This is a genomic window from Pseudomonas sp. CMR5c, assembly GCF_003850545.1.
Taxonomy (GTDB): Bacteria; Pseudomonadota; Gammaproteobacteria; order Pseudomonadales; family Pseudomonadaceae; genus Aquipseudomonas; species Aquipseudomonas piscis.
Genome location: NZ_CP027705.1, coordinates 2,081,460 through 2,138,673 on the forward strand (window position 1 = coordinate 2,081,460; position 57,214 = coordinate 2,138,673).

General features: G+C 60.5%; 47 protein-coding genes and 3 pseudogenes (1 of these 50 running past the window's edge). 18 read left to right on the forward strand and 32 right to left on the reverse strand.

The window, feature by feature from the left end; translation table 11 throughout:
* Positions 1–9: 9 nt before the first annotated feature.
* The 3 genes from C4K40_RS09765 to C4K40_RS09775 all read right to left on the reverse strand — a co-directional run bounded on the left by C4K40_RS09765 (position 10) and on the right by C4K40_RS09775 (position 1,877).
* Positions 10–903: a DUF2167 domain-containing protein gene (locus C4K40_RS09765; protein WP_022643305.1), complete on the reverse strand. Its 894-nt coding sequence runs from the start codon at positions 901–903 to the stop codon at positions 10–12.
* A gap of 148 nt (positions 904–1,051) precedes the next feature.
* On the reverse strand, positions 1,052–1,423 hold the full coding sequence (locus C4K40_RS09770; RefSeq protein WP_022643306.1) for a VOC family protein: 372 nt from the start codon (positions 1,421–1,423) through the stop codon (positions 1,052–1,054).
* A gap of 139 nt (positions 1,424–1,562) precedes the next feature.
* Positions 1,563–1,877, reverse strand: coding sequence for a helix-turn-helix domain-containing protein (locus C4K40_RS09775; protein ID WP_011060220.1), 315 nt, complete (start codon positions 1,875–1,877; stop codon positions 1,563–1,565).
* Between the two features lie 441 nt (positions 1,878–2,318).
* On the opposite strand from C4K40_RS09775, the pseudogene C4K40_RS32200 reads away from it, so the two are divergent.
* The 3 genes and pseudogenes from C4K40_RS32200 to C4K40_RS09785 form a co-directional block, all read left to right on the forward strand.
* Positions 2,319–2,600: pseudogene (locus C4K40_RS32200) on the forward strand (PAS domain-containing protein); the annotation flags it as partial.
* Positions 2,601–2,786: 186 nt separating this feature from the next.
* Complete coding sequence (locus tag C4K40_RS09780) at positions 2,787–3,884, forward strand: methyl-accepting chemotaxis protein (protein WP_022643308.1); 1,098 nt, start codon at positions 2,787–2,789, stop codon at positions 3,882–3,884.
* 18 nt (positions 3,885–3,902) lie between these two features.
* Positions 3,903–5,636 (forward strand): bifunctional diguanylate cyclase/phosphodiesterase, encoded by a 1,734-nt coding sequence (locus C4K40_RS09785; RefSeq protein ID WP_022643309.1) that lies wholly within the window; start codon positions 3,903–3,905, stop codon positions 5,634–5,636.
* Here the strand turns inward: C4K40_RS09785 and C4K40_RS09790 are convergent.
* The gene (locus C4K40_RS09790; protein ID WP_022643310.1) at positions 5,591–6,355 is read right to left on the reverse strand and encodes an ABC transporter substrate-binding protein; all 765 of its coding nucleotides are present in this window, start codon (positions 6,353–6,355) and stop codon (positions 5,591–5,593) included. The two genes, C4K40_RS09785 and C4K40_RS09790, sit on opposite strands and share 46 nt — an antisense overlap.
* Positions 6,356–6,492: 137 nt before the next feature.
* Between C4K40_RS09790 and dnaX the strand changes: the two genes are divergently transcribed.
* The 5 genes from dnaX to C4K40_RS09815 all read left to right on the forward strand — a co-directional run bounded on the left by dnaX (position 6,493) and on the right by C4K40_RS09815 (position 12,253).
* The gene (gene dnaX / locus C4K40_RS09795) at positions 6,493–8,691 is read left to right on the forward strand and encodes a DNA polymerase III subunit gamma/tau (protein WP_053135978.1); all 2,199 of its coding nucleotides are present in this window, start codon (positions 6,493–6,495) and stop codon (positions 8,689–8,691) included.
* Between the two features lie 70 nt (positions 8,692–8,761).
* Positions 8,762–9,100 (forward strand): YbaB/EbfC family nucleoid-associated protein, encoded by a 339-nt coding sequence (locus tag C4K40_RS09800; RefSeq protein ID WP_031321305.1) that lies wholly within the window; start codon positions 8,762–8,764, stop codon positions 9,098–9,100.
* 198 nt (positions 9,101–9,298) lie between these two features.
* Positions 9,299–10,342 carry an NADP-dependent oxidoreductase gene (locus C4K40_RS09805; protein ID WP_053135980.1) on the forward strand — a complete coding sequence of 348 codons (1,044 nt, stop codon included), beginning with the start codon at positions 9,299–9,301 and terminating at the stop codon, positions 10,340–10,342.
* A gap of 57 nt (positions 10,343–10,399) precedes the next feature.
* Complete coding sequence (gene recR, locus C4K40_RS09810) at positions 10,400–11,002, forward strand: recombination mediator RecR (protein ID WP_022643314.1); 603 nt, start codon at positions 10,400–10,402, stop codon at positions 11,000–11,002.
* 102 nt (positions 11,003–11,104) lie between these two features.
* Entirely contained in the window at positions 11,105–12,253 is a 1,149-nt protein-coding gene (locus C4K40_RS09815) for an acyl-CoA dehydrogenase family protein (protein ID WP_053135983.1), read from the forward strand.
* A 211-nt stretch (positions 12,254–12,464) separates the two neighbouring features.
* On the opposite strand, the gene C4K40_RS09820 is transcribed toward C4K40_RS09815, so the two are convergent.
* Positions 12,465–13,013 carry an adenine phosphoribosyltransferase gene (locus C4K40_RS09820; protein ID WP_022643316.1) on the reverse strand — a complete coding sequence of 183 codons (549 nt, stop codon included), beginning with the start codon at positions 13,011–13,013 and terminating at the stop codon, positions 12,465–12,467.
* Between the two features lie 82 nt (positions 13,014–13,095).
* The gene (fnr, locus tag C4K40_RS09825; protein ID WP_022643317.1) at positions 13,096–13,830 is read right to left on the reverse strand and encodes a fumarate/nitrate reduction transcriptional regulator Fnr; all 735 of its coding nucleotides are present in this window, start codon (positions 13,828–13,830) and stop codon (positions 13,096–13,098) included.
* A 153-nt stretch (positions 13,831–13,983) separates the two neighbouring features.
* On the opposite strand from fnr, the gene C4K40_RS09830 reads away from it, so the two are divergent.
* Entirely contained in the window at positions 13,984–14,463 is a 480-nt protein-coding gene (locus tag C4K40_RS09830) for a hypothetical protein (protein WP_053135986.1), read from the forward strand.
* A 71-nt stretch (positions 14,464–14,534) separates the two neighbouring features.
* Here C4K40_RS09830 and hemN read toward each other — a convergent pair whose 3' ends face one another.
* The 14 genes from hemN to ccoN (C4K40_RS09900) form a co-directional block, all read right to left on the reverse strand.
* Positions 14,535–15,917, reverse strand: a complete 1,383-nt coding sequence (gene hemN, locus C4K40_RS09835; RefSeq protein ID WP_053135988.1) for an oxygen-independent coproporphyrinogen III oxidase — start codon at positions 15,915–15,917, stop codon at positions 14,535–14,537.
* A 118-nt stretch (positions 15,918–16,035) separates the two neighbouring features.
* A complete protein-coding gene (locus tag C4K40_RS09840; RefSeq protein ID WP_022643320.1) occupies positions 16,036–16,719 on the reverse strand; it encodes a sulfite exporter TauE/SafE family protein in 684 nt (227 codons plus the stop codon).
* On the reverse strand, positions 16,712–16,942 hold the full coding sequence (ccoS, locus tag C4K40_RS09845; protein WP_031321309.1) for a cbb3-type cytochrome oxidase assembly protein CcoS: 231 nt from the start codon (positions 16,940–16,942) through the stop codon (positions 16,712–16,714). Before ccoS ends, C4K40_RS09840 begins: the two co-directional genes overlap by 8 nt.
* Positions 16,943–16,963: 21 nt before the next feature.
* Positions 16,964–19,414, reverse strand: a complete 2,451-nt coding sequence (locus C4K40_RS09850) for a heavy metal translocating P-type ATPase (protein WP_053135991.1) — start codon at positions 19,412–19,414, stop codon at positions 16,964–16,966.
* Between the two features lie 98 nt (positions 19,415–19,512).
* Positions 19,513–20,049: a FixH family protein gene (locus C4K40_RS09855; protein ID WP_031321311.1), complete on the reverse strand. Its 537-nt coding sequence runs from the start codon at positions 20,047–20,049 to the stop codon at positions 19,513–19,515.
* 11 nt (positions 20,050–20,060) lie between these two features.
* Entirely contained in the window at positions 20,061–21,476 is a 1,416-nt protein-coding gene (gene ccoG / locus C4K40_RS09860) for a cytochrome c oxidase accessory protein CcoG (protein ID WP_053135994.1), read from the reverse strand.
* Between the two features lie 370 nt (positions 21,477–21,846).
* Entirely contained in the window at positions 21,847–22,824 is a 978-nt protein-coding gene (gene ccoP, locus C4K40_RS09865) for a cytochrome-c oxidase, cbb3-type subunit III (RefSeq protein ID WP_022643325.1), read from the reverse strand.
* Positions 22,821–23,006 (reverse strand): cbb3-type cytochrome c oxidase subunit 3, encoded by a 186-nt coding sequence (locus C4K40_RS09870; RefSeq protein ID WP_031321312.1) that lies wholly within the window; start codon positions 23,004–23,006, stop codon positions 22,821–22,823. Before C4K40_RS09870 ends, ccoP (C4K40_RS09865) begins: the two co-directional genes overlap by 4 nt.
* A 5-nt stretch (positions 23,007–23,011) precedes the next feature.
* The gene (gene ccoO / locus C4K40_RS09875; protein ID WP_022643327.1) at positions 23,012–23,620 is read right to left on the reverse strand and encodes a cytochrome-c oxidase, cbb3-type subunit II; all 609 of its coding nucleotides are present in this window, start codon (positions 23,618–23,620) and stop codon (positions 23,012–23,014) included.
* Positions 23,620–25,062, reverse strand: coding sequence for a cytochrome-c oxidase, cbb3-type subunit I (gene ccoN / locus C4K40_RS09880; RefSeq protein WP_022643328.1), 1,443 nt, complete (start codon positions 25,060–25,062; stop codon positions 23,620–23,622). Before ccoN (C4K40_RS09880) ends, ccoO (C4K40_RS09875) begins: the two co-directional genes overlap by 1 nt.
* Positions 25,063–25,559: 497 nt before the next feature.
* A complete protein-coding gene (gene ccoP, locus C4K40_RS09885; protein ID WP_053135997.1) occupies positions 25,560–26,507 on the reverse strand; it encodes a cytochrome-c oxidase, cbb3-type subunit III in 948 nt (315 codons plus the stop codon).
* Positions 26,504–26,719 (reverse strand): cbb3-type cytochrome c oxidase subunit 3, encoded by a 216-nt coding sequence (locus tag C4K40_RS09890; protein WP_022643330.1) that lies wholly within the window; start codon positions 26,717–26,719, stop codon positions 26,504–26,506. The genes ccoP (C4K40_RS09885) and C4K40_RS09890 overlap by 4 nt, the downstream gene beginning before the upstream one ends.
* Before the next feature lie 3 nt (positions 26,720–26,722).
* Positions 26,723–27,331, reverse strand: a complete 609-nt coding sequence (ccoO, locus tag C4K40_RS09895; protein WP_022643331.1) for a cytochrome-c oxidase, cbb3-type subunit II — start codon at positions 27,329–27,331, stop codon at positions 26,723–26,725.
* A 10-nt stretch (positions 27,332–27,341) separates the two neighbouring features.
* Positions 27,342–28,766, reverse strand: a complete 1,425-nt coding sequence (gene ccoN / locus C4K40_RS09900; RefSeq protein ID WP_022643332.1) for a cytochrome-c oxidase, cbb3-type subunit I — start codon at positions 28,764–28,766, stop codon at positions 27,342–27,344.
* A gap of 99 nt (positions 28,767–28,865) precedes the next feature.
* Here ccoN (C4K40_RS09900) and C4K40_RS09905 point away from each other — a divergent pair, with 99 nt between their 5' ends.
* Positions 28,866–29,561 (forward strand): alpha/beta family hydrolase, encoded by a 696-nt coding sequence (locus C4K40_RS09905; protein ID WP_022643333.1) that lies wholly within the window; start codon positions 28,866–28,868, stop codon positions 29,559–29,561.
* 70 nt (positions 29,562–29,631) lie between these two features.
* Here the strand turns inward: C4K40_RS09905 and C4K40_RS09910 are convergent, their stop codons facing one another.
* The gene (locus tag C4K40_RS09910; RefSeq protein ID WP_022643334.1) at positions 29,632–31,197 is read right to left on the reverse strand and encodes a PAS domain-containing methyl-accepting chemotaxis protein; all 1,566 of its coding nucleotides are present in this window, start codon (positions 31,195–31,197) and stop codon (positions 29,632–29,634) included.
* Between the two features lie 598 nt (positions 31,198–31,795).
* Between C4K40_RS09910 and C4K40_RS09915 the strand changes: the two are divergent.
* From C4K40_RS09915 to C4K40_RS09925, 3 genes and pseudogenes are all read left to right on the forward strand, one after another.
* Positions 31,796–32,380: pseudogene (locus C4K40_RS09915) on the forward strand (sugar phosphate nucleotidyltransferase).
* 46 nt (positions 32,381–32,426) lie between these two features.
* Positions 32,427–32,723 carry a transposase gene (locus tag C4K40_RS09920; protein WP_124421280.1) on the forward strand — a complete coding sequence of 99 codons (297 nt, stop codon included), beginning with the start codon at positions 32,427–32,429 and terminating at the stop codon, positions 32,721–32,723.
* 43 nt (positions 32,724–32,766) lie between these two features.
* Positions 32,767–33,552 (forward strand): annotated as a pseudogene (locus C4K40_RS09925) (IS3 family transposase); the annotation flags it as partial.
* Positions 33,553–34,237: 685 nt separating this feature from the next.
* Here C4K40_RS09925 and C4K40_RS09930 read toward each other — a convergent pair.
* The 8 genes from C4K40_RS09930 to acnA form a co-directional block, all read right to left on the reverse strand.
* Positions 34,238–36,118 carry an acyltransferase family protein gene (locus C4K40_RS09930; RefSeq protein WP_053138583.1) on the reverse strand — a complete coding sequence of 627 codons (1,881 nt, stop codon included), beginning with the start codon at positions 36,116–36,118 and terminating at the stop codon, positions 34,238–34,240.
* A gap of 830 nt (positions 36,119–36,948) precedes the next feature.
* The gene (locus C4K40_RS09935; protein ID WP_256660343.1) at positions 36,949–39,255 is read right to left on the reverse strand and encodes a hypothetical protein; all 2,307 of its coding nucleotides are present in this window, start codon (positions 39,253–39,255) and stop codon (positions 36,949–36,951) included.
* Positions 39,256–39,403: 148 nt separating this feature from the next.
* Positions 39,404–39,793 carry a GtrA family protein gene (locus C4K40_RS09940; protein ID WP_053138585.1) on the reverse strand — a complete coding sequence of 130 codons (390 nt, stop codon included), beginning with the start codon at positions 39,791–39,793 and terminating at the stop codon, positions 39,404–39,406.
* Positions 39,790–40,518, reverse strand: a complete 729-nt coding sequence (locus C4K40_RS09945; protein WP_053138589.1) for a class I SAM-dependent methyltransferase — start codon at positions 40,516–40,518, stop codon at positions 39,790–39,792. The genes C4K40_RS09940 and C4K40_RS09945 overlap by 4 nt, the downstream gene beginning before the upstream one ends.
* Positions 40,515–41,492: a glycosyltransferase family 2 protein gene (locus C4K40_RS09950; RefSeq protein WP_053138591.1), complete on the reverse strand. Its 978-nt coding sequence runs from the start codon at positions 41,490–41,492 to the stop codon at positions 40,515–40,517. The genes C4K40_RS09945 and C4K40_RS09950 overlap by 4 nt, the downstream gene beginning before the upstream one ends.
* A gap of 39 nt (positions 41,493–41,531) precedes the next feature.
* Positions 41,532–42,512: a UDP-glucose 4-epimerase GalE gene (gene galE / locus C4K40_RS09955; RefSeq protein WP_083457027.1), complete on the reverse strand. Its 981-nt coding sequence runs from the start codon at positions 42,510–42,512 to the stop codon at positions 41,532–41,534.
* Between the two features lie 140 nt (positions 42,513–42,652).
* Positions 42,653–43,441 carry a CPBP family intramembrane glutamic endopeptidase gene (locus C4K40_RS09960; protein WP_053138593.1) on the reverse strand — a complete coding sequence of 263 codons (789 nt, stop codon included), beginning with the start codon at positions 43,439–43,441 and terminating at the stop codon, positions 42,653–42,655.
* A 177-nt stretch (positions 43,442–43,618) separates the two neighbouring features.
* The gene (gene acnA / locus C4K40_RS09965; RefSeq protein WP_022643336.1) at positions 43,619–46,360 is read right to left on the reverse strand and encodes an aconitate hydratase AcnA; all 2,742 of its coding nucleotides are present in this window, start codon (positions 46,358–46,360) and stop codon (positions 43,619–43,621) included.
* Positions 46,361–46,596: 236 nt separating this feature from the next.
* On the opposite strand from acnA, the gene rlmM reads away from it, so the two are divergent.
* Positions 46,597–47,670, forward strand: a complete 1,074-nt coding sequence (gene rlmM / locus C4K40_RS09970; protein ID WP_022643337.1) for a 23S rRNA (cytidine(2498)-2'-O)-methyltransferase RlmM — start codon at positions 46,597–46,599, stop codon at positions 47,668–47,670.
* 58 nt (positions 47,671–47,728) lie between these two features.
* The gene (gene tusA / locus C4K40_RS09975) at positions 47,729–47,980 is read left to right on the forward strand and encodes a sulfurtransferase TusA (RefSeq protein ID WP_053138595.1); all 252 of its coding nucleotides are present in this window, start codon (positions 47,729–47,731) and stop codon (positions 47,978–47,980) included.
* On the opposite strand, the gene C4K40_RS09980 is transcribed toward tusA, so the two are convergent.
* Positions 47,977–49,386 (reverse strand): MATE family efflux transporter, encoded by a 1,410-nt coding sequence (locus C4K40_RS09980; RefSeq protein ID WP_022643339.1) that lies wholly within the window; start codon positions 49,384–49,386, stop codon positions 47,977–47,979. The genes tusA and C4K40_RS09980 overlap by 4 nt on opposite strands.
* Positions 49,387–49,568: 182 nt before the next feature.
* On the opposite strand from C4K40_RS09980, the gene pdxB reads away from it, so the two are divergent.
* A complete protein-coding gene (gene pdxB, locus C4K40_RS09985; protein ID WP_053138600.1) occupies positions 49,569–50,711 on the forward strand; it encodes a 4-phosphoerythronate dehydrogenase PdxB in 1,143 nt (380 codons plus the stop codon).
* Positions 50,712–50,769: 58 nt separating this feature from the next.
* On the opposite strand, the gene C4K40_RS09990 is transcribed toward pdxB, so the two are convergent.
* A complete protein-coding gene (locus tag C4K40_RS09990) occupies positions 50,770–50,949 on the reverse strand; it encodes a PA1571 family protein (RefSeq protein WP_011060254.1) in 180 nt (59 codons plus the stop codon).
* Between the two features lie 259 nt (positions 50,950–51,208).
* Between C4K40_RS09990 and C4K40_RS09995 the strand changes: the two genes are divergently transcribed.
* Entirely contained in the window at positions 51,209–52,975 is a 1,767-nt protein-coding gene (locus tag C4K40_RS09995) for an ABC transporter transmembrane domain-containing protein (RefSeq protein WP_164485017.1), read from the forward strand.
* A gap of 178 nt (positions 52,976–53,153) precedes the next feature.
* On the opposite strand, the gene C4K40_RS10000 is transcribed toward C4K40_RS09995, so the two are convergent.
* On the reverse strand, positions 53,154–55,082 hold the full coding sequence (locus C4K40_RS10000; RefSeq protein ID WP_022643341.1) for a transglycosylase SLT domain-containing protein: 1,929 nt from the start codon (positions 55,080–55,082) through the stop codon (positions 53,154–53,156).
* Positions 55,083–55,295: 213 nt separating this feature from the next.
* Here C4K40_RS10000 and C4K40_RS10005 point away from each other — a divergent pair, with 213 nt between their 5' ends.
* A protein-coding gene (locus C4K40_RS10005) for an ATP-binding cassette domain-containing protein (RefSeq protein ID WP_053138606.1) crosses the window boundary here: on the forward strand, positions 55,296–57,214 show its 5' portion. Its footprint extends 10 nt past the window's final position; 1,919 of the gene's 1,929 nt are visible here — the first part of the coding sequence; its start codon is at positions 55,296–55,298; its stop codon lies off the right edge, out of view.

The following is a 57,214-nucleotide window of genomic DNA, read 5'->3' on the forward strand; positions in this document are numbered from 1 at the left end:
TGCAGTGGATCAGCTTTTCTTCTTGAACAGTCGGCCGATGAAGGCGACGACGGCAAGCACGCCGATGACGATGAACTTCTTGCCGGCCAGGAGCAGGACCCCGAGCTTGGCGAACAGTCCGGCCTTACTGGCGATACCGCCGGCCACCAGGGCTGCCAGGCCATAGGTGGCCAGCTTGTCGGTGCTCGGGTTGTAGTCGGCGTAGCGGTTGCCGTCGGTGAAGTTGGTGAAGGCCAGCACCTTGGGAATCTCGCGCTTGATGGTGGGCAGGTCTTGCATGGAAGCGACCGCATTGAGTTCCAGCACGCCTTCACGGCCCAGCACGCGGATGCTGTAGTTCAGGGTGTTGCTTTCGGCGCCTTCGGCCTTGAGTTCGCGGGCCCAGTACATCTTGTGCGATTGCGCGTCATAGCTTGGCTGCTCGGCCCAGCCCAGCAGGTGAATGGCGCCGTAGCCCTGTTCCTTGCGTTCTTTGTTGTCTTCCTCGTCCGCGGCCTGCATTTCTTTGAGCAGGTCCTGGTAGTCGATCTTCGCTGCATCGTCGTCGGAGATGTGGCCGTCGTTCTTGTAGCTGATGATCACTCCCCAGCCTTCGGCGGCCAGCGGGCTGACGGCGCTGGGCACGATCATGCCCAGGGTGGTGAAGCCGGGCGGGTTGCCCCAGCCTTCGGTCAGCAGCTTCTCGGTGTCCTTGGGTGTGAGGTAGTAGAACTCTTTGCTCAGGTCGAGGCTGGCGATATCGCCAGGTAGCTTGATGTTGCCGTGGCGTGGCGAGAGCGAGGCGAGAAACTGTTCGGCAGTCTGGGTTTCGGCGTCCTTGGTGTCGGGCGTGTCGGCAGCGTTGGCCAAGAATGGGGTGGCGCAGAGCACGACCATGGCCATGAGGTGACGCAGGTACTTCATCGTATTCCCTTACATTTTGTGACAAGTGATAGGCGCGCAAGGATAGCGATGAGCCGCGTGCTGCTCAATGCAATGTTTCCATTTATTTCCGATGACTGGTAGAAGGGCAGCCCAAGGGCGGCGATTGCGCCCCTGGGGAATAAACGGATCAGTTCGCGGTGAGGAACAGCACTCGCAGACGGTGTCCGTCCGGGTCGAGGGCGAGCAGGGTGTAGCCGAAACCCGTCACGGTCGGCTCCTGGACGATGGGGATGCCCAGCGCCTGCCAGTGACGATGCAGTTCATCCACGGCTTCGCGGCTGTCCACGGCCCAGCCCAGTTCGCCACCGCCGGCCAGTACCTGGGATTCGGGTTTGACGACCTGGCGGGACCAGAGCCCGAGCTTGATTCCCGAGTCGAGGATGAACAGGGTGAAATCCGCCGAAGCCTGCACCGGCGGTTTGTCCAGCAGCCGGCTGTAGAAGTCGGCGCTGGCGATGGGGCTATCCACGTAGAGCAAAAAATAGGTGTTGGTGATCATCATGACTCCTGGGGGGGCTGGATTGGAGCGGCAGCTTATGCGCCGAGTCCGTCAGTTCCTGTCAGGAGTCGCAAGGTGAAAAAGAGACCTGCTCGCAAGGGGGGCGAGCAGGCCTCTCTTGGTTGATTGACTGCGGGGCTCAAGGCTTGGACAAGGCCTGGTCTACCGCTGCTATCAGCTTTCCCAGATCCTTCGGGGTGGCTTTGTGAATGACACCGAACAAATAAGCCCGCTGTTCCTCTTCATCACCCAGATCGGCAAAGAAGGCTTTCAGCTTCACTCCCAGTACTTCGGCCAATAGAAATAGAGCTTCAACGCTGGGGGTGTAGGTGCCGGTTTCGAAGCGGCTGATGGTTTTGGGGTCAAAACCGGTTTTTTCACCTAGTTCAGCCTGAGTAAGCCCCGCTACCTTTCGATAGCGCTTTATGGCTGCACCCAAACTTGAAATTTGCATCGCTCAATTCCCATTTAGAATCAAGAACTTAACGATAAATATTGGCATTAGACAACACCATGTTTCATCACCTTGCTTTGCAAAATGTGATGCATTTCGTAGAATCGGCGCTTCGGACAGGTATTTGGTGATCTAGTTTCAGAAGGCAGGTTTATGAAACAAGAAATCATTGCATTTCCCTTGTTCACCTAAACCCAGGACTTGGCAGAGGCTCGAACGTCTCGTAATCCCGCCAACACTCCGTCCGCCGCCTCCATCTGACGCCTTACCTGATCCTAGTTGATCTATGTCGCACCGACGGTCAACCGCGGCGCAAACCCGCTGTACGGCTGCAATCAGGGCGTATCTTCCGATTGAGTCGTACCGCCAGGAAAGTAATCGCCAATCAATTAATGCCGGCTCCGGCAACTATTGATTGCAGGCTGTCTATGGAGTTCTAAAGTGCGTCTCAATTTGCCGGTCAACTCTATCGAGCAGACCTTTCCCGACCAGCAGCGGCTTATCTCCGCCACCGACACCAGCAGTCACATCACGTACTGCAATGCCGAGTTCGCCGCCATGAGCGGCTTCAGCCAGGCCGAACTGATCGGCAGCACCCACAACCTGGTGCGGCATCCGGATATGCCGGCTGCGGTGTTCGAATCCATGTGGCGCTATCTCAAGGCCGGGCGCAGTTGGATGGGAGTGGTGAAGAACCGCTGCAAGAACGGCAACTTCTATTGGGTCAGCGCCTATGTCACGCCGATTCTCGAGGACGGGCGATTGGTGGGGTATGAGTCGGTGCGGGTCAAGCCGACCCGCGAGCAGGTAAGCCGTGCCGAGGCCCTGTATGCAAGGTTGCGTGCCGACAAATCACCGGTCCCGGCCTGGCGGCGCCTGGAGGCTGGCGCCCGGCCTTTGTTACTGCCCATGGCCGTAGCCACGGCCTGCCTTGCGGCATTCAATTGGTTGCCGACCCTGGCGGCCCAGGGCCTGACGCTGGCTGGCTTCCTCGGCGTTGGTCTGTTGGCTCAGCGCCGCTTGGGACGACAACTCAAGGAGATCGTCAGCAGCACACCGAACACCTTCGCCGATCCGATCTGCGCCCTGGCCTATAGCGAATCCCTTGGTCCGGCAGCGCAGCTGCAGATGATCCTGGTGAGCGAGGAGGCACGGTTGAAAACCGCCTTGACCCGCCTCAGCGACCTGGCCCGGCAGATGGCGGAAGCAGCGGCCGATTCCAGCCAGTTGTCCAGCCGTACCGAGACCGCTCTTCTGGAGCAGCGAGCGGAAACCGACATGACCGCCGCTGCTATGACCCAGATGGCCGCTTCGATCACCGAAGTCGCCGAGCATGTGCAGCACACCGCCAGTCAAGCCCATACCGCCAACCTGCTGGCACAGCAGGGCAGCGAGGTGGCAGGTACTTCCCGTGACGCCATCCAGGTGCTGGCGCGCACGGTCACCCAGATCAACCAAGCGGTTGGGGACCTGGCCGGGCAGACCCAGGACATCATGGTGGCGGCGAGCATGATCCAGGCGATCGCCGACCAGACCAACCTGCTGGCCCTGAATGCGGCGATCGAGGCCGCGAGGGCCGGCGAACAAGGACGCGGGTTCGCCGTGGTGGCCGACGAGGTGCGGGCCCTGGCCGGCAAGACCCGGGAATCCACCGAGCAGATCCAGGGCATCATCCACAGCCTGCGGGCCGGGGCCGACGAAGCGGTGCAGATCGCCAGCCTGGGGATCGAGGAGGCCGAGCAGGGGGTGCAGCAGGTATTGCAGGCGCAGCAGGCCTTGCAAGGCATCGGCGCCGCGGTCGAGCGCATCACCGACATGAGCCAGCAGATGGCCGCCGCTTCGCAGGAGCAGTCCCATGTAGCCGAATCGGTGTCGGAACAGATCAACAGTGTCGCCGCCACGGTGCAGCGCACTGCCGAGGACGCCAGCGCCGGGGTGCTGCGTGGCGCCGAGCTGGAAAACATCTCTTCCGGGCTGCATGCCTTGGTCGAGCGGTTCAACCGCTAGCGACAGTGAGTTCGACTCATGGATGAGAAATACCGCAGGGCCGTCGATGCCGCCGCCATTTTTTCCGAAACCGACCTGGCCGGACGCATCACCTATGTCAACGACCTGTTCTGCCAGGTCTCGGGCTACAGCCGCGAAGAGCTGATCGGCGCCGACCACAGCATGCTCAGTTCCGGACTGCATGCTCCGGAGTTCTTCGCCGGGCTGTGGAGCACCATTACCCGGGGCCAGGTATGGAAGGGCGAGATCTGCAACCGCGCCAAGGACGGCAGCCTGTACTGGGTCGACAGCACCATGGTGCCGCTGGTGGACCAGCGTTCGGGGCGCGTGGTGCGCTATGTGTCGATTCGTTTCGATGTCAGCGAAAAACGCCAGCTCCTGCATTCCTTGCAATGGCGGGTCGGGCATGACGTGCTCACTGGGCTGCCCAATCGCGCGTTCCTCTCCGACCGGCTGCACCAGGCCCTGGAGTTCTCCCGCCAGGAAGAAATTCCCCTGGCGGTATGCATGCTCGACCTCGATGGCTTCAAAGCGGTCAACGACGGTTATGGTCATGCCTGTGGCGATCTGCTGCTGGTGGAAGTGGCCGCGCGGCTGCGCTCGATCATTCGTGGCGAAGACGTGGTGGCGCGCCTGGGGGGCGACGAGTTCGTGCTGATCCTGCGTTACGTGCGCGACATGCTGGAGTTGCGCGCTGCGCTGCAACGGGTGCTGGCCACCATTTCCCAGCCTTATTCGATCCAGGGCAAGGACATCAATGTCTTCGCCAGTATCGGCGTGACCCTGTTTCCTGCCGACAACCAGGATGCCGACACCCTGCTGCGCCATGCCGATCAGGCCATGTACGTGGCCAAGCAGAGCGGCCGCAACCGCTTCCACCTGTTCGATGTATTGCGCGATCGCGAGGTGATGGTCACTTACCAGACTGTCGAGCAGGTGCGCCAGGCCCTGGATGGCGGACAATTGCGGTTGTTCTTCCAGCCCAAGGTGAACATGCGCAGCGGGACCGTGGTGGGCCTGGAGGCCATGTTGCGCTGGCAGCATCCGCAGCGCGGATTGCTGGCGGCCCACGAGTTCCTGCCCCAGGTGGAAGAGACCGACCTGATCGTCGATATCGGCGAATGGGTCATGGATGGCGTGATGGACCAGTTGCAGTGCTGGCAGGCCGCCGGCCAGCAATGGCCGGTCAGCCTGAATGTCGCCGCCCGGCATTTCCAGCGTGCGGATTTCGTCGAGCGGCTCAAGGGCATGCTCGATCGTTTTCCGAACGTGTCTCCAACCTTGCTGGATTTGGAGATCGTCGAGTCGGTAGCCATCGACAACATCCGCAAAGTCAGTGATTGCCTGGATGCCTGCCAGGGTTTTGGCGTGCAGTTCTCCCTGGGCGACTTCGGCACCGGGCATTCGTCCCTGAGCTATCTCAAGCACCTGAGGACCCAGACCATCAAGATCGACCGGTTGTTCGTGCGCGACATGCTCCACGACCAGGACGACCAGGCGCTGGTCCAGGCCCTGGTGGGGTTGGCCCAGGCGTTTGGCCGCCAGGTGGTGGCCGAGGGCCTGGAAAGCCTGGCCCATGGCGAGCGCCTGATGGCCCTGGGCTGCGAGGTGGCCATGGGTGACTTCATCGCCGCGCCGATGCCGGCGGGCGCCGTGCTGGAGTGGGCCCATCGCTATCTGCCGCCGCCAGCCTGGCGCGTCGGCTCTCAGGGCGTGGCCGAGGCTTGCGCGGGCGGGGCGGAATCGACGTAGCGCTGGACGATGGCATCGATTTCGCCGGATTCCTTCATTTGCCGCAGAGTGCCCAGGATCTGTTCGCCCGGTACGGCCGGATCATTGCGCACATAACAGCCCACGGCCTGGTCCTGAACCAGGGCGACCCCATGCAGCGGGTTGTCGCTGGCCTGGGTCTTGTTGAACCAGTCCAGGGTCCACTGGCTGGCGATAGCGTAGCGGTAGCGGCCCACCACTAGCTTCTGCAGTACCTGCTGCTCGTTGCGTGCGTCATCGCGGATCAGCAGGTTGGCGTCGAACAGTGGCTGCAAGGGGGCATAGGTATAGCTAAGGACGGTGCCGATGTGCTGGCGCGGCAGGTCGCCGAGCTTGACGATGGCGGGTATCGGGCTGGTGCTCACCAGCAAGTTGCGCTGGCGGAACAGCGGGGCGCTCCACAGGTAGTCGGCGGACGGAGCCGGCAGCCAGGCCGGGGCGGCGTAGCAGCGCACGTCGACTTCGCCCTGGGCCATGGCCTTCTGTACCCGGGCCCGGGCCAGGACATGGAATTCGGCACGCAGGCCCAGATGCCGGGCCAGGCTGTCCATGGTGTCGTAGAGAATGCCGCCGCTGGGGCGATCATCCTCCAACGCGACGGTCGGCATGGCCCAGCTGTCGGCGACGGCGAAGCGCAGGGGCGGTTCCGTGGCATGCAGGTTGCCGCAGAGCAGAAGCAGGGCGCCTGGGGTCCAGCGCATAGAGTCTCCGGGTATCGGCGAGCGGGCAATCCTTGGCAAAAGGCAGCTTAGACAGATTAGACGAGCGCGCCGGATGCAATTTCGCCCTTGCTCCGCTAGCATTACCGGCTTCCGCTTTCCAGTTGCGACGGTTTTCGATGAGTTATCAGGTTCTTGCACGTAAATGGCGTCCGCGCTCGTTCCGCGAAATGGTCGGCCAGACCCATGTGCTCAAGGCTCTGATCAATGCCTTGGACAGCCAGCGGCTGCACCATGCCTACCTGTTTACCGGTACGCGCGGGGTGGGCAAGACCACCATCGCGCGGATCATTGCCAAATGCCTGAATTGTGAAACGGGCATCACCTCCACCCCGTGCGGCACTTGTTCGGTGTGCACCGAGATCGACGAAGGGCGCTTCGTCGACCTGATCGAGATCGACGCCGCGAGCCGGACCAAGGTCGAGGACACCCGCGAACTGCTGGACAACGTGCAGTACGCCCCGAGCCGCGGGCGCTTCAAGGTCTACCTGATCGACGAAGTGCACATGCTCTCCAGCCACTCGTTCAACGCTCTGCTCAAGACCCTCGAGGAGCCGCCGCCCTACGTCAAGTTCATCCTGGCGACCACCGATCCGCAGAAACTGCCGGCGACCATCCTGTCCCGCTGCCTGCAGTTCTCCCTGAAGAACATGACCCCCGAGCGGGTGGTCGAGCACCTGAGCCATGTGCTGGGTGTGGAGAACGTGCCGTTCGAGGACGACGCCCTGTGGCTGCTGGGCCGCGCCGCCGATGGTTCGATGCGCGACGCCATGAGCCTCACCGACCAGGCCATCGCCTTTGGCGAGGGCAAGGTCATGGCCGCCGATGTACGAGCGATGCTCGGCACCCTCGATCACGGCCAGGTCTACGATGTGCTCCATGGGCTGATCGAGGGCGATGCCAAGGCTCTGCTGGAGGCGGTGCGCCACTTGGCGGAGCAGGGGCCGGACTGGAACGGCGTGCTCTCGGAGATCCTCAACGTGCTGCACCGGGTGGCCATCGCCCAGGCGCTGCCCGAGGGTGTCGACAACGGCCACGGCGATCGCGAGCGAGTGCTGGCCCTGGCCCAGGCCCTGCCGGCCGAAGACGTACAGTTCTATTACCAGATGGGCCTGATTGGCCGGCGCGACCTGCCCCTGGCGCCGGACCCGCGTGGCGGTTTCGAAATGGTCCTGCTGCGGATGCTGGCCTTCCGGCCGGCGGATACCGCGGATGCACCGAGACAACCGCTAAAGCCAGTGGGGATCAGCCAGGCCACAGTTGATTCCGCCCAAGCCGTGGCGGCGCCAGCAGCGGTCGCGTCCGTTGCCGTGCCTGTGGCCAGTGTGCCGGTCGCTCCGGCTCCTGCCGCACCTCCTGCTGCGGAGCCGGTAGCCGAGCCGGCCGCTGCGCCAACAGCAATACCTGCGCCAGCACCCGAGCCGGCCCCGGCCTCGGTCGAAGCCGCGCCTGAACCTGAGCCGGCCCCGGCCTCGGTCGAAGCCGCGCCTGAACCTGAGCCAGCCCCGGCCTCGGTCGAAGCCGCTCCTGAACCTGAGCCGGTGCAGGCCGAAGAAATAGTCGACCTGCCGTGGAACGACCCGGTGGAGCCACCGCTGGAACAACAGCCGGCCGTGGAGCCGATGCTGGATGTCATCGCCGAACCACCGGAGTTGCCGGCAGTGCTGACTCCGGTGCCGGACAGCGTGGTGCCGGACGTCCCCGAGTGGGCCAGTGCGCCGATGCCCGAGCCGACCGTGGCCCAGGTGGATGCCGCGACCCCGGGGAGCGACCTGGACGACGAGCCGCCGCTGGACGAGGACTACATCGAGCCGGACATGGATTCGGCCTACAGCTACCTCGATGAACTGGCCAGCGAACATACCGCCGAGCCGGCCCCGGAACCCGAGCCTGAGCCGGCCGCCATGCCGGCCACCGGCCTGGCCCTGGAGTGGCTGGAACTGTTTCCGAAGCTGCCTATTTCCGGGATGACAGGCAGTATTGCCGCCAACTGCACCCTGATCGCAGTGGACGGCGACCAGTGGCTGCTGCATCTGGATCCGGCCCACAGCGCGCTGTTCAACGCCACCCAGCAGCGCCGTCTCAACGAGGCGCTGAACCAGTACCACGGGCGTACGCTGACGCTGAACATCGAGCTGATCAAGCCCGAGCAGGAAACCCCGGCCCAGGCCGCGTCCCGGCGTCGCGCCGACCGTCAGCGCGAAGCGGAGGAGTCGATTCATGGCGATCCGTTCATCCAGCGGATGGTCCAGGAGTTCGGTGCCGTGGTGCGCCACGATACTATTGAACCTGTCGAGGCCCCGGCCGCGCAGGGTTGAGCATTTAACTTAAAGGGCGCCGGCCAAGGGCCAGGCGCCGTTCTCATCACCATACTTTGAGGTAATTACCATGATGAAAGGTGGCATGGCCGGCCTGATGAAGCAGGCGCAGCAGATGCAGGAAAAGATGGCCAAGATGCAGGAAGAGCTGGCCAACGCCGAAGTCACCGGCAAGGCCGGTGGCGACATGGTCAGCGTGGTCATGACCGGCCGTCATGACATCAAGCGCGTGAGCATCGACCCGAGCCTGCTGGAAGGCGTCAGCGACGACGACCGCGAAGTGCTGGAAGACTTGTTCGCTGCAGCGGTGAACGACGCCGTGCGCAAGATCGAAGCCAACAGCCAGGAAAAGATGTCCGGCATGACCGCCGGCATGCAGCTGCCTCCGGGCATGAAGCTGCCTTTCTGATTCGCTGCGGCTTATCGGATTGCAACGAACAATGCCAGGCCCGGAGCCTGGCATTTTTTTGCCCATCGATTGGCCCGGCGGGGGGCCAAGCGCCCCGTGCGCCACTGCGGCCAGGGGCAGAAACATCGAACACCGGTGCCTGGCCATGGTCTGCACCCTATACAGTCTTGTCCATTCATCGATAACGGAGTGTCTGTGATGCCGCAAACAATGACCCTCAATCAGCGTGTGGTACTGGTGTCGCGCCCCCAGGGCGCGCCGGTTCCGGAGAACTTTCGCCTGGAGCGGGTGACGCTGCCGGAGCTGGCGGACGGCCAGGTGCTGCTCAAGACCCTGTACCTGTCCCTGGACCCCTATATGCGTGGGCGCATGAGCGATGCGCCCTCCTACGCGGCGCCGGTGGAGATCGACGAAGTCATGACCGGGGGTGCCGTGAGCCGGGTCGAGCGTTCGCTGAATCCCAAGTTCCAGGAAGGCGACCTAGTGGTGGGCGCCACCGGCTGGCAGAGCCACTGCATCAGCGATGGGCGCAACCTGGTGCCAGTACCGGCGGGCTTGCCCAGCCCGTCCATGGCCCTGGGAGTGCTGGGCATGCCCGGCATGACCGCCTACATGGGGTTGATGGACATCGGCCAGCCCAAGGCCGGGGAGACCCTGGTGGTGGCTGCGGCATCCGGGGCGGTGGGTTCGGTGGTGGGGCAGGTGGCCAAGCTCAAGGGGTTGCGGGTGGTGGGAGTCGCCGGTGGGCTCGACAAATGCCGCTACGTGGTGGAGGAACTGGGGTTCGATGCCTGTATCGATCACAGGAGCCCGGAATTCGCCGACGAGCTGGCCCAGGCGTGCTTCAAGGGCGTGGATATCTATTTCGAGAACGTCGGCGGCAAGGTGTTCGATGCGGTGCTGCCGTTGCTCAATACCAAGGCACGAATCCCCTTGTGTGGCCTGATTGCCCAGTACAACGCCCGGGAGTTGCCGGCGGGGCCGGATCGCCTGCCGCTGTTGCAACGCAGCCTGTTGACCAAGCGGGTACGGATCCAGGGGTTCATCGTGTTCGACGACTACGGTGATCGCCAACCGGAGTTCATCAAGGCCATGGCGCCCTGGGTGCGCGAGGGCAAGGTCAAGTTCAAGGAGGATGTGGTCGAAGGCCTGGAGCAGGCGCCGCAAGCGTTCATCGGCCTGCTGGAAGGGCGCAACTTCGGCAAGCTGGTGGTCAAGGTCGCCACCGACGGCAGCATTTGACGCTATCCCGGGGCGCGGGTATAAACCGCGTCTCGTCGTTTTGTCGGACCTTTGCCCATGAGCTTCAGCCCCCTGATTCGCCAACTGATCGATGCCTTGCGCACCTTGCCCGGGGTGGGGCAGAAAACTGCCCAGCGCATGGCCCTGCAACTGCTCGAGCGTGATCGCAGCGGCGGCTTGCGCCTGGCCCAGGCCCTGAGCCAGGCTATGGATGGGGTGGGGCATTGCCGCCAGTGCCGGACCCTGACCGAAGACGAGCTCTGCCCGCAGTGCGCCGATCCGCGACGCGACGACAGCCTGCTGTGCGTGGTCGAGGGGCCGATGGATGTCTACGCGGTGGAGCAGACCGGCTATCGCGGTCGCTATTTCGTGCTCAAGGGGCACCTGTCGCCCCTGGACGGCCTGGGTCCGGAAGCCATCGGCATTCCGCAATTGCTGGCGCGGATCGAAGAGCAGGGCACCTTCAGCGAGGTCATCCTGGCCACCAATCCCACGGTGGAAGGCGAAGCCACTGCCCATTACATCGCCCAGCTGTTGACCGACAAGGGCCTGATCGCTTCGCGGATCGCCCACGGCGTGCCCCTGGGGGGCGAGCTGGAACTGGTGGACGGCGGCACGCTGGCCCACTCCTTCGCCGGACGCAAGCCCATCACCCTGTAACCCCATCCGTCTGCCGGCCCGTCGGCGGACGGTTTCTTGCGCTCTCTTGAAAACCAAGCAAGCGCTTGGTAAGTTCCTCCGACCCTTCAGAGGAGCTTGCCGATGTCTGCCTGCCAGGAATACTTCGATCCCAGCCACCAACTGATCCGTGACAGCGTCCGACGTTTCGTCGAGCGTGAGATCCTCCCCGACATCGAACACTGGGAGGAGGCCGAGAGCTTTCCCCGTGAGTTGTATCTCAAGGCCGGCGCGGCCGGCATTCTCGGTATCGGTTATCCGCAGGCCCTGGGGGGCAGCCATGAAGGCGACCTGTTCGCCAAGGTCGCCGCCAGCGAAGAGTTGATGCGCAGCGGTTCCGGTGGCCTGGTGGCGGGATTGGGGTCGCTGGACATCGGTTTGCCGCCCATCGTCAAGTGGGCGCGTCCCGAGGTTCGCGAGCGTGTGGCGCCCCTGGTGCTGTCCGGAGAGAAGATTTGCGCCCTGGCGGTGACCGAGCCCGGTGGCGGTTCCGACGTGGCCAACCTGCAGACCCGCGCAGTGCGCGACGGCGATCATTATCGCGTCAGCGGCAGCAAGACTTTCATTACCAGTGGCGTGCGCGCCGACTTCTACACCGTGGCCGTGCGTACCGGTGAGCCGGGTTATGGCGGTATCAGCCTGCTGTTGATCGAGAAGGGCACGCCCGGCTTCACCGTGGGCCGGCAGTTGAAGAAGATGGGGTGGTGGGCGTCTGATACCGCCGAGCTGTTCTTCGAGGACTGCCGAGTACCGGTGGGCAACCTGATCGGTGTCGAGAACATGGGGTTCGCCTGCATCATGGGCAATTTCCAGAGCGAACGCCTGGCCCTGGCGTTGATGGCCAACATGACTGCGCAGATGGCTGTGGAAGAGAGCCTGAAGTGGGCACGCGAGCGCGAGGCGTTCGGCAAGCCAGTGGCCAAGTTCCAGGTGATCAAGCATCGACTGGCGGAAATGGCCACGGCCGTGGAGGTGTCCCGGGAGTTCACCTACCGCCAGGCGGCCAAGATGGCCGCCGGCAAGAGCGTGATCAAGGAAATCTCCATGGCCAAGAACTTCGCCACCGACACTGCCGATCGCGTCACCTACGATGCCGTGCAGATCCTCGGTGGCATGGGTTACATGCGCGAGAGCCTGGTGGAGCGCCTGTATCGCGACAATCGCATCCTGTCCATCGGCGGTGGCACCCGCGAGGTGATGAACGAAATCATCAGCAAGCAGATGGGGCTCTAGCCAGGTTCGGGAATCACCAGCGGGCCACGGTCTTCGTCACTGATGAGCAGCGTCAGCGACTGCGCCGGTTCAATGGCCCTGGCGGGCGTCAAACCGGTAGATGGCTGCGGCAACCGCTATCGGACTATGTCTAGACGGCCAGCCGGTGGGCCCGGTGCTTGGTGTGGCTGCTGGTATGAGGCGCCGTCCCCGGGGGGACGGCATGCCGGGATCAGCGTTCGGTCAGAGAGAACTGGGTCAGGCAGAAGGTCGGGATGCCCATGTCCTGGAGCTTTTGCGATCCGCCAAGCTCCGGCAGGTCGATGATGGCTGCGGCTTCATGGATCTTCGCGCCCATGCGCCGTACCAGGTTGGCAGCGGCGATCAGCGTGCCGCCGGTGGCGATCAGGTCATCGAACATCAGCACCGAGTCACCCTCGCACAGGCTATCGGCATGGACTTCGAGGAAGGCTTCGCCGTATTCGGTCTGGTAGCCCTCGGCCAATACATCCGCTGGCAGTTTGCCTTGTTTGCGAAACAGGATCAGCGGCTTGTTCAGCTGGTAGGCGATGATCGAACCGATCAGGAAGCCCCGGGCATCCATGGCGCCGATGTGGCTGAAGTCTTCTTCGACATAGCGCTGGGCGAAACTGTCGGCTACCAGGCGCAGGGCCCGTGGAGACTGGAACAGGGGGGTGATGTCGCGGAAGATCACGCCCGGCTTCGGGAAGTCGATGACGGGGCGGATAAGGGATTTGATGTCGAAGGAGTCGAAGGCCATCTGCAGGTGTCCTGGCGGGCGAAATAAGCCGCGCCAGTATACCCGCGACCGAGCCGCTTGGCTCAGTCGCAGCGCCTGTGGATCAGGCGTCCACCGAGCCGCCGGCCAGGGCGCAGAGCTGGATCGGATCGAGGATGTGGACTTCCTTGCCTTCGGCGGCAATCAGTTCGTTCTGCTGGAAGCGGGTGAACACTCGGGACACGGTTTCCACGGCCAGGCCCAGGTAGTTGCCGATTTCATTGCGCGACATGCTCAGGCGGAACTGGTTGGCGGAAAAACCCCTGGCACGGAAGCGCGCCGACAGGTTCACCAGGAAGGTGGCGATGCGTTCGTCAGCGGTCTTTTTCGACAACAGCAGCATCATCTGTTGGTCATCGCGGATCTCGCGGCTCATGACCCGCATCAACTGGCGACGCAGCTGGGGCAGCTGCAATGCCAGCTCGTCCAGGCGCTCGAAGGGGATTTCGCAGACCGAGGTGGTTTCCAGGGCCTGTGCCGAAACCGGATGGCTCTCGGTATCCATGCCGGACAACCCCACCAGCTCGCTGGGGAGGTGGAAGCCGGTGATCTGTTCTTCGCCGCTGTCGCTGAGGCTGAAGGTTTTCAGGGCGCCCGAGCGGACGGCATAGACCGAGTCGAAGCCATCACCCTGACGGAACAGGAATTCGCCTTTTTTCAATGGGCGGCCACGTTTGACGATTTCGTCCAGCGCGTCCATGTCTTCCAGATTCAGAGAAAGTGGCAGGCAGAGAGGGGCCAGGCTGCAGTCCTTGCAATGGGCCTGGTTATGAGCGCGCAGTTTAACTGGCTCGGACATTCTAGAATCCTTGTGGGAAAGCACACATAAGCCGTAAGGGTAACTCACGGGAGGAGGTTCCGGCCAGTCCGTGCCGTGTTGACGATCAGTCGTAAAGCAATCCTTTAATGGGTCGATAGCCTGTTAACGAAAGCAACTTGGAGAGGCGCGGTTATGTCGTCCGTTGACGGTATTACTAATGGCAGCAATAACTTGCAGCTGTTTTCTGAGTCCTCGAAAAGCGCTGATGGTGAAGAACTAAGGGTTTCTCCGTTAGTTGCCGAGCCGTTACCGGGGGAGGGCGTCAAAGTGTCGCTGTCCGGGGCCGGGCTGAAGAAATCCTCCAAGGCTGCCGGGGACGACAGCGACATCGAGGAAAGTGGCTTGCCCCAGACCATTCAGCAAATCCTCAAGATGATCAGGAAATTGCAACAACAGATTTCAGAGAAGACGGCCGAGCTACAGGCGGTCATGGCCGACAAGCGCTTGAGCCCCGAAGAAGCCAGGATCAAGGTCGGTGGCCTGCAAGCGGACCTGGCGACTCTGAACAGTGGCTTGCTGTCTGCCAATGCCTCCCTGGTCAAGGCGATGAGGCAGGAAAGCCTGACCCCGGAGCAAGTGATGAAGGCCGCTGCGTTGCTGATGAAATCCTAGTGACGCTACGAAAGCGAGCCGGGCTTCGATCATGTTTTGGTGTCGATGTCCGGCAAGTTTTCTTGCCCGTCTTAAATTACCCGGGAAAACCGCTGGCGGTTTTGTTGGCCCAGGTAAGCGTCGAACACCATGCATACCGAACGTACCAGCAGGCGACCTGCCGGCAATACCGTAATGCCTTGGTCGTTTAGTTCGATCAGGCCATCGTCGGCCATCTCCTGCAAGTTTGCCCATAGTTCATGGAAATAACCGCGGAAGTCGATGTTGAATGCCTGTTCGATGTTTTCGAACTTGAGACTAAAGTTGCATATCAGTTGTTGAATTATTTCGCGGCGCAGACGGTCGTCGGCATTGCAAACCAAGCCGCGACTTGTCGCTAGTTGTGCCCCCGCCAAAGTATTTTGATAGTGGGCCAGGTCACTGCTGTTCTGGCAGTACAGGTCGCCGATCTGGCTGATGGCCGATACCCCCAGGCCGATCAGGTCGCAATGGCCGTGGGTGGTATAGCCCTGGAAGTTGCGTTGCAGGGTCGACTCTTCCTGGGCAATGGCCAGCTCGTCGTCGGGCAGGGCGAAATGATCCATGCCGATGTAGCGATACCCGGCAGCGGTCAGTTGTTCGATGCTGCGTTGCAGCATCTGCAGTTTTTCCGCGGGGGCCGGCAGTTCGCTGCTGTTGATCCGGCGCTGTGGCATGAAGCGCTCGGGCAGGTGAGCGTAGTTGAATACCGAGAGCCGATCCGGTTGCAGGCTGATGACCTCGTCCACGGTCCGGGCGAAGTTCTCCGGCGTCTGCTTGGGCAGGCCATAGATCAAGTCGATGTTGATGGAGCGGAACTGCAGGGTCCGGGCCGCCTCGATCACCGCGCGGGTTTCCTCCAGGCTCTGCAAGCGGTTGACCGCACGTTGCACGGCCGGGTCCAGGTCCTGCAGGCCGATACTGACCCGGTTGAACCCCAGCTCCCGCAGCAGGCCCATGGTCGACCAATCGGCCTCCCTGGGGTCGATCTCGATACCGTAGTCGCCGGAATCATCGTCGAGCAGGTTGAAGTGCTTGCGCAGCAAGGCCATCAGCTGGCGCAACTCGTCATGGTTGAGAAAGGTCGGGGTGCCGCCACCGAAGTGCAGTTGCTCGACCCGCTGGTTCGGGGCCAGGTGGCAGGCGATCAATTGCATCTCCTGCTCCAGCCGCTGCAGGTAGGGCAGCGCGCGGCTGCGGTCCTTGGTGATGACCTTGTTGCAGGCGCAGTAGTAGCAGATGTTGGCGCAGAACGGGATGTGCACGTACAGCGACAGCGGGCGCTGGGCCTTGCGGCTGTCGCGCAGTGCGTGCAGCAGGTCGAAGGCACCGACCTGGCTGTTGAATTGCACAGCGGTCGGGTACGAGGTGTAGCGTGGGCCCGCCAGGTCGTAGCGGCGGATCAGATCTGTGTCCCAACGAATGGCGTCGAGCATGCGGGAATTCCCCCGGATAGGCTGGCAATGCTCGCGAGTCTAGGGGGTAGGGGCTGAAGCCATCTTGATTTGTATCAAGGGTGTTCCCAGGCGGCTGGGGTAGTGCTCCGCGAAGATTTCAGTGGCCCATCAACCAGTGCTGGTGCGGACCTGGCAGGGTCCAGATGCCGAACAGCATGACCAGCAGGCCGCCAGCCAGGCGCACGCTGCGACGACGCAGCAGGGCCGTGACCCGTTCCGCCGCCAGGCCGGTGGCCAGCAGTACCGGCCAGGTGCCCAGGCCGAAGGCCAGCATCAGCAGTGCGCTGTCCAGGGCATTGCCCTGGCTCGCCGACCACAGCAGGGTGCTATATACCAGGCCGCAGGGCAGCCAGCCCCAGAGTGCGCCGAGTACCAGGGCCCGCGGCAGGCTGGACACCGGCAGCAGGCGACTGGCCAGGGGCTGGATATGCCGCCACAAGCCCTTGCCCAGGGCCTCGATACGGGTCAGGCCGCTCCACCAGCCGGCCAGGTACAGGCCCATGGCGATCAGCAGCAGCCCGGCCAGGGTGCGCATGAACAGGGCCACGGGGCTGTTGGCCACCGCCCAGCCCGCCAGGCCCAGCAGCAGGCCGGCCAGGGCGTAGCTGAGGATGCGCCCCAGGTTATAGGCCAATAGCAGGCGCAGGCGCCGCCCACGTTGTTCCTGGGGGATGGCCAGGGTCAGTGCGCCCATCAGGCCTCCGCACATGCCCAGGCAGTGGCCGCCGCCGAGGAGGCCGAGGATCACTGCGGAAACCAGCAGCGGGGCCAGCTCAAGCATGGGGCGGTTCCGATTTCTTGGCTGGATCCTGCTCGGCGGCCGGTTGGCCCTTGGCGGCATCCACCGCGGCGGTGTGGCTTGGATCCTGGTCGTCGAACAGGATGCTGTGGGCCGGGCCGTCGAGGTCGTCGTACTGGCCGCTGTCGACGGCCCAGAAGAAGATGTAGATGGCGATGGCCACGATCAGCAGGGCGGCCGGGATCATCACGTAAAGAGCTGGCATCTGGACTCCAGGCCCGGCGGCTCAGGCCGGCAGCGGGCGGGTTGCGGGGGCTTCGGCGCTGTCGGCCAGCCGCGGCATGCGGGTCAGGCGCAGGGCGTTGAGCACCACGGTCAGGGAACTGATGGACATGCCGACCGCGGCCCAGACCGGAGTGATCCAGCCAAGGGCGGCGAACGGCAGCATCAGGCCATTGTACAGCCCCGCCCACAGCAGGTTCTCGATGATCACCCGGCGAGTCCGGCGAGCCAGGCTGAAGGCCTGTACCAAGGCTTCCAGGCGATTGGACAGCAGCACCGCATCGGCGCTGGTCTTGGCCAGGTCGGTGGCCGAGCCCATGGCCACGCTGATGTCGGCGGCGGCCAGCACCGGCACGTCGTTGACCCCGTCGCCGAGCATCAGCACCTTGCGGCCCTGCTGGTGCAACTGCTGCAACACTTGCAGCTTGTCGTCCGGGCGCAGGCCGCCGCGGACTTCGTCGATCTGCAATTGTGCGGCGACGCTGGCGACCATCGGCGAGCTGTCCCCGGACAGCAGCAAGGTGTGCCAGCCACGGGCCTTGCAGGCTGCCAGCAGGGCCGGGGCATCGCTGCGCAGGCGGTCGTCGAGCACCAGCCAGGCGAGGGCACCCTGGGTATCGCCGAGCAGCAACCACTGGCCGGCTTCATCGGGCATTTGCGGTACCGCGCATCCGCTGAGCTGGCAGACGAACGCCGGATGGCCGATACGCAGGCGCTGGCCCTGGACCGATCCTTCCAGGCCCAGCCCCGGGCTGCTGGTGACATCCTCGGCGGCCACCGGTGCACGGCCGAACGCCCTGGCGATCGGATGTTCGGAACGGTTTTCCAGGGCCGCGGCCAGGCTCAGGCAAGCATCGCCGGACAGGCTGCCAAGCGGGCGGATGGCGCGCAGGGCCAGGCGGCCTTCGGTCAGGGTGCCGGTCTTGTCGAAGATCACCGTATCGATCTGGTTCAGGCCTTCGAGGACATGACCACGGGTCAGCAGCAGGCCAAGCTTGTGCAGGGTGCCAGTGGCGGCGGTGAGGGCCGTGGGTGTGGCCAGGGACAGCGCGCAGGGGCAAGTGGCGACCAGCATCGCCAGGACGATCCAGAAGGCCCGTGGCGCGTCCAGTTGCCACCACAGCAAACCGATGGCGGCTGCGGCTATCAGCGACAACAGCAGGAACCACTGGGCGGCGCGATCGGCCACTTCGGCCAGGCGGGGTTTTTCGGCCTGGGCCCGGTCCAGCAGGCGAACGATGGCCGACAGGCGAGTGTCCTGGCCTAGGGCCTGGACCTCCACGGTCAATGCCCCCTCGACGTTCAAGGTTCCGGCGGTGACGGTATCGCCCAGGCCCCGGGGTTGTGGCAGGTATTCGCCGGTGAGCAGCGATTCGTCGACGCTCGACTGGCCGTCGAGGATCTTGCCGTCCGCCGGCAACACCGCGCCGGGATGCACCAGTACCCGGTCGCCCAGGCGCAATTCGCTGAGCAGGATGCGTTCGCTCTGACCGTTTGCGTCCAGGCGCAGGCAGGAGGCCGGTAGCAGGTTGACCAGTTGCGCGGTGGCCGCCGCGGTCCGTTCCCGGGCCCGGCGCTCCAGGTAGCGGCCGGCGAGGAGGAACAGGGCGAACATGCCTACTGCGTCGAAGTACAGCTCGCCGACTCCGCTGATGGAGGTCCAGATGCCCGCCAGGTAGGCCCCGCCGATGGCCAGGGAAACCGAGACGTCCATGGTCAGGTGGCGAGTGCGCAGGTCACGCATCGCACCCTTGAAGAACGGCGCACAGCTATAGAAGACGATAGGAGTGGTAAGGAACAGCGCTACCCAGCGCAGGATGGTGTGCAGCTCCGGGCTCAGGTCGATGTTGAATTCCGGCCAGGTGGCCATGGTCGCCATCATTGCCTGGAACCACAGCAGGCCGGCCACGCCCAGTTGGCGTAGAGCCAGGCGGTTCTCGCCAGCCAGTTGCTCGCTGGCTTTGTCCGGCTGGTAGGGGTGGGCGGCGTAGCCGATCTGGCGCAGCTGCGCGAGCAACTGGCTCAAGGGCAGGTCGCTGTCGGCCCAGCTCACGTGCAGGCGATGATTGGACAGGTTGAGCCGGGCTTCGGCCACTGCCGGCAGGCTGCGCAGGTGCTTCTCGATCAACCAGCCGCAGGCGGCGCAACTGATGCCTTCCATGAGCAGGGTGGTCTGCGCCAGTTCGCCCTCGTGGCGGACGAAGGGCTGTTGCACATCGGCGCGATCGTATAGCGCCAGTTCGTCCACCAGTTGTACCGGCAAGGCCTCGGGGTTGGCGGATGCTTCACTGCGGTGGCTGTAGTAGTGCTCCAGGCCGCCGGCGACTATCGCCTCCGCGACCGCCTGGCAACCCGGGCAGCAGAACTCCCTGGATTCGCCGAGCACGACGGCGGTGAACCGGCTGCCGGGAGGAACCGGCAGGGCACAGTGGTAGCAAGGCAGTGGCGTGGTCATCGGCAGTCTTTTGGCTCTGGGAAAAACTCATCGCCGGCCAGTCGACTCCTGCCTGGGGGCAGGGAGGCGGCAGGCCGGCGATGTGTGGCGGGTGTCGATCAGTTCAGGTCTTCGGCGCCTTGCAGCGGCTCGTCGCCCAACAGCAGGTCCTTGTCGTGGCTGACCTGTTCTTCCTCGAACATGCGCCAGGTCTTGTCGCCCTCGACCCCAAGCAGCTCGACGAAGCGCCGGCCCTCGACCTTGTCGTTCACCTGGCCGATGTAGCGACCGTGTTCGGTTTCGCTGCGGGTCAGGACGATCTTGCGATCTTTCTCTGGCTGGGTCGGCGAGATCAGGTTCAGCTCAAGGCTCTTGGGCTGGCTGTCGCCGCTCAAGCGCAGTTCGACTTCGCCGGTCAGATCGTCGAGATGCACGCTGGCGCGCATTTTCAGCGTTTGTGCCAGCAGCTCGCGGTCCAGGGAGCGGTTGATGCCTTTGCCGGCCTCGTAGTAGTTGTCGTTGACCAGGTTGTCCGGGTTGTTCACCGCAATGGTCACCATGGACAGGGTCAGGGCTACCGAGCAGGCAAGGATGCCGATGATGATCCAGGGCCAGAGGTGCTTGTACCAAGGGTTTGTGGCGACGGCTGTAGGCATGCTTATTTCTCTTAACGAATTTGTGGGCCGATGAATCGGCTCTTGGCTTCGACCTGGACGCTTTCGTCATCGATGTCCTTGAGGATGAACTTCACCTCGTTGGTGGTCGATGGCAGTTGTTCCGGAGCGATCGACAGCTCCGCGGGCATGCTGACGATGTCGCCAGCCACCACATGGATTTCGCGCTTGCTCTGCAGCTTGAGGTCCGGCAGGCCAGTGGCGTCCAGGACGTAGGTGTGGTCGCGCTGGTCCTTGTTCATGATCTTCAGGCTGTAGACGTTCTCGATCCGGCCTTCGGCGTTCTCGCGGTACAGCACCCGGTCCTTGCTGACGTCGAAGCCCACCAGCGAGCGCATCAGGAACGCGGTGACCAGCAGGCTGATCATGGCCAGGAGCACCAGGGCGTAGCCGATCAGGCGCGGACGCAGTTTATGGGTTTTCTGGCCTGAAAGGTTGTGTTCGGTGGTGTAGCTGATGAGGCCGCGAGGATAGTCCATCTTGTCCATGATGCTGTCGCAGGCATCGATGCAGGCGGCACAACCGATGCACTCGATCTGCAGGCCGTCGCGGATGTCGATACCGGTCGGGCAGACCTGGACGCACATGGTGCAGTCGATGCAGTCACCCAGGCCCTGGGTCTTGTAGTCGGCGCCTTTCTTGCGCGGGCCACGACCTTCGCCCCGGCGCGGGTCGTAGGACACGATCAGGGTGTCCTTGTCGAACATCACGCTCTGGAAGCGGGCGTAGGGGCACATGTAGATGCACACCTGCTCACGCAGCCAGCCGGCGTTGCCGTAGGTGGCCAGGGTGAAGAACCCGACCCAGAAATAAGACCAGCCATCGGCCTGGCCGGTGAAGAAGTCGATGACCAGTTCACGGATCGGCGAGAAGTAGCCGACGAAGGTCATGCCGGTGACGAAACCGATCAGCAGCCACAGGCTGTGCTTGGCGAACTTGCGCAGGAATTTGTTGGCACCCATGGGCGCCTTGTCCAGCTTGATCCGCTGGTTGCGGTCGCCTTCGGTGACCTTTTCGCACCACATGAAGATCCAGGTCCAGACGCTCTGCGGGCAGGTGTAGCCGCACCAGACGCGGCCGGCATAGACGGTGATGAAGAACAGGCCGAAGGCGGCGATGATCAGCATGCCCGACAGCAGGATGAAGTCCTGGGGCCAGAAGGTGGCGCCGAAGATGAAGAACTTGCGTTCCGGCAGGTTCCACCAGACGGCCTGGTGGCCGCCCCAGTTGAGCCAGACGGTACCGAAGTACAGCAGGAACAGCCCAGCACCGCCCACCATGCGCAGGTTGCGGAACAGGCCGGTGAAGGCACGGGTGTAGATTTTTTCTCTGGAGGCGTAGAGGTCGACGCTTTTGCTGGCGTTTTTGGCAGGCGGGGTTACATCGTGTACAGGAATCTGATTGCTCATCATTGCATCCCACGGCAGTGGAAAAATGCCTCGGCCAGTACGTGCCGACCGGGGTCAAAAAGGGGTGTTGCAGTGGCGCAATGATACGCCTGTAGCTCTAGGACAAGGGTGCGACCTTTGGTCGCGTTGGGGGAAGCCAATCGATAGTGTAATGACCTGAATCAATTGACTTGTGGATTATGGACCGTTTTGCACTCCATACCGTTCGAATCTTTCATGGCGTCGGAAAAATCCCTAGGCAGTTGTCGGTCTTGCCTTAGATTTCTATGCGTCACGCAGGACGTTTTTGGCAGAGAACGGCGCCCAATGAAAACGGCCCCGCCAACATGCGTTGGCGGGGCCGTTCGGGTATTGCCTTCAGGCCATGGGCTTATTCAGCATCGGCCTGCTTGTCACCGTGGGACAGGCTGTAGACATAAGCCGCCAGCAGGTGGACCTTGTCGTTGCCCTGCAGTTGCTCCTGGGCAGGCATCACGCCTTGGCGACCATGGCGAATGGTCTGCTGCAGCTGGGCGAAGCTCGAACCGTAGATGAACGCTGCCGGGTGGGTCAGGTTGGGTGCGCCCATAGCTGGGGTGCCCTTGCCTTCAGGACCGTGGCAGACCGCGCAGTTGGCGGCGAACAGCTTCTGGCCATTGGCCGGGTCGGCCTTGATGCCTTCCGGCAGCTTGCGACCATCGAGGTTGGTCAGGACATAGGCGGCAACGTCGCTGACGCCTTGTTCCTTGATTACATCCACCCAGGCCGGCATCACTGCGTGACGACCGCCCATGATGGTGGCCTTGATGGTTTCCGGCTCGCCGCCCCAGCGCCAGTCGGCGTCGGTCAGGTTAGGGAAGCCATAGGCACCCTTGGCATCGGAACCGTGGCAGACCGAGCAGTTGGAAGCGAACAGGCGGCCACCCATTTTCAGGGCTTGCGGATCCTTGGCTACTTCCTCGATCGGCATGGCTGCGTACTTGGCGAAGATCGGACCGAACTTGGCGTCGGAGCGAGCCATTTCCTTTTCCCACTCATGCACGCCGGTCCAGCCGGACTGGCCGTTGGCGAATGCGGTCTGCTTCTCGTTATCAAGGTAGTTGTAGCCAGGCAGTACGCCTTTCCAGTTGCCCAGGCCGGGGTACAGCACCAGGTAACCCAAGGCGAAGACGATGGTGCCGACGAACAGCATGAACCACCATTTGGGCAGTGGGTTGTCGTACTCCTCGATCCCGTCGAAAGAGTGGCCGACCGTCTCGTCGGTCTGCTCGGCGCGCTGGCCCTTGCGGGTCGACAGCAGCAGCCAGGTCAGGGCGAAGATGGTACCCAGACTGAGGACTGTGACGTACAGACTCCAGAACGTAGTCATTCTTTGTTACTCCTAGAAGCTTGCTCGACGTGCTTGATGGCGTCGGGGTCATCCGCGAACGGCAGCAAGGTCGCGTCGTCAAACTCGGACTTGCGCTTGGGGCTGAACACCCAGAGTGCCAGGCCGACGAAGGCCACCATCACGACAAGGGTGCCCAGGCCACGAATCATCCCGATATCCATCTAGATCACCGTTTGCTTTTGATGATGGTGCCCAGGCCTTGCAGATAGGCCACCAGCGCGTCCATTTCGGTCTTGCCCTTCACGGCATCCTTGGCACCGGCGATGTCTTCGTCGGTGTAGGGAACGCCGAGCGTGCGCAGGACTTCCATTTTCTTCGCGGTGTCCTTGCCGTCGAGCTTGTTTTCTACGAGGAACGGATAAGCCGGCATCTTCGACTCGGGGACAACGTTGCGCGGGTTGTACAGGTGCGCACGCTGCCAGTCATCGGAGTAGCGGCCGCCAACGCGGGCCAGGTCCGGACCGGTACGCTTGGAACCCCACAGGAATGGATGGTCCCAGACGCTTTCACCGGCTACCGAGTAGTGGCCATAGCGTTCGGTTTCGGCACGGAACGGACGGATCATCTGCGAGTGGCAGCCGACACAGCCGTTGGCGATGTAGATGTCACGACCTTCCAGTTCCAGCGCGGTGCGTGGCTTCATGCCTTCCACCGGCTTGTTGGTGACGTCCTGGAAGAACAGCGGGACGATCTGGGTCAGGCCGCCGATGCTGACGGCGATGACCATGAAGAAGGCCAGCAGGCCAATGTTCTTCTCGACTACTTCGTGCTTCATCAGTGAGCTCCAACTACAGCGATCTGAGCAGCGGCTTCAGCTTCCGCCGGGTTCGAGGCGCGCACGGTACGGAATACGTTGTACGCCATGATCAGCATGCCGGCGGCGAAGAAAGCACCGCCCAGGGCGCGGACGATGAAGCCTGGGTGACTGGCTTGCAGCGCTTCGACGAAGGAGTAGGTGAGGGTGCCGTCGTCGTTGATCGCACGCCACATCAGGCCCTGGGTGATGCCGTTGACCCACATCGAGGCGATGTAGAGAACGGTACCGATGGTAGCCAGCCAGAAGTGAGTGTTGATCAGGCCGATGCTGTGCATCTGCTGACGACCGAAGACTTTCGGGATCAGGTGGTACAGGGCGCCGATGGAGATCATCGCTACCCAGCCCAGGGCACCGGCGTGTACGTGGCCGATTGTCCAGTCGGTGTAGTGGGACAGCGAGTTGACGGTCTTGATGGCCATCATCGGACCTTCGAAGGTCGACATGCCGTAGAACGCCAGGGACACCACCAGGAAGCGCAGGATCGGGTCGGTGCGCAGTTTATGCCAGGCGCCCGACAGGGTCATCATGCCGTTGATCATACCGCCCCAGCTTGGAGCCAGCAGGATGATCGACATGGCCATGCCCAGGGACTGCGCCCAGTCCGGCAGCGCGGTGTAGTGCAGGTGGTGCGGACCAGCCCAGATGTACAGGGTGATCAGTGCCCAGAAGTGCACGATGGACAGGCGATAGGAGTAGATCGGACGCTCGGCCTGCTTGGGTACGAAGTAGTACATCATCCCCAGGAAGCCGGTGGTCAGGAAGAAGCCCACGGCGTTGTGGCCGTACCACCATTGGATCATCGCGTCGGTGGCGCCGGCATAGGCCGAGTAGGACTTGAAGAAGCTGACCGGCAGGGAGGCGTGGTTGACGATGTGCAGCATCGCCGTGACCACGATGAAGGCGCCGTAGAACCAGTTACCCACGTAGATGTGCTTGGTCTTGCGCTTGGTGATGGTGCCGAAGAACACCAGGCCGTAGGTGACCCACACGATCGCCAGGAGGATAGCCAGGGGCCATTCCAGTTCGGCGTATTCCTTGGTGGTGGTGTAACCCAGTGGCAGGGTCACGATGGCACCGACGATCACCGCCTGCCAACCCCAGAAGGTGAAGGCCGCGAGGCTGTCGGAAATCAGTCGCGTCTGGCAGGTTCGCTGCACGACATAGTAAGAGGTGGCAAACAATGCACATCCACCGAAGGCGAAGATCACCAGGTTGGTGTGCAGCGGGCGCAGGCGTCCAAACGTCGTCCATGGCAGACCGAAGTTCAACTCCGGCCAGACCAGTTGCGAGGCGATGAAGACACCGAGCCCCATGCCAAGGATCCCCCAGACCACCGTCATGATGGCGAACTGGCGGACTACCTTATAGTTATAAGCAGTCGGACTGATTGCTGTGCTCATTTCTAAGGTTCCACGGTTTGGGTGTTTTATTAGGGATAAAAATCGGTCGCAAGTATGGAGAAAGCAGGGGGTCATTGCAACGCGCCATGACCTGCGTCAATGCGTTCCATGCCTGATTCTGCGGCCTTTCCCTATGCCGAGTAGGGACAAAAAACGCCCTCTGACAAACTGTCGCAGTGGACAAAAAAATCGGGGGTGTCAGGTCAGTTGTAACCGGGTGTGTGGAAGCCCCTTGAACAGCTGACAGGCGGTCAGCGAGTCGACAGCCGGTATAAACCAGCCTTTGCGGCCTGTCATCGAACGAAAGCTTCGAGCGTCGCCCATACCTTTGGCCTGCGACCGGCCTTCGCCAGTCCACTTCGGGGTAAGCCTAGACCTGATTCGGATGGGTGCAAACGTGGCGGGGTAGAGGGGTGCGACACTTGGTCGCAAAGAAGCAGAGGGGAAGTTTGAAGCGGCAAGCTGCAAGTGAAGACTCGCAGCTTGCCGTTGATCTTTTACTTGTCGCTTGCAGCTTGAGGCTTGTTGCTGCTGTTGTGGGACAGGCTGTACACGTAGGCAGCCAGCAGCTGCACCTTGTCGTTGCCCAGCAGTTCGCTCTGCGCCGGCATGTGGCCCTGGCGACCATGGCGGATGGTCTGTTGCAGCTGGGCCAGGCTGGTGCCGTAGATGAAGCCGGCTGGTTGGGTCAGGTCCGGCGCGCCCATGATGGCGGTGCCCTTGCCATTCGCACCGTGGCAAGCCACGCAGGTGGTGCTGAAGGCTTGCTGGCCGGCTACCAGGTCGGCGTCGTTATCGGCTGGCAGCGGCAGGCCGGCCAGTTCATGACGCACATAGGCGGCGACGTTCTTCACGCCGTCTTCCTTGAGCACTTCACCCCAGGCCGGCATCGCGGCCATGCGTCCGCCCATGATGGTGGCCTTGATGGTCTCGGCATCGCCACCCCAGCGCCAGTTGTCGTCGGCCAGGTTCGGGAAGCCGAAGGCACCCTTGGCGTCGGAGCCGTGGCAGACCGAGCAGTTGGAGGCGAACAGGCGACCACCCATTTTCAACGCTTGCGGGTCCTTGGCGACTTCTTCCACGGGCATGGCGGCGAATTTGGCGAAGATCGGACCGAACTTCACGTCCGCCTTGGCCATTTCCTTTTCCCATTCCTTGGTCTGGGTCCAGCCGTCCTCATAGCCCGGCAGGACGCCTTTCCAGTTGCCCAGGCCCGGATAGAGGATCAGGTAGCCAACGGAAAACACCAGGGTGCCGGCGAACAGCAGGAACCACCATTGCGGCAGGGGGTTGTCGTATTCCTCGATGCCATCGAACGCGTGGCCCATGGTCTGGTCCACGCTGCCCTTGGTTTCACCCCGACGGGTGCCGACCAGCAGCCAGGTCAGGCCGATCAGGCTGCCGATGGTCAGTACGCAGATCCACGTACTCCAGAAGGTGGTCATGGCCGAATGCTCCTTGTTGCAGGCTCTTGAGGTTGAGCGTCATCAGATGAAGTGCTCGCCGCCGGGTCATCGGCGAAGGGCAGCAGGCGTGCCTGGGCAAACTCGGGATTGCGCTTGGTGTTGAACACCCAGATCGACAAGCCGACGAAGGCGATCATCACTACCAGGGTCCCGAGCCCGCGGATCATGCCGCTATCGAGTGCAAAACCCATGGCTCACCTCTTGCTCTTGATCGAAGTGCCAAGCACTTGCAGGTAGGCCACCAGGGCGTCGATCTCGGTCTTGCCCTTGAGCGAGGCGGTCGCACCGGCGATGTCTTCGTCGGTGTAAGGCACGCCGAGGGTACGCATGACCTTGAGCTTGGTTTCGGTATGGCTACTGTCCACCGGTGCGGTCACCAGCCATGGGTAGGCTGGCATCTTCGACTCCGGCACGACGTTGCGCGGGTTGTACAGGTGCGCACGGTGCCAGTCGTCGGAGTAGCGGCCGCCAACGCGGGCCAGGTCCGGACCGGTACGCTTGGAACCCCACAGGAATGGATGGTCCCAGACGCTTTCACCGGCTACCGAGTAGTGGCCATAGCGTTCGGTTTCGGCGCGGAACGGACGGACCATCTGCGAGTGGCACTGTACGCAGCCTTCGCGGATGTAGATGTCGCGGCCTTCCAGTTGCAGCGCGGTGTAGGGCTTCATGCCCTCCACCGGCTTGTTGGTGACGTCCTGGAAGAACAGCGGGACGATCTGGGTCAGACCGCCGATGCTCACCGCGAAGACCATCAGCAGCATGAGCAAGCCGACGTTTTTCTCAATCGTTTCGTGTTTCATGGCGGACTCCTCAGGCCATCTGCGCAGCAGCGTTGACTTCGGCTGGCACCGCGGCACGCACGGTGCGCCAGGTGTTGTAAGCCATCAGGAACATGCCGCTGAGGAAGATCGCCCCACCGACCAGTCGCACGATGAAGCCTGGGTGGCTAGCCACCAGGGTTTCGACGAAGGAGTAGGTGAGGGTGCCGTCTTCGTTGACTGCACGCCACATCAGGCCCTGGGCGATGCCGTTGACCCACATCGAGGCGATGTAGAGCACAGTGCCGATGGTGGCCAGCCAGAAGTGGGTGTTGATCAGGCCGAGGCTGTACATCTGCTCGCGACCGAAGACTTTCGGGATCAGGTGGTACAGCGAACCGATGGAGATCATCGCAACCCAGCCCAGGGCGCCGGCGTGTACGTGGCCGATTGTCCAGTCGGTGTAGTGGGAGAGGGCGTTGACGGTCTTGATCGCCATCATCGGACCTTCGAAGGTCGACATGCCGTAGAACGCCAGGGACACGACCAGGAAGCGCAGGATCGGGTCGCTGCGCAGCTTATGCCAGGCGCCCGACAGGGTCATCATGCCGTTGATCATGCCGCCCCAGCTTGGAGCCAGGAGGATCAGCGACATGATCATGCCCAGGGACTGCGCCCAGTCCGGCAGCGCGGTGTAGTGCAGGTGGTGCGGGCCGGCCCAGATGTACAGGGTGATCAGTGCCCAGAAGTGCACGATGGATAGGCGATAGGAGTAGACCGGACGCTCGGCCTGCTTGGGCACGAAGTAGTACATCATCCCCAGGAAGCCCGCGGTCAGGAAGAAGCCCACGGCGTTGTGGCCGTACCACCATTGCACCATGGCGTCGGTCGCACCGGCGTACAGCGAGTAGGACTTGGTCAGGCTGACCGGCAGTTCCAGGTTGTTGACGATATGCAGGATGGCCACGGTGATGATGAAGCCACCGAAGAACCAGTTACCCACATAGATGTGCTTGGTGTTGCGCTTGACCAGGGTGCCGAAGAACACGATGGCGTAGGCCACCCAGACAATGGTGATCAGGATATCGATCGGCCATTCCAGTTCGGCGTATTCCTTGGAGCTGGTGTAGCCCAATGGCAGGCTGATGGCCGCCAGCAGGATCACCAACTGCCAGCCCCAGAAGCAGAACGCGGCGATTTTCGGCGCGAACAACGTGGTCTGGCAGGTGCGTTGCACCGAATAGAACGACGTGGCAAACAGTGCACAGCCACCGAAGGCGAAGATCACCGCGTTGGTGTGCAATGGCCGCAGGCGACCGAAGCTGGTCCACGGCAGATCGAAGTTGAGTTCGGGCCACACCAACTGGGCTGCGAGAAAAACCCCGAGCCCCATGCCGACGATGCCCCACACCACCGTCATAATGGCGAATTGGCGGACCACCTTGTAGTTGTAGGCGGTACTGATAGAAGTGTTCATGGTTCCCCATCCACGGTTCAGCTGAAGTGAAAGCGACTGCGCGCGGCACGGCGCGCCCACTTCGTCTGGAGTTATAGGCAGACTAAAAGCGAGGCAAGCATGAGCAATGAGCACAAGGCCAGTATTGACGGGGATCAATGGGCGCAGTGCGTGCGGGAGCGGGGCTGGTTGTGGGATGTCGCGGCGAGTGCGACCCCGGGCAAGTCGCCGACCTTGATCCTGGCCCACGGTGCCGGCGCACCGATGGACAGCGGGTTCATGGAACAGATCGCTGAACGCCTTGCCCGGCATGGGGTGAACGTCTTGCGCTTCGAGTTCCCCTACATGGCCCAGCGTCGCCTGGACGGTGGCAAGCGCCCTCCGAACCCGGCGCCCAGGCTCCTGGAGTGCTGGCGCGAGGTATATGCCCAAGTGCGACCTTATGCCACTGGGGTGCTGGCGGTGGGGGGCAAGTCCATGGGCGGGCGCATGGCCAGCTTGCTGGCCGACGAGTTGCAAGCCGATGCCCTGGTTTGCCTGGGCTATCCCTTCTATGCGGCCGGCAAACCGGAAAAACCCCGGGTAGCGCACCTGGCCGAACTGGCCACGCCGACGCTGATCGTCCAGGGCGAGCGCGATGCCCTGGGTAATCGCCCGACGGTGGAGGCCTATACCCTGGCGCCGGCCATCGAGCTGGAATGGCTGGTAGCGGCCGACCACGATCTCAAGCCTCTCAAGGCCTCGGGATACAGTCACGAGCAGCATCTGGAGTCCGCCGCGGCCAGGGTCGCCGGGTTCCTGCGGGCGGCAGGCTGAACGCCAGGTTTGGCCGGGCATAAAAAAACCGGAAGCACCTGCTTCCGGCTTTTTTATGCCCCTTGCTGGGTCAGCGGTTGAACCGCTCCACCAGCGAATACTGGGTGTGCGCGGTATGGGTCAGGGCCTCGCTGAGTTCGGCCGAATGCTGGGCCTGCTCGGAGGTCTGGTCCGCCAGTTGGGCGATGGTGCTGATGTTGCGGCTGATCTCCTCGGCCACCGAGCTTTGCTCTTCGGTGGCGGCGGCGATCTGGGTGGTCATGTCGGTGATGTTGGCTACCGCCTCGCTGATGCCCACCAGCGCCTGGTCGGCTTCCAACACCCGGGCCACGCCTTCTTCGGCCTGGCGATGGCCGGCATCCATGGTCTGCACCGCACTGGCGGCGGTTTGCTGCAGCTTGGCGATCAGGGCGTGGATCTGCCCGGTGGATTCGCTGGTGCGTTGCGCCAGCTGGCGCACCTCGTCTGCCACCACGGCAAAACCGCGACCCATCTCCCCGGCCCGGGCCGCTTCGATGGCGGCGTTCAGCGCCAGCAGGTTGGTCTGGTCGGCGATGCCCTTGATCACGTCCACCACGCCGCCGATTTCATCGCTGTCCTTAGCCAGCTGGGTCACGGTCTGGCCGGTCTCGCCCACCACCACCGACAGGCGCTGGATAGCTTCACGGGTTTCCCCGGCGATGTTGCGGCCGCGTCCGGTAAGACGATTGGCTTCCTGGGTGGCGTCGGCGGTGCGTTGCACGTGGCTGGCCACTTCCTGGGTGGTGGCCGCCATCTGGTTGACCGCGGTGGCGACCTGCTCGGTCTCCTGGCGCTGGCGCTCCAGGCCGCTGGAACTGTTGTGGGCTAGGGTGTCGGACTGCCGGGCCTGCTCGTTGAGGTGCTCGGCGGTGTCCTGCAGGCGGGTCAGGCAGGTCTTGAGTCGTGCCTCCTGGCTGAGGATCGACATCTCCAGGCGCGCCTGGGCACCCCGGCTGTCGGTGTACATCTGCGCGATTAGCGGGTCCGAGGTGGTCTGCTCGGCCAGGCGTAGCAGCCGCTTGAGGCCACGCTGCTGCCAGGTCAGGCCCAGCAGGCCCAGCGGTACCGAGAGAGCGGCGGCCAGGACGAAGCCCCAGTGGGAGTTGAGCCAGGCACCGATCATGAAGCTCAGCTGGCTGACCAGGATGAACGGCAACCAGTCTTGCAGTATCGGCAGCCACTTGTCGCGCTTGGGAATGGCCGACTTGCCCTGGTTGATTCGCTTGTAGAGGGACTCGGCGCGACGCACCTGTTCGGCGGTGGGCTTGACCCGTACCGATTCGTAGCCCACCACCTTGCTGCCTTCGAACACCGGGGTCACGTAGGCGTTGACCCAGTAGTGATCGCCGGTCTTGCAGCGGTTCTTGACGATACCCATCCATGGCAGGCCTTGTTTCAAGGTGGTCCACATGTGGGCGAATACCGCCGGTGGCACATCCGGGTGGCGTACCAGGTTGTGCGGCGCGCGAACCAGTTCTTCGCGGGAGAACCCACTGATCTCGACGAAAGCGTCGTTGCAGTAGGTGATGACGCCCTTGGCATCGGTCGTGGAAATCAACCGTTGTTGAGCCGGGAAGGTACGTTCGCGCTGAGTGACAGGCTGGTTATTACGCATGTTTTTTCAATCCGCAAGGCTTTGGTAGGTTGTCGGCAGGTTTCCAGAATAGTTGAAAGAAATTTCTTTAAATGTCCGGTGACGGTTTGCGGGCTTTTTGTACGTCGTAATCCCGACGTGTACGAAACCCGAGCGAAAAGTAATAAAGATCAATTACACGAATTGTAAGCCGGTATGTCTTAATCCTCAATTAAGTGAGCCGTTGTGAATGGTAGGTCAGCTTTTTCCATCTGGATGCGGATAGCTGCGCGGGTACAGCCGCGGCTTCACCTAGAAAAAATTACCATCCAGTGAGAAATGAGCCCCACTTTTGTAAGGGGAATGACTTGCTTTTCTACATGTCTGGCGTTTCTCGGTTAGGTTTGTCTAGGGACAGTCTAAGTCGTCTTCTTCGAGCCCGCAGTATTTATGTTGGTGAGTTTTGACCTAATAAATGATGTGATATTTAGTAAAGGAGTACCGCGTGATCCTCGTTCCAGTCATTATTTACGGCGGTTCAGGCAGCCGTTTATGACCTGTTTCACGCACTGCTCATCCCAAGCCGTTTATCGAATTGCCCGACACTGGCAATTTGATTTGAAAAACATGCAGTCGCGCCTTGCCGCTAAATGACGTAACTGAAGTATTGACGATTACAAACCGTGATCTCTACTTTAAAGCCCTTGATGAATACGGTACCACTGCGCCGAACTTCACCAGCCTGGGTTTCGTACTCGAGCCTTTTGGTCGCAACACCGCTGCTGCGGTCGCATTGGCGGCGCGGGAAGTGACTCGAGCTCACGGCCCTGACGCTATTATGCTGGTGTTGCCAGCGAACTAATTGATCGACAATCCGGCGGCGTTCGTTGCTGTAATGGAGCCTGCATCACAGTAGGCCGGGGACAGCTGGCTGGTGGCTTTTAGTGTGAAGCCCGCATATCAGGAAACTGGCTACGGATATATTCAAAAAGATATCGAGGCTTCATTCGGTAGCGGCTTCAAGGTCAAGCGTTTCGTCGAAAAACCAGATTTGGATACCGCGAAAGACTACCTGGCGTCTGGTGAGTATTACTGGAGCTCCGGGATGTTCTGTTTCTGTGCGGGTACACTTATTGAAGAAATGGCGCTCTGTGCACCGGATGTCGTCAGTACTGTAGATCTGTGTCTCGCTGGTTTCGGTGTGATGTGGTCTGTCCCGGGCTGAGTGGACGCTGACTTAAGGTGGGTAATGTCCACCGCAAGGAGTGTTCATGACCCAGACCAGACGACGTTTTCCCGAATCCTTCAAACGCGAGGCGGTATACCAGGTACTTGCCGGCACGCCGCTTCGTCATGTAGCCGAGACGCTCGGCATCGCTGAAAGCCTGCTGGGCAAATGGAAGCGCCAGTACGAGCAGCAAGGTGACGACGATGCCTTTCCGGGCAACGGCAAGCAGCGTGGAGAGAGCGCGGAGTTGCGTCGTCTACGCCAGCAACTGGCTCAGGTCACCATGGAGCGCGATGTTTTAAAAAAGGCGCTCGCCATCTTCTCGCAGCCCGCGAAGTGAAGTTCCGCGCCATCGAGGCGTTGGCTGGTCGCTATCCCGTAGCGGCTTCTATGCCTGGCAGCAGCGGCCACCTTCGGCGAGAGAGATGGCGAATCGGCGTCTGAGCAAGGAGATCCGCACCATTCACCACGAGGTGAATGGGATCTATGGCCATCGCCGAATCAAGGCCGAGTTAGCGGCCATGGGGCATGCGTGTGGTCGACACCGGGTTGCTCGACTGATGCGCGAAGCCGGTCTGCGCGTTCGCTCGCGCAAGCGCTGGCGGCTGGTTTCCAGCAGTCGTCATGCTCTGCCGATTGCCCCGAACCACCTGGATCGCCAGTTCGCCTCGGATCGCGCCAATCGGCACTGGGTCTCGGACATGACCTACGTGCGGACGGCCCAAGGTTGGCTGTATCTGGCAGTCGTGCTCGATCTCTATTCACGAGCCGTCGTCGGTTGGGCGATGCACCACCGCATGCAGCAGGCCTTGGTACACGCCGCGCTGGAGATGGCCATTGCACGCCGGCAGCCGAAAGAAGAAGTGCTGCTGCACTCGGATCGAGGCAGCCAATACTGCGCGTACGACTACCAGGCCTTACTTCGGCGACATCGAATCGTGCCCAGCCATTCACGTCCCGGGAACTGCTGGGACAACGCCGCGATGGAGAGCTTCTTCCGTTCGCTGAAGGCTGAGCGGGTGTACCTGACGCGCTATGCCAGCTACCACGAGGCGAAAACCGACCTGTTCGACTACATCCGCTTTTACAATCACCGTCGCCGCCACTCGACGCTGGGCTATCTCAGCCCGATGGAGTTTGAGCGGCGCTATGCGAGCAGTAACTCTTAACTACCTGTCCACCAGCTTCGGGACAGACCAGACATATTCTCTTCCTCGGATGCGCGGGTTGAGGATCATCCGTCACTCGGTCTCAGCCTTGTTGATGCTAGCTACCGTGCGATGCAGGGCTCAGGATACAGTTCGGACTTAGCGAGTGAGGTTGAAGTGAAGAGGAGGAGCTCAATATACAGTGCAGGCTCAAGGCCTTAGCCACTGCCCGGCTTCATTCCTCTTCCTCGATGATCAGTCGAGAACTATTGCGTCTGTAGATGCGATAGTCGAGATATAGGGCGCTGCGCGACATCGACGATGTCCCCACGTCGTATTTTTTTCTTTCCCTACAAGGGCATTGGTACATTTTGTCTATTGATGTGGTATTGGCTACTGATCGGGTTGGGGGGAGTCAGTGGACGCTGCATTGTAAACGTTAATCTCCTGGTGCTGCTCTGCAAGAGGCCGTGTTTGTTCAGGTACAGACACAGCGTGATACAGACATGGTCAGATTGTCCGCCTCAAATATCAGGTCGTACTGTCGCGCGGATGGATTTTCTTTGATTATGGGCGCGCATACCTCCACAGGTCTGTCCGACCTGTGGAGGCTCTCGATAGTCCAGACTGGGCCTGCGGTAATGTGGCCAGATATCTCACACAAACGCCCTGCTCGCCACTGGATCCTTGATAGCGTATTGAGGCTTTAATTTACGATCAATGGTGTTATCTCCTTGGCGTATAGGGCTGATCCTTCTGGCGTCAGGTGCACTATGTCATAGATCAGAGGCTTTTCATCTGGAGATGCCATTGGACAGGATCCTTTAGGGCATACCGCTTTTATCAGTGATACATAAGCAATACGGTTGTGATGAGAGACCACCTCGCTGACGGCAGCCTCGGACCGTTGCATGGCATCCCAATCAACGTCATCTGACGAATTGAAGTTGAATATCTTGCCTTTCATCCTATCAATTATGATCAAGGGAACGCTGCGTTTGAAAAGTGGCGCTTCACCGATTACAACCACTTTAGTCAAGTTCAAGGTGTCTATTTTGTCCAGCGTTCTATCTAAGGACGCCATGTATTCAGACGATATGGGCCAGCCGGCAGTAATGATCAGAAGATCAGGTCGAGCGGTCTCGATTTTTTTTAAGAATATTTCGTTTGCATCCTTGCAGTAAGGGCGCGCCGGCATATCCATACCTAGAATCGGAGCGCATGCTGAGGCCGTTAACTGCCCGAGCGAGATATTATGTTCGCCCATTGTTTTACGTAACCCCATATAGAGGTGTGCAGCATGACTGTCTCCCCAAAGAAGCGCCGTTTTCTTGTTTTCAGAGGGCATACAACGTAGGAGGTCGGTTTTAGCGGGATCTTGATCTGGGTCTAAAAAGCATTCCCCCGCTTGATAATCCTTGGTTGGATTGTAGGACATTGCTGTGAGTACTTGATCGATTCGACTTTGGGAAGATGAGGGGAAGCCGTGTTTGTGTGAGACGAACCATCCTGCGGCTACCACCAAGCAAAGAGACATAGATGCGACTGACAAGATGCGTGCAGGCGTCCATTGCTTTTTTGCGTAACGGAAGGTTTGCTCAATCAGTTTGTAGTTTAAAAAAGCTAAAAGAATGGCTGATGTAAAAATCACCAGAGCGGCGATCTCTTTGTCTGCATTAGGGAATGCGCGTTTGGCGAATACAATCAAAGGCCAGTGAACGAGGTACAGGGAGTACGATATTTTTCCCACGAATACCATCGGCCGGGAGCCCAGGAGTATCGACATCCTGCCGCCTTGCTCGCCAGCCATGATAATGAGCGCTGCACCTAAGCACGGTAGGGCTGCGGCGATTCCAGGGAACGGGGTTTGACTATTATAGAAGAATATTGGGTAAGCCAATCCCGCCATGCCCAGCGTAAACATGCAAAGCGAGATGATCGGAGGTTTTTTTATGTGTAGTGCAGGGAGTGCAATCAAGCTCCCGATAAGAAGCTCGAATGCACGAAACGGTAGAAGATAAAACGACTCGGTTGGGTTTGTAGAGAGTAATTGCTGCGAAAAAAACAACGATGCAGCCAGCATGATAACGATGGCTGCGGGTATCAATCGTTTTGAGAATTTAGAAAATCCCAAGATGATTAACGGGAAGAAGATATAGAATTGCTCCTCGATACCAAGTGACCAAAGGTGCAAAAGCGGAATCTCATCCGCAGAGGGCGAAAAATAATTGAGGGTCGCATAGAAGTAGATGTTTGCGGAGAAAAGCGCTGAGGCGATGGCGGATTTTGCGTAGTTTGCAAGTTCACTCGGATATTGCAGGCAATAGGCGGCAATCGATGTTGCGACGATCACCGACAGAAAGGCAGGCAGGATTCGGCGTGCTCGTCTTACGTAGAAATTTGCGATAGAGAATGAGTCGCCCCCAGTTTCTGTGTAGATGATTTTCGAAATAAGGTAGCCAGAAATCACGAAAAATATGTCGACCCCGACAAATCCCCCAGGAAGTAATCCGACATTCAAATGGAAAATTACTACACTCAGGACGGCTATCGCCCGGAGCCCATCAATATCTGAGCGGTACTTCATGTCTTGGAAAAACCCTTGTGGTTACTCAATTTATGGGGGGATTCTAACCGCAAAAATGACTTTTTTGATCTGTTTTTCGTTCCGGATTCAGAATCAGGATGGATTGCCCAAATATTACACGTAACAGCTTACGCCATAAAAATGCTCCTCATCCTGCGTAAATTGCCGATATGGGCTAGTCAGGAAGTGAGCGAGGCAGTGTGTCCGGGGGGGGCTCTGATTGCTTTACAGGCGAGCTGTCTGACGAAAACTGACTTCCTTCAGGCTCCATTTTGGCAATAGGCTTCAGGTATTTTGTTCTCATCTCAAGTGACGGGCCTCTTAATCAGATAATACGTACCAATCGACATAAACAACAATATTGGAAAACTGCCGAAAAACCTAACGTCATTGCCGCCCAGAAATTCGCCATGTCCATAAGATATACTCATTTAATACCATAAACAGCGCTACGCCAGGATGTCCTTGCTCAAAAAACTCATCGACAACAATCCCGGCATGAGCCTGGTTGGTACTTAAAAGTTACATCGCGTGATGTGCCAGGCAAGCACTACGAGTGCAGCAGCTAGTCGCAGGTGGTCAAGCTTTGAGAGGTAATGTGAACTACTCGATTCATTCTTGGGAGACCGTGAGCAATAGGAACAACCGTTAAGAGGTGGTTCCTCCCAGAGTGCGAAACTTTATCACATGAGCAATCATGAGCACTGCTGCTTACTCTATCCGGCTCTGATCCCGTGGGGGCAGGGCCGGGTTTAAAGAACTGTTGGTGACGAGCACTGCTTCCAGTTGGAATTTATGGCCATTAGGGGGGGGGGGGGCAGCACTTGCCGTCAAAGCGGAATAGTACAACTAATGTTAGAGAACCAGGCATTGCCATCCTGTACGAGAGCGAATCGTAACTGGAGTGATTCGGTCTTGCTAACGCTCGGTAACTGGAGGGCGCTGAGAGGTACTGTTAGCGTCTCGCTTTCGCCGGGCGAAAGAACACGATTACTTGATGCACGGTATCCGTTGTCCCATTGAGTGGTTGTTCCATCTATGCTTTCAATGTGGTATCCGATTTTTATCGGAAATTGTCCTGCCCCTATGCTCCAGTTGAAATTACTTTTATTAGTTAAGGTCAATGTTAGTTTCTTATTTGAAGATGTACCTTCTTTTTGCGTGCAGGAGAGACTACCTTTCATGGCGTCAAGTGGAGTTACCGCAAAGTCACCTGTGCCTTTTGTTAATACTGATTCATCCAGAAATAATTCTGGGTGTGTTTTATTGGTGACAGTGACTGGAGTGTTGCCAGAATAACCATGAATAAAGGCAATAAACGTGTCTCTGTTTACCAATATAGGGTAAAGTTTTCTGTTTGCCGCTTCTTTTGAATTGATTTCAATGGTACTGATGTTTTTGTAGTCAGGTTCGTAGTGTATACGGTATCCAGGATCATTCAGGAGCACGTAGGCAAGATTGCTCGCGTCGTCCTCGATTACTTCGTAGTTGCGCGCTTGTAAGGTTTGGCGAATTGCCGAATACTCCTCGTCTTTGACGACAGTTCGGTCGATTACAATGGATTTGAAACCCAAGGCTTCAGTTTCGGTCAGTTGTTGCGTAAAGGTGAGTTTGGATATTCTGTAATTCCAGTCGTCTGCTGGACTATTTTTCGCTCCACCATTACTCCAGTGAATTGTGTGTGAGTTGAGGTAAAGGCGAACGTGGGAAAATGCGCCCCAGGCGTAGTAAGGGCCTTCGCGTAAATACTGAGCGTATGGGTATTGATAGACCATTGAGTTCTTTGGAATGGCCTGTTCTAACTTTCTAACGAAATTGCGCTCTGCTATATACTGGTCCGCAAAGGGTTGATTTCTACGGTTCGAAGTCGCAGGGATCTCATCGAACAGTCCTAAGATAGTAATGGTTAGAATCAGCGCTGAAACGATCATTCGTCCTTTTTGTTTTTTTTGATCTCGCCATCTGTCAGCTATTCGGGCGCCGAATAATAATAGGAAGAACATAAGGAGTACGGCGAAACGATCATAAGCGCGGATGGTAGGGAATATCAAAGCTACCAGTGTGCCAATGCCTCCAAATATGCAGCATAGTAATGAAAATAGGATTAAGGGGAGTAAGGTGTCGATCAAGCTCAATTGATTGTTGATTGTGGCGGGGGTGTCGGATTTTCTGAGTATGGGAAGCGCCAGGGCGGTGAGTGCTGTTGCAAGTAATATCGATCCCAGAAAGCCGAGAGAGACGGCGGCGACGGATGAATGTTTTCTTGCAGCCGTATTAGAACTTAGAATTATCTCTCCTGTTTTTGCGATTGACGATATTCTATGATTGGTAGCAGGGGCGATAAGTTGCTTCAAGCTTGAGCTATAAACTTCAGCCTCAAATGAGTGCTTTGTTAATACAGGGTCTACTGTATTTCCCGTCGGGTAAAACTCACTGTGATGATTTTTTTTGTAAGCGTAGAGTGGTAGTTGTATCAGTAGTGACGCTGCGACAAGCAGCAGGATATAGATGGTAGGTGGGGTAAGCAGGATAGGCTTTTTCCATCCCACTAGAACAGTTCGGGCGCCGGCGGAAAATCCGAGTGTGAGCAGTATGAAAAACGCGTAGTACCCATCGGAAATCGCTATGAGTAAAATGAAGAGTGCGCCGAGCAGAAAGAAGCGATCAATTAGGAGTTTTTTTGGGGTTGTCAAAAGTATGTGATCAAATTTTCCCTGCAGAGTCCATATGACAGAAACAATAGCAAGAGGAATTACGAAGTAATTGGGTATAAAGGAATAAATAAGGAAATTTATTCTGAATGTGCTAAAAGCAAATAGAAAGGCGACACAAACGCCGCAGAATCTAGATATATTAAGCAGTCTGCAAGCAGTGAAGGATGTGAGTGCGATCAATGAAAAATTCAGCAGGTAGTAGAATTGCTGAAGGTAAATGGGGTCTTTGATGAAAATATTTAAACCCAGCATGATGACTGAGTGCATTGCGCTGGTCTGCGCGGCGGCATTGTGATGCCAGCTTGCAACTTCTGGCGCTCCTAGGAATGGATTGCTAAGCACCCATCCCGTATCGGTTAATACTTTCGTTAGGGTCAATTGCCATATGTCATCCCCATTTCCGTATACCATAGGGGTCGACATGTCCCAATGGTTAAGCCCTAGAACATAGTAGCCTAGCACCATTGGCAAAATTATCAGAATGCCAATGTAAATTCCTAGTTTTTTAATAATGATTTGTTGTTTTGGTGCAATACTTCTTGCATCCTGGAGTGTGCCTTGTGTTGTTTTTTTAGGTTGCGTTATTTTTGAAAATAAATAATTTGCAGGCGATGAACATGAAGGTGCTGTAAATTACTATTCCACAGAGTTGCGCAATATAAGGATTGATTTTCAAGACGTTTAACGCGAGTACCACTGCGGCTGCGTTCAATAAATAGGCAATAGCGGCGCACAGTATATATTTAGGAAGCGAGTGTCTCGCAGGATTCGTACTTTCAAATGTCCAGATACTGTTCAGGGTAAAGCTAATGGCCAAGCCTACGGCATAACCCGCAGCATTAGCTGTCAGTGGGCTGAGGGACGTGAAGTACATGATTGCATAGATAGCGGCCAAACCTGTCAACGTGTTTAACACGCCGACAAGTAAGAATTTCATCGTCTGAATGGCCAGTGCAATCATTCTGGCGCTCGCGCAAACATACGGTACTGAGCACCCAGTGCGAGCCAATTCAACTTACGCTCCAACGGGCGCAAATAGCTCAAGAAGGCCGGAAAGAAAAGTTTGTAATCAACACTGGGTTTTGCCCAGCCACCGGCAGTTGCGCGTTTCGCCATAGTTCGCCCCAAAATCAGTTCTGCGTTTACATCAAGGGGGCAGGTGTTCACTGCTTTTACGGTCAGTGGATTCAGCGGATTATGCTCATATATCGTTAGAATTCCCCCTGGTTTGGTGATGCGCAGCAACTCCTTTAACCAGTGCTCATGGTCTTCGTGCGGTATATGGTGAAAGACACAAGCTGTAAATACGATATCCTGGCTGTGTGTCGGCAAAGGGATGGTGTTTTCAATCTGAACGTATTTTTCGTCACCGGGGAATCTGATTTTTGCGATTTCAATACTGCGGGATGAAACATCCCCGCAGGTAATCGCGCTGTCAGGGAAATATTTTCTGAAGAAGGGCAATGAGTTTCCGATGCCGCTGCCGAAGTCAAAAACAGAAGCAGAGGGCAGTTTTTGATCTGCTACCAGCGCTGCCAAGTCTGCAATTTTGTATTCAGAAAAGAACTCCGGGTTCTCGCCGGTAATCGCTACGTTCTCTTTATGCTGATCATGGTACTCGTCAGCAAGCAGGTCGAATTCGGCACGTACCCGTTGATCTTTATCCGGATTGATATTGTCGCTCAATTGGATGTCTCCTTGGTGGGTTCTGTTTTGATCTCCTTTTCTAGAGATGAGACTATCTCTTGAATAATAAACAAAGGTCGGCCTTTGGTTTCTATATAGAGTCTTCCCAAATACTCTCCCATGACACCGGCAACAAATAACTGCATGCTCCCCAGCGCCAGCATGATTACTGCCAGCGATGTCCATCCTTCTACACTGTTGCCTGTGAAGTAGTGAAGCAACACATAACCTAATAGCAGTACTGTGGCAGCACCGAAACCAATGCCTAAATACGACGCCATGCGCAAAGGGCGTACAGAGAATCCCGTGATTGCATCTATTGCAAACTTAATCATCTTCGACAGTGGGTACTTTGTTTCCCCGGCGAATCGTGCTGCGCGCTCATAGGGAAGGGCTTCTTGCTTAAGTCCGATCCAGCTGACCATTCCGCGAATAAAGCGATGATGTTCAGGCATTTCGTTCAGCAGGTCGACGGCTCGACGGCTCATCAGGCGGAAGTCCCCGGTATCTGCCGGGATGTCGATGTCTACCATCCGATTAAGCATGCGATAGAAGAAGTGAGCCGAAGCTTTTTTGAACATCGTCTCGCCGTCGCGTTTAATCCGCTGGCCATAGACAACGTCGCATCCGTGGTCCATTCGCTCCATCATTTTTGATAGCAGTTCTGGAGGGTCCTGAAGGTCGGCGTCGAGGATGAAAACCCGATTGCCCCGACAGAGTTGCAAGCCAGCCGACAATGCAAGTTGATGACCATGGTTGCGTGAGAGGTTGATGGCAACCACGTGGCGATCAATTTGTGACAGATTCTGCATGATTTTCCACGTTGAATCCTTGGACCCATCATTGATCAGGACGAGTTCGTAGTCATCTTTCAGTTGCTCTGTACAGACGGCGGTAACTCGTCGGTGCAACTCGAGAATCCCGTCTTCCTCGTTATAACAAGGAATGACTACCGATAATGTTGGCCCTGCCATTGTTTCATCCTTACTTCTGAAAAGATTGCGTCATTTGCGTTACAGGGACGAATGCCATGCATAGGCATGGGCAATGATATCGTCTAGAGCAGGGTAACGCGGGGTCCAGTTCAAAGCCTTCCTTGCCTGTGCGGAGTCGGCGACGAGCACTGACGGGTCGCCCATGCGCCTGGCTACAAACTCATGAGGTACTGCTTGGTGAGTGATTCGTTGCACGCTATTCAGAACATCTTTAACGCTATAACCTGCGCCGTTCCCTAGGTTCAGCTTCAGGGAGTCGCCCTGATTTCGCAAATGGTTCAATGCCGACAGGTGGGCGGCGGCTATGTCGCAGACGTGAATGTAGTCGCGCACGCATGTGCCATCGGCAGTTGAGTAATCATTGCCAAAAATTTTCAGCGATGGGCCATTGCCCAGGGCGGCATTGATTGCCAAAGGTATCAAGTGTGTTTCCGGCTCATGACGTTCGCCTAGCGAACCGTCTGGTTGAGCGCCTGCAGCGTTAAAGTACCGCAGGCACACGTGACGTATACCGTAGGCCTGCTCGTAATCAGGTAGAAGCTGCTCGACTGCGAGCTTGGATCGGCCATAAGGATTTATTGGAACGGTTTGGTGAGCCTCGCAAATGGCACCGTTGGTAGGGCTCCCAAAAATCGCCGCAGTAGATGAAAATATGAAATTCTTGATCTGATGGTGCGCCATGCTCGCCAGCAAGGCGAGGGTCTTGCTCAGATTGTTCTCGTAATACTTCGCAGGTTGCAGGACCGATTCCCCCACTTGAATGTAGGACGCAAAATGCATTACTGCGTCGATCTCATGTTCCTGAAAAATTTGCTCGAGGAGTTCGCGATTACCAGCGTCCCCTACAATAAGAGGCACGCCCTGAGGCACTGTGTCGGCAAACCCTGAACTAAGGTCGTCGAGCACGACGGCTCCCAAGCCCTCTTCAGTCAGCATTCTCACCATGTGAGAACCTATATAACCGGCGCCCCCAATAACCAGTACGTTTTTCGCCGTCACACCGCCCCTCCTTCGATGGCTTAGAGTCCGTTTGCACATTCAACAAAACGTCGTTTGTTATTCCTTCTGACACTATATCAATCTTGGTGTGTGCTTGGGCCTTGCAGCATGCGCTTTGAACCTTTTTTGACGCTGCAGGTTCAAGCCAACATCGGGTAGGTGAAAAGCCCGAAATGCAGCAGGTTCAGTCCGAAGTGGGTGGCCAGCGCGGCTCCCAGGCCCCCGAACCGATAGGCCAGACCGTACCCGATCCCGGCGACGGTCGCCAGCAGCGTCCATTGCCAGCCGGCTCCCAGGTGCGCCAGGCCGAACAACAGGGCCGAGGCCAGCAGGGCCAGGTTCTCGCCGTAGGGCAGGTGTTTCAGGCGTCGGCTCAGGCCTCCCTGGATATAGCCCCGGAACAGCGCCTCTTCCACCAATGTCACCAGCAGCAGGTTGTTCAGTACCCATAGCCAGGCCTGTTCCGGCCATTTGGGGGCCCAGCTGATGATGCCCAGCAGCAAGGCGCCGCCCAGCGCGGTGATGGCGCACAAGAGCAGGGCCAGGGCACCGGCGTACAGCGACAGGCGCAGGGAGCGACGACCGACGATCCAGGGGCAGACCAGCAACAGCCAGAAGCCGATCAGCGGCTTGTCCTGGTTCAGGTACAGGGAAAACGGCACGGCGTCATCGGTGAGGCGTTGCGGGTCGATGGCGCGTCCGTTGTAGAAGCCGGGTAGCCAGTGCATGGCCAGGGCCAGGGCGACGACCACGAACAGGCCGTGGCCCAGGTATTGGCCGATGGGGCTGCTCTGCTGGCGTACGGCCAAGCCTGCGCACAACAACAGCAAGAGCGAGAGGGCGGCCAGCAGCCCCAGTTGTCCGTAGCTCAGGGCCAGCGCATAGCCAATGGAGAGGAGTGCCAGGTACATCCATGGCAGAGCGGTCATGGGGAATCCTTGTTGCGAAAGAATGGATATTGCACAGACGTTGTTCGCCGCCTGATCTGTAGTCGTTGTTGTGACTGATTGGTCAGGTTTGGCGGGCGGGCATTATAACCAGTCGATTTGTGTGCGTTAACCCAATGAAAAACACCGCCCGAAGGCGGTGTCTGTGGCTGTCACGGATCAGGCCGCGATCAATTGGCGCAAGACGTAGTGCAAGATCCCCCCGGACTTGAAGTATTCCACTTCGTTCAGGGTATCGATGCGGCACAGCACCTCGATCTGCTCACGGCTGCCATCCTCGCGGGTGATCACCAGCTGCAGGTTCATCCGCGGGGCCAGTTGCGTGCCGCTGAGGCCGAGGATATCCAGGGTCTCGCGACCGCTGAGCTTGAGGCTCTTGCGATCCTGGCCGGCCTTGAACTGCAGCGGCAACACGCCCATGCCCACCAGGTTGGAGCGGTGGATACGCTCGAAGCTCTCGGCGATCACCGCCTTGACCCCCAACAGGTTGGTGCCCTTGGCTGCCCAGTCGCGGCTCGAGCCGGTGCCGTATTCCTGCCCGGCGATCACCACCAGCGGTGTGCCCGTGCCCTGGTACTTCATGGCCGCGTCGTAGATCGCCATTTTCTCGCCGGTGGGAATGTACAGCGTATTGCCGCCTTCCTCGCCGCCGAGCATTTCGTTGCGGATGCGGATATTGGCGAAGGTACCGCGCATCATCACTTCATGGTTGCCGCGCCGCGAGCCATAGGAGTTGAAGTCCCGGGGCTCCACGCCCTTGTCCCGCAGGTAACGCCCGGCGGGGCTGTCGGCCTTGATGTTGCCGGCAGGGGAAATATGGTCGGTGGTCACCGAATCCCCCAGCAGCGCCAGGACCCTTGCGCCATCGATGTCCTTGACCTCTGGCAGGGCGCCGGCGATGTCGTCGAAGAACGGTGGGTGCTGGATATAGGTCGAGTCGTCCTGCCAGACATAGGTCGCGGCCTGGGGTACCTCGATGGCTTGCCACTGGGCGTCGCCGGCAAACACCTCGGCGTACTCCTTGTGGAACATCCGGGTGTTGACCTGGGCGACGGCCTCGGCGATTTCCTGGCTGCTGGGCCAGATATCCTTCAGGTACACCGGCTGGCCATCCTTGCCCTGGCCCAGGGGCTCGCGGCTGAGGTCGATGCGCACTGTGCCGGCCAGGGCGTAGGCCACTACCAGGGGCGGAGAGGCCAGCCAGTTGGTCTTCACCAGTGGATGCACCCGGCCTTCGAAGTTGCGGTTGCCGGACAGCACCGAGGCGACCGTCAGGTCGGAGCCCTGGATGGCCTTCTCGATCGGCTCCAGCAGCGGTCCGGAGTTGCCGATGCACGTGGTGCAGCCGTATCCCACCAGGTCGAAGCCCAGTTGGTCGAGGTAGGGGGTCAGGCCCGCAGCATGGTAGTAGTCGGTCACCACCTTGGAGCCGGGCGCCAGGGAACTCTTGACCCAGGGCTTGCGCTGCAGGCCTTTTTCCAGCGCCTTCTTGGCCACCAGCCCGGCGGCCATCATCACGCTGGGGTTGGAGGTATTGGTGCAGGAAGTGATGGCGGCGATCACTACCGCGCCATTCTTCAGGCGGTAGGTCTGGCCTTCATGCTGGTAGTCGGTCTCGCCGACCAGGTCGGCATTGCCCACGGCGACACCACCGCCGCCTTCGCTTTCCAGGCGGCCTTCTTCCTTGCTGGTGGGCTTGAACTGCAGGTCGAGGAAGTCGCTGAAGGCCTGGGCCACATCCGGCAGGGCCACCCGGTCCTGGGGCCGCTTGGGTCCGGCGAGACTGGCTTCGACGGTGCCCATGTCCAGGGCCAGGCTGTCGCTGAACACCGGTTCCTTGCCTGGCAGGCGCCACAGGCCCTGGGCCTTGCTGTAGGCCTCGACCAGTTTCACCAGTTCGGCCGGGCGGCCCGACAGGCGCAGGTAGTCGAGCGTCACCTGGTCCACCGGGAAGAACCCGCAGGTGGCGCCATATTCAGGGGCCATGTTGGCGATGGTGGCACGGTCGGCCAGGGGCAGGTCGGCCAGGCCATCACCGTAGAACTCGACGAATTTGCCCACCACGCCTTTCTTGCGCAGCATCTGGGTCACGGTCAGCACCAGGTCGGTGGCGGTGATGCCTTCCCTGAGCTTGCCGGTGAGTTTGAAACCGATGACCTCCGGAATCAGCATCGACACCGGCTGGCCGAGCATCGCGGCTTCGGCCTCGATCCCGCCCACGCCCCAGCCCAGCACGCCCAGGCCATTGATCATGGTGGTGTGGGAGTCGGTGCCCACCAGGGTGTCGGGGAAGGCATAGGTGCGGCCGTCCTCGTCCTTGCTCCAGACGGTGCGCCCCAGATATTCCAGGTTGACCTGGTGGCAGATGCCGGTGCCCGGCGGTACCACGCTGAAGTTGTCGAAGGCGCTCTGGCCCCAGCGCAGGAAGGCGTAGCGTTCGCCGTTGCGCTGCATCTCGATGTCGACGTTCTGTTCGAAGGCGCTGCTGCTGGCGAACTTGTCCACCATCACCGAGTGGTCGATCACCAGGTCCACCGGCGACAGCGGGTTGATCCGTTGCGGGTCGCCACCGGCCTTGGCCATGGCCGCGCGCATGGCGGCCAGGTCGACCACCGCGGGTACCCCGGTGAAGTCTTGCATCAGCACTCGCGCCGGGCGGTACTGGATCTCGCGGTCGGAGCGGCGCTCTTTGAGCCAGGCGGCGAGGGCCTTGAGGTCGTCGCTGGTGACGGTCTCGTTGTCCTCCCAGCGCAGCAGGTTCTCCAGCAGGACCTTGAGCGACATGGGCAGGGCATCGATATCGCCCAGGCTCCGCGCTGCGTCCGGCAGGCTGAAATAGTGATAAGTCTTGTCGTCGACTTTCAGGGTCTTGAGGGTTTTCAGGCTATCGAGGGATGGCATTGAACGACTCCTTCTGGCCCGCACGGCTACGGGCCTGTGATACGGACAGAGAGTTAACCTAGCTCTGTTTGGGTCTTATCGCTAATCACTGGACTGCTGGGTTCAGCCCAAGGTTCCTAACTCGGTTATCATGCGCCGTTTTTCGTGACAGGCTTTGCGCGTGCTCCGTTTCGTTGATCCGGGGCACTTTCGGGCAGGTTTGCGCAACGATTGATCGCCAACGCCCAGGAGATTCCATGAACACCCTGTTTATCCATTGCCGTCCCGGTTTCGAAGGCGAGGTCTGCTCGGAGATCGCTGATCATGCGGCCCATTTGAATGTCGCCGGATATGCCAGGGCCAAGCCGGGCACCGCCTGCGCCGAGTTCATCTGCACCGAGGACGACGGTGCGCAGCGGCTGATGCAGGGCCTGCGTTTTTCCCAGTTGATCTTTCCCCGGCAGTGGGCGCGGGGCGCTTTCGTCGAGCTACCGGAAACCGACCGCATCAGCGTGATCCTGGCCCACCTGGACGTTTTCCCGCAGTGCGGCAGCCTGTGGCTGGAAGTGGTGGATACCAACGACGGCAAGGAACTGTCGAACTTCTGCAAGAAATTCGAAGGTCCGCTGCGCAAGGCGCTCAAGGGCGCCGGCAAGCTGGTGGAAGATGCCGGCTTGCCGCGCCTGTTGCTGACCTTCAAGAGTGGGCGGGAAGTCTTCGTCGGGCTGGCCGATGCCGGCAACTCGGCGATGTGGCCCATGGGCATCCCACGGCTGAAGTTCCCCCGGGAGGCTCCTAGCCGCTCGACCCTGAAGCTCGAAGAGGCCTGGCATCATTTCATTCCGCGTGAGCAGTGGGACGAGCGCCTGCACAGCGACATGACCGGGGTCGACCTGGGAGCCGCCCCGGGCGGCTGGACCTGGCAGCTGGTCAATCGCGGCATGCTGGTGACCGCGGTGGACAACGGGCCGATGGCCGAGAGCCTGATGGACACCGGCCTGGTCCAGCACCTGATGGCCGACGGCTTCACCTACCAGCCCCGGCAACCGGTGGACTGGATGGTCTGCGACATCGTCGAGAAGCCGGCGCGCAATGCCGCCTTGCTGGAAACCTGGATCGGTGAAGGCCATTGCCGCGAGGCGGTGGTCAACCTGAAGCTGCCGATGAAGCAGCGCTATGCCGAGGTCAAGCGCCTGCTGGAGCGGATCGAGGATGGATTCAAGGCCCGGGGCATCCGCGTGGCCATCGGCTGCAAGCAGCTGTACCACGACCGCGAGGAGGTGACCTGTCACCTGCGGCGCCTGGACACCAAGCCTGCCCGTTCCCGCTAAGCCCCTCGCCACATGGCCGGCATTGCGCGACAATGCCGGCCAGTTTCAGGAGTGAACCATGAGTCAGATCATCGATACGCCGGTAGACGGTATCCTCGACGCCACCGGCCTCAATTGCCCCGAGCCGGTGATGATGTTGCACCAGCATATTCGTGACCTGCCGCCGGGCGGGTTGTTGAAGGTGATCGCCACCGACCCGTCCACCCGCCGCGACATCCCCAAGTTCTGCGTTTTCCTCGACCATGAACTGGTGGCGCAGGAGGAAGACGCGGGCACCTATCTCTACTGGATCCGCAAGAAGCTCGATTAACTCGCCGAGCGGCTGATGCGGATCTGCTTGCGTGCGCTGCGCACCAGGCGGATCGACAGCATCAGCGCGGCGCAGCTCAAGCCGACGATCAGGCCTTCCCACAGGCCGCTCGGCCCTCGGGGCGCACCGAACCATTCGGTCAGGCCCAGGGCATAACCCACCGGCAACCCGATGCCCCAATACGCGAACAGGGTCAGGATCATCGTCACCCGGGTGTCCTGGTAGCCACGCAGCGCGCCGGCGGCGGTCACCTGGATGCCGTCGGAGAACTGGAACAGCGCCGCATACACGATCAGCATCGACGCCACCTGGATCACCAGCGGATCGGTGGTGTAGATCGAGGCGATGGGCTCGCGCAGGAAGAACATCAGGCTTGCCGACAGACAGGCATAGGCCAGCGCCGTCGCCATGCCGACCCCGGCGCTGAAGCGGGCGCTGCGTGGCTCCTGGCGCCCCAGGGACTGGCCGACGCGCACGGTCACGGCCATGGCCAGGGAGTAGGGAATCATGAACATCAGGGCGCTGACGTTGAGGGCGATCTGGTGCCCGGCCACCACGGTGGCACCCAGGCTGCCGATCAGCAGCGCGATCACCGCGAAGATGCTCGACTCGGCGAACACCGCGATGCCGATGGGCAGGCCTACGCCCAGCAGGCGCTTGATCACTGCCGATTGCGGCCACTCGAAACGGCTGAACAGCTGGATCTTGCGATAGGCCGGCGCCCAGCGGATCCAGCCGGCCATGCCCAGCATCATCACCCACATCACGATCGCCGTGGCCCAGCCGCAGCCGACGCCACCCATGGCCGGCACGCCGAAGTGGCCATAGATGAAGATGTAGTTGATGGGAATGTTCAGGGCCAGGCCGCAGAGCCCGATGATCATGCTCGGTATCGTGCGGCCCAGGCCATCGCTCAGGCAGCGCAGCACGTAATACAGGGCCACCGCCGGCAGGCCGCTGGCGATGCCGTGCAGGTAACCCATGCAGGGCTCGATCAGCTGCGGATCGACCTTCATCAAGTGCAGCACCGGCTCGGCGCTGATGAGGATCAGCATGGCCGAGATCCCGGCCGACACGGCCAGCCACAACGCCTGGCGCACCAGTGGGCCGATCTCCTCGAGCTTGTTAGCACCGAAACGCTGGGCGACCTTGGGGGTAGTGGCCAGCAGGGTGCCGGTCATCAACAGGAATACCGGGATCCAGATCGAGTTGCCCAGGGCCACGGCCGCCAGGTCGCGGGGGCTCACTCGCCCGGCCATCACGGCATCGACGAAGCCCATGGCGGTGGTGGCCACCTGGGCGATCATGATGGGCAGGGCCAGTACCAGCAGGTCTTTCAGCTCGCGGCCAACCCGGGCGGGGCGGCTGGTGGAGAGGGTGGTGGCGGAGTCGGTCACGGAATTCACGGGGCGAAGCGTCCATAGGTGTGTTGCGCGGGACGCGACAGTCTACGCGTTGCCCTCATGCCTGGGATAAGTCCCGTGTTGTGGATTTGTAATACGGGCCTCGATTGCTCTCGCGCCTGCAAGCCGCGCTGGTTCGCCGGGTGATCTGGGCCTAAACTGCGCCTCCCCAAGAGGAGCCTGCCATGCTGATCGTTGCCGACGAAAACATTCCCCTGATCGATGAATTCTTTGCCGGGTTCGGCGAGATCCGGCGCTTTCCCGGGCGCGCCATCGATCGCGCCTGCGTGGCCCAGGCGGATGTGCTGCTGGTGCGTTCGGTGACCCAGGTCGACCGTGCCTTGCTCGAAGGCACCCCGGTGCGCTTCGTCGGAACCTGCACCATCGGCACCGACCACCTGGACCTGGACTACTTCCAGCAGGCCGGCATTGCCTGGTCCAGCGCCCCGGGCTGCAACGCCCGCGGGGTGGTGGACTACGTGCTGGGCAGCCTGCTGACCCTGGCCGAGATCGAGGGCGTGGATCTGTCGCGCCGCTGCTACGGCGTGGTCGGCGCTGGTGAGGTCGGTGGTCGCTTGATCGAAGTGTTGCGTGGCCTGGGCTGGCAGGTGCTGGTCTGCGATCCGCAGCGTCAGGCGCTGGAGGGCGGCGACTACGTCAGCCTGGAGCAGTTGCTCGAGCGTTGCGACATCATCAGCCTGCATACGCCGCTGACCCGTGATGGCGAACACCGCACCTGGCACCTGCTGGATCGCCAGCGCCTGGAGCGGCTGCGCCAGGGTGCCTGGCTGATCAACGCTGCACGAGGCCCGGTGGTGGACAACAGTGCCCTGCGTGAAGTGCTCTTGCAGCGTGAGGACCTGCAAGCGGTGCTGGATGTCTGGGAGCAAGAGCCGACGGTGGACAGTGCCCTGGCGGATTTGTGCGTGCTGGCCACGCCGCATATCGCCGGCTACAGCCTGGATGGCAAGCAGCGTGGTACGGCGCAGATCTACCAGGCGTTCTGCCGGCACTTCGGCCATGCCGAGCAGGTCCTGCTGGAGAGCCTGCTGCCAGCGCCCTGGGTGGCGCAGGTTTGCCTGGATGCCAAGGCCGACCCGGCCTGGGCCCTGGCGACGATTTGCCGGGCGGTGTACGACCCGCGTCGCGACGATGCGGATTTTCGCCGGAGTTTGTCCGACGATGTCGCGCAGCAGCGCAGCGCCTTCGACGGGTTGCGCAAGCACTACCCGCAGCGCCGGGAGATCGATGGCCTGGAGGTGCGGATCCAGGGCGAGTCGGCTGATCTGCAGCGGATCGTCCGGGCATTGGGGGCCACGCTGGCCTGAATCGCGGGTATAAAAAACCCGGCCACCAGGCCGGGTCAAGAGGACGTGAGGCTATGTGTCAATCTTGCCGAGCAGGCTTGACCAGTCGCTTTTCCAGTTCGCGGCAGGCGTTCTGGATCATGTCTTCAGTAATAGGTACTTCGCGGCCCTGGGCATCGATGATGGCACAACCCAGAGACTGGTTGGGCTGGGTACGGATCACTTGAATCTTGTCATTGCTGCTGTGTTGCAAGGACATGGCCTGTCTCCTCATCAGGTTGTGTGCTTACTTTAGAATGACCGGGTGACCAGGCTGTTACAGACCAGCGCCAGGGCAGGTCCGGTAACTTCACTCCACCAGAAATACCGCAGGAGTGCCAGTCATGGATTAGACCGATAATCTCTAGGTGCTAGCGTTACTGGTCATAATCAACCTGACTCATTGCGATTTACCAAAGTTCCTGCGAATTCATCCCGTTACCGGCGCTGCCGTGGGTCGATCGCCGGCGCGTCAATGGATGAACGGCATGCTCTCTTCTCGTCATCGCCGGGCCTTGCGCCTGGCCAGTCGCTTTATCGCTCCCTACCGTTGGCAGGCGCTGGGAGCCTTGCTGGCCCTGGTGCTCACCGCGGGCATCACCCTGTCCATGGGGCAGGGGATCCGCCTGTTGGTGGACCAGGGCTTCATGACCCAGTCACCGCACCTGCTGAACCAGACCATCGGCCTGTTCCTGCTGCTGGTACTGGCGTTGGCCGTAGGTACCTTCGTGCGTTTCTACCTGGTGTCGTGGATCGGCGAGCGCTGCGTCGCGGATATCCGGCGCCAGGTGTTCAATCACCTGATCTACCTGCACCCGGGGTTCTACGAGAACAATCGCAGCTCGGAAATCCAGTCCCGCCTGACAGCGGACACCACGCTGCTGCAGTCGGTGATCGGATCTTCGCTGTCGTTGTTCCTGCGTAATGCACTGATGGTGCTGGGCGGCATAGTCCTGCTGTTCATCACCAATCCCAAGCTCACCAGCATCGTGGTGATCGCCCTGCCGCTGGTGTTGGTGCCGATCCTGCTTTTCGGTCGCCGGGTGCGTAGCCTGTCGCGCTTGAGCCAGGACCGGATCGCCGATGTGGGCAGCTACGTGGCGGAAACCCTCGGGCAGATCAAGACGGTCCAGGCCTACAACCACCAGGCCGAGGACGAACGGCGCTTCGCCCTGACGGTGGAGGAGGCTTTTCATACCGCGCGCCAGCGCATCATCCAGCGTGCCTGGCTGATCACCCTGGTGATCGTCCTGGTGTTGGGTGCCGTAGGGGTGATGCTCTGGGTCGGCGGCATGGATGTGATCGCCGGGCGAATTTCCGCCGGTGAGCTGGCGGCCTTCGTGTTCTACAGCCTGATCGTCGGTAGCGCCTTCGGTACCCTGAGCGAGGTGATCGGCGAGTTGCAGCGGGCGGCAGGGGCTGCGGAGCGGATCGCCGAGCTGCTGCGGGAGCGGAGCATCATCCAGGCGCCGAGCGCCGGGCTGGTCCGTTTGCCGGCCCGGGTTAGAGGGGAGCTGCAACTGGAGAACCTGCGCTTTGCCTATCCCTCACGAGCTGATCGCTACGCTCTGGATGGTTTGTCCTTGAGCATTCGCGCCGGGGAGACCCTGGCCCTGGTCGGCCCCTCGGGAGCTGGCAAGTCTACCTTGTATGACTTGCTGCTGCGCTTCTACGATCCGCAGCAAGGGCAGATCCTGCTGGATGGCGTGCCCCTGGCCAGCCTCGATCCGCAGGACCTGCGGCGTTGTTTCGCCCTGGTGTCGCAGAGTCCGGCGCTGTTCTTCGGCAGCATCGAGGAGAACCTGCGATACGGCAATCCTGCCGCGACTGCGGAACAAGTCCGGGAGGCCGCGCGGATCGCCTACGCCCATGAGTTCATCGAGCAGATGCCCCAGGGTTATCAGACTCACCTGGGCGATGGTGGACAGGGCCTGTCCGGAGGCCAGCGCCAGCGCCTGGCGATCGCCCGGGCGCTGCTGGTGGATGCGCCGATCCTGTTGCTGGACGAGGCCACCAGTGCCCTGGACGCGCAGAGCGAACACCTGATCCAGCAAGCCTTGCCGAGCCTGATGCAGAATCGCACTACCCTGGTGATCGCCCATCGCCTGGCCACGGTGAAGAATGCCGATCGAATCGCGGTCATGGACCAGGGCCGGCTGGTGGCGGTGGGTACGCACCAGCAATTGATCGCCGACAGCCCCCTGTATGCGCGTCTGGCGGCGCTACAGTTCAGCGATGGTTCTTGAGTTCAGCGGGCTTGATGGCGACAGGTTCCTGTCGCGTCTGCCGAGCTTGTGAGGCTGCGCACGAGGGCGTAGGTCTCGCCAGCCATATATTGCTGCTGCGTCGTACCCGATCACAACGAAGGGGTGGGGGAAATACGAAAAAGCCCGCAATCATGCGGGCTTTTTCTTGGGCGGGAGATCAGAGATCGTCGAAGTAGCGTTCGTGCCAATCCACCAGTGGTTGCGGTGAATTGAGCTTCTGGCCGTAGATCACCGAATAGGACAGGACGTTCTGCACGTACTGGCGGGTTTCGTCGAAGGGGATGCTTTCCACCCACACGTCGAAACTCAGGTGATCGGCGCCCTTGAGCCACTGGCGCACGCGGCCGGGGCCGGCGTTGTAGGCCGCTGAGGCCAGCACCCGGTTGCCGTTGAACTGGCTGTGGACCTGGCTCAGGTAGGCTGCGCCCAGCTGGATGTTCTTGTCCGGATCCAGCACTTGCTGCGGCGAGGCCAGGGGAATGCTGAACTTGCGCGCGGTTTCCTTGGCGGTGCCGGGCATCAGTTGCATCAGGCCGCTGGCGCCGACACCGGAGCGGGCGTCGTCCATGAACGCACTTTCCTGGCGGGTGATGGCGAACACCCAGCTGGAATGCAGGCCACGGACCTTGGCTTCGCGTACCAGGGTATCGCGGTGGGCCATGGGGAAACGGATGTCCAGGTCGTCCCAGTACTGGGCCTGGCTGATGGTGCGGATGGCCGGGAAGTACCACTTCAGGTCATAGGCCAAGCGGGCCTGGGCGACCATTTCGTCGCGGTTGAAATGCCGGCTGACGTGGTACCACTCGCGACGCCCGTCGACGATCTGTCCCCGGGCATGGAGCTCCAGGGCGCGACGCACGCCTGGAGTGTTGCGTACCTTGTTGATCACCGCCTGGCTGAGCATCAGCGGCTGGTTGTTCAACTGATAGGGCGCCTTGGCGTGATCGGCGGCGAGGAAACCATAGAAGTCCCGCTCCCGGGACAGGCCCTTGAACAGTGCCTGGGCCTGGGGGTTCTTCGGTTCCGCCAGTTCCAGGCTGCGTGCCTGCCAGTAGCGCCAGCGGTTGGTGCTGGCCAGCTCCTGGGGCAGCTTGCGGGTCAGTTGGTAGGCATCTTCCCAGCGCGCCAGGCGCAACAGCAGGCGCAGGCGCCATTCGGACACGGTGTTGTCCCGCAGCTCAGGATCGTACTTGGTCATCACGTCCAGGGCGCGGCTGTCGAAGCGCCTGGCCAGGGTCAGGCCGATCTCGCGGGCAATGGCCACTTTTTCGTCACGGGAGAAGTGCATGCTGCTGGCATAACCGTCGAGCAGGGCCATGGCCTTGTCCGGGTCCTGGCGGGCCAGGCGGCGCAGGCCAAGGCCGACCACATCGGACATGGCCTCGTTGGCGGGCTGGAAGCGCGAAGGTTGGCTCAGCAGCTCCGGTTTCTGGGCCACATCCACCAGCAGGCGACCCTGGGGCGCCAGGGTGGTCATGCTGTTGACCAGGCTGTTGGCCAGGGCGTAGTTACGCGCCTCGGCCGCCAACTTGGCCCGCTGCCAGCGCTTTTGCTCGGTCAGCTGGCCCTCGGCGGCCCACTGGCCGAACAGGCCGTCGCAGGCCGCAGGTTGGGACTTCCCGCTCAACCAGAGTTTTTCGGCGGTGGCGTAGCCCTCGGCCTTGAGGTTGTGGCCCAGTTGGTACTGGCCGTTGAGGCAGTCGAGCTCGGTGAAGTTGAGTTTTGGGTCGTAGTACTTGGCGAAGGTCGCCCAGTCGCCGCGTTCGGCCAGCCAGCGCAACCAGCGCAGCTTCATCCAGTTGGCCTGGGGCAGGTCGCCGTGTTCGGCGAGGAATTTCTCGATCTCGGCGTTGCTGGCGCTCTTCAGCCGGGCAGTGAGTTCGTCGTAGGCCAGGTAGGGCTCGAGCGGGTAGTCGCGCAGCGCATCGGCGTAACGGAAGTAGGGGCCGGAGTCACCCTTGGCCAGGGCGCGCTTGGCTTCGTCGTAGTACTGGCGTTGCAGGGTCAGGTCTGCCGCCTGGGCGGACTGGGCGGCAGCGGCGGAAAGAAGCAGGCAGGATAAAAGGCTGAAAAGGCGACTGCGCATGAGACATCCGGGCAGAGAAATCATGACAAGTGCCGACAGGGCCAACACTGATTGCTCACTAGCTTAGCCTTTTGCCAGCAACCGGCGAAAGCTTTGCCGGTCCGCTGGTATCAGTTGGCAACAAATGTCGCGCCAGGGTCGCCACCGGCGAAATAGCCGGCCTTCTGCGAGCCTAACTCAGGTAGAATGCGCGCCCGGTTTTTGGAGAAGAACATGACCCTGCTCAAATTCAGCGATGTGTCCCTTGCTTTCGGCGCCATGCCGTTGCTGGACAAGGTGTCCTGGCAGATCGCCCGTGGCGAGCGGGTGTGCATCATCGGTCGCAACGGTACTGGCAAGTCCAGCATGATGAAGCTGGTCAAGGGCGACCAGAAGCCCGACGACGGCTCCATATGGCGCGCACCCGCCCTGAAGATCGGCGAATTGCCCCAGGAGTTGCCGGTGGCCGACGAGCGCACAGTGTTCGATGTGGTCGCCCAGGGTCTGGCTGGGGTCGGCGAGTTGCTGGCTCAGTACCATCACCTGAGCCAGAACATCGTCACCGACGCCGACCTGGAAAAACTGATGCACGTCCAGCACGACCTTGAAGCTCGTGACGGCTGGCGCTTGCAGCAACTGGTGGACAGCACCCTGAGCCGCCTGCAGTTGCCTGCCGACAAGACCCTCGCCGAGCTGTCCGGTGGCTGGCGCCGGCGCGTCCTGCTGGCTCAGGCCCTGGTGGCGGAGCCGGACCTGCTGTTGCTCGACGAGCCGACCAACCACCTGGACATCGGTGCGATCGCCTGGCTGGAAGAAGCGCTGAAGGATTTCCAGGGGGCCGTGCTGTTCATCACCCACGACCGTTCCTTCCTGCAAAACCTGGCCACTCGTATTCTCGAGCTGGATCGTGGCGGCCTGATCGACTGGAACGGCGACTACGCCAGCTTCCTGGTCCACAAGGAAGCGGCCCTGGCAGCGGAAGAAACCGCCAACGCACTGTTCGACAAGCGCCTGGCCCAGGAGGAAGTCTGGATTCGCCAGGGCATCAAGGCCCGTCGCACCCGTAACGAAGGCCGCGTGCGAGCGCTCAAGGCCTTGCGCGTGGAGCGTAGCCAGCGTCGCGAGCGCACCGGCAAGGCCAACATCCAGCTGGAAGCGGCGGACAAGTCCGGCAAGCAGGTGATGGTGCTGGAGAATGTCAGTTTCGCCCACCCGGAAGGGCCGTTCCTGGTCAAGGATTTCTCCATGGTCCTGCAGCGCGGCGACCGCATCGGCCTGCTGGGCGCCAACGGCACCGGCAAGACCACCTTGCTCAAGCTGATGCTGGGCGGCCTGGTGCCCAGCGGCGGCAAGGTCGAGGAGGGGACGCGGATCGAAGTGGCCTACTTCGACCAGTTGCGCCACCAGCTGGACCTGGAAAAGACCGTGATCGACAACGTCGCCGAAGGTCGCGACTTCATCGAGATCGATGGCCAGAACCGGCATGTGCTCAGCTACCTGGGCGATTTCCTGTTCAGCCCACAGCGGGCGCGGACGCCGGTCAAGGCACTGTCGGGTGGTGAGCGTGCGCGGCTGCTGCTGGCCAAGCTGTTCAGCAAGCCGGCCAACCTGCTGGTGCTGGACGAACCGACCAACGACCTGGACGTGGAAACCCTCGAGCTGCTCGAAGAGGTGCTGTCGAACTACCAGGGCACGGTACTGATGGTCAGCCACGACCGGGCCTTCCTCGATAACGTGGTCACCAGCACCTTGGTCTTCGAGGGGCAGGGGCGCGTGCGCGAGTACGTCGGTGGTTATGAGGACTGGATCCGCCAGGGTGGCTCGCCGCGTTTGCTGGGTGTGACCGAGAACAAGTCCGGCAAGGCCGAGCTGAACTCTGCCGTAGTGCCGCCAGTGCCGGCCCAGGCGCTGGAGCCAGTACAGGAAGTCGCTGCACCTGCGGCGAAGAAGAAGCTCAGCTACAAGCTGCAGCGTGAGCTCGAGGCCCTGCCGGGGCAGATCGAGGCCATGGAACAGCAGATTGCTGCCGTCGAGGCGGAAATGGCCGATGCCGGTTTCTACCAGCGGCCCGTGGCAGAAACCACTGCGGTCATCGCGAAGCTGGAACAACTGAACGCCGAGCTGGACCAGATGGTCGAGCGCTGGGCGGAGCT

Coding starts and splice junctions, on each gene's coding strand:
- pdxB (WP_053138600.1), top strand. CDS start 49,569: ATGCTGATCGTTGCCGACGAAAACATTCCCCTGATCGATGAATTCTTT.
- hemN (WP_053135988.1), bottom strand. CDS start 15,917: ATGCTCGACGCCATTCGTTGGGACACAGATCTGATCCGCCGCTACGAC.
- C4K40_RS09770 (WP_022643306.1), bottom strand. CDS start 1,423: ATGATCACCAACACCTATTTTTTGCTCTACGTGGATAGCCCCATCGCC.
- C4K40_RS09820 (WP_022643316.1), bottom strand. CDS start 13,013: ATGGCCTTCGACTCCTTCGACATCAAATCCCTTATCCGCCCCGTCATC.
- C4K40_RS09815 (WP_053135983.1), top strand. CDS start 11,105: ATGTCTGCCTGCCAGGAATACTTCGATCCCAGCCACCAACTGATCCGT.
- C4K40_RS09950 (WP_053138591.1), bottom strand. CDS start 41,492: ATGGCAGGGCCAACATTATCGGTAGTCATTCCTTGTTATAACGAGGAA.
- ccoS (WP_031321309.1), bottom strand. CDS start 16,942: ATGCCAGCTCTTTACGTGATGATCCCGGCCGCCCTGCTGATCGTGGCC.
- C4K40_RS09920 (WP_124421280.1), top strand. CDS start 32,427: ATGACCCAGACCAGACGACGTTTTCCCGAATCCTTCAAACGCGAGGCG.
- C4K40_RS09890 (WP_022643330.1), bottom strand. CDS start 26,719: ATGGGTTTTGCACTCGATAGCGGCATGATCCGCGGGCTCGGGACCCTG.
- ccoN (WP_022643328.1), bottom strand. CDS start 25,062: ATGAGCACAGCAATCAGTCCGACTGCTTATAACTATAAGGTAGTCCGC.
- rlmM (WP_022643337.1), top strand. CDS start 46,597: ATGAACACCCTGTTTATCCATTGCCGTCCCGGTTTCGAAGGCGAGGTC.
- C4K40_RS09800 (WP_031321305.1), top strand. CDS start 8,762: ATGATGAAAGGTGGCATGGCCGGCCTGATGAAGCAGGCGCAGCAGATG.
- C4K40_RS09765 (WP_022643305.1), bottom strand. CDS start 903: ATGAAGTACCTGCGTCACCTCATGGCCATGGTCGTGCTCTGCGCCACC.
- C4K40_RS09960 (WP_053138593.1), bottom strand. CDS start 43,441: ATGACCGCTCTGCCATGGATGTACCTGGCACTCCTCTCCATTGGCTAT.
- C4K40_RS09855 (WP_031321311.1), bottom strand. CDS start 20,049: ATGCCTACAGCCGTCGCCACAAACCCTTGGTACAAGCACCTCTGGCCC.
- C4K40_RS09910 (WP_022643334.1), bottom strand. CDS start 31,197: ATGCGTAATAACCAGCCTGTCACTCAGCGCGAACGTACCTTCCCGGCT.
- recR (WP_022643314.1), top strand. CDS start 10,400: ATGAGCTTCAGCCCCCTGATTCGCCAACTGATCGATGCCTTGCGCACC.
- acnA (WP_022643336.1), bottom strand. CDS start 46,360: ATGCCATCCCTCGATAGCCTGAAAACCCTCAAGACCCTGAAAGTCGAC.
- C4K40_RS09905 (WP_022643333.1), top strand. CDS start 28,866: ATGAGCAATGAGCACAAGGCCAGTATTGACGGGGATCAATGGGCGCAG.
- C4K40_RS09930 (WP_053138583.1), bottom strand. CDS start 36,118: ATGAAGTACCGCTCAGATATTGATGGGCTCCGGGCGATAGCCGTCCTG.
- fnr (WP_022643317.1), bottom strand. CDS start 13,830: ATGTCCGAGCCAGTTAAACTGCGCGCTCATAACCAGGCCCATTGCAAG.
- C4K40_RS10000 (WP_022643341.1), bottom strand. CDS start 55,082: ATGCGCAGTCGCCTTTTCAGCCTTTTATCCTGCCTGCTTCTTTCCGCC.
- C4K40_RS09830 (WP_053135986.1), top strand. CDS start 13,984: ATGTCGTCCGTTGACGGTATTACTAATGGCAGCAATAACTTGCAGCTG.
- C4K40_RS09935 (WP_256660343.1), bottom strand. CDS start 39,255: ATGTCGACCCCTATGGTATACGGAAATGGGGATGACATATGGCAATTG.
- C4K40_RS09775 (WP_011060220.1), bottom strand. CDS start 1,877: ATGCAAATTTCAAGTTTGGGTGCAGCCATAAAGCGCTATCGAAAGGTA.
- tusA (WP_053138595.1), top strand. CDS start 47,729: ATGAGTCAGATCATCGATACGCCGGTAGACGGTATCCTCGACGCCACC.
- dnaX (WP_053135978.1), top strand. CDS start 6,493: ATGAGTTATCAGGTTCTTGCACGTAAATGGCGTCCGCGCTCGTTCCGC.
- C4K40_RS09990 (WP_011060254.1), bottom strand. CDS start 50,949: ATGTCCTTGCAACACAGCAGCAATGACAAGATTCAAGTGATCCGTACC.
- C4K40_RS09995 (WP_164485017.1), top strand. CDS start 51,209: ATGAACGGCATGCTCTCTTCTCGTCATCGCCGGGCCTTGCGCCTGGCC.
- ccoO (WP_022643331.1), bottom strand. CDS start 27,331: ATGAAACACGAAACGATTGAGAAAAACGTCGGCTTGCTCATGCTGCTG.
- C4K40_RS09940 (WP_053138585.1), bottom strand. CDS start 39,793: ATGATTGCACTGGCCATTCAGACGATGAAATTCTTACTTGTCGGCGTG.
- ccoN (WP_022643332.1), bottom strand. CDS start 28,766: ATGAACACTTCTATCAGTACCGCCTACAACTACAAGGTGGTCCGCCAA.
- C4K40_RS09870 (WP_031321312.1), bottom strand. CDS start 23,006: ATGGATATCGGGATGATTCGTGGCCTGGGCACCCTTGTCGTGATGGTG.
- ccoG (WP_053135994.1), bottom strand. CDS start 21,476: ATGAGCAATCAGATTCCTGTACACGATGTAACCCCGCCTGCCAAAAAC.
- C4K40_RS09785 (WP_022643309.1), top strand. CDS start 3,903: ATGGATGAGAAATACCGCAGGGCCGTCGATGCCGCCGCCATTTTTTCC.
- ccoP (WP_053135997.1), bottom strand. CDS start 26,507: ATGACCACCTTCTGGAGTACGTGGATCTGCGTACTGACCATCGGCAGC.
- C4K40_RS09840 (WP_022643320.1), bottom strand. CDS start 16,719: ATGCTTGAGCTGGCCCCGCTGCTGGTTTCCGCAGTGATCCTCGGCCTC.
- C4K40_RS09805 (WP_053135980.1), top strand. CDS start 9,299: ATGCCGCAAACAATGACCCTCAATCAGCGTGTGGTACTGGTGTCGCGC.
- C4K40_RS09780 (WP_022643308.1), top strand. CDS start 2,787: ATGGCCGTAGCCACGGCCTGCCTTGCGGCATTCAATTGGTTGCCGACC.
- C4K40_RS09790 (WP_022643310.1), bottom strand. CDS start 6,355: ATGCGCTGGACCCCAGGCGCCCTGCTTCTGCTCTGCGGCAACCTGCAT.
- ccoP (WP_022643325.1), bottom strand. CDS start 22,824: ATGACTACGTTCTGGAGTCTGTACGTCACAGTCCTCAGTCTGGGTACC.
- C4K40_RS09850 (WP_053135991.1), bottom strand. CDS start 19,414: ATGACCACGCCACTGCCTTGCTACCACTGTGCCCTGCCGGTTCCTCCC.
- ccoO (WP_022643327.1), bottom strand. CDS start 23,620: ATGAAGCACGAAGTAGTCGAGAAGAACATTGGCCTGCTGGCCTTCTTC.